Raw genomic sequence first — 54575 nt, 5'->3', positions numbered from 1 at the left:
CGAGGACACGACCCCGTCGATCACCCTTGAGCCGCCCTATGGGGCCGAGCCCCTGCCCGAAGCTGAACCGGTCGCCGCCCTGCCGGAAGCTGAAGCGGAACCCGAACCGGTGACCGAAGTCGAGGCGGAGCCCGTAGATCTCAGCGAGGCCGAGCCGTTGGCGGCCACGCCGGGCGCTGAAGACGAGGTGGAAGAAGAGAATGCGGGTACGCCGGCAGCCGATGACAGCGAATCGCTGATCGCCGGCGCCGCTGCGGCCACTCTGCGCGACAGCTTTGCCGCATTGCAGTCGGTTGCTTCCACGCCTGAGCCGAGCAAGCCCGCTGGAACCGCCAATCCGCTGGAGGACATGGTGCGCGAGATGATGCGTCCCATGCTCAAGCAATGGCTCGATGACAACATGCCCGGCATGGTCGAAAAGATCGTAGAGCGCGAGATTGCCCGAATCACCGGACGCCTCTGATCCCCACGGTGCAAATGCGGCGGGCGATCGGCCCGCGCCCGTGCGTCAGCCGATTTCGCTACCCGAAGCGCAAGCGGAACTCTCCGCTCTGGGCGGCGGCGATGCGTTCCGGCGCCATATCTTCCTTTGCGCCGACCAGACGAAGCCAAAGTGCTGTCCGCTTTCGACCGGGATCGAGAGCTGGGACTACCTGAAAAAGCGCCTTGCCGAACTGGGGCTGGACCGGGATGGCGGCATCATGCGGACCAAGGCGAACTGCCTGCGCGTCTGCGCGGCGGGGCCGCTGGCCGTCGTCTATCCCGAAGGGGTCTGGTACTGGGGCTGCCGCCCGCCGGTGCTGGAGCGCATTATCCAGGAACATCTGATCGGCGGCGTGCCTGTCGAGGAATATCGCCTCTATCCCGAGGCCTGACCGCGCGGCATCACCAGATATCCTTGGCCTCGTCGCCCATGCGGTCATCAATGGCCTCGTCATGGCCGGTTCCGTTCGACAGGAAAACCAGCCCCATCAGCGCCGCGGTCAGCATCATCATCACGCCGATGCCAAGGCCCCAGGCGATGAAGAAATGGATCGAGACGAAGCCGTTCTCGAAATAAAGCCAGCCAAGCACGGCGGTCACGGTCAGCGCGGTGACCAGCCCCATGCCCTTCATCAGCCGCTTGTAGCGGCCCCACGCGAATGCGGCATTTTGCGGATCATCAAGGGGGGAGCGGCCTGCCATGCCCCATAGATGGCGATTGCATGCGGCGCTGGCAAGCGGGCGCGAAGAGTGGCATGATGCCTTTGCCGGATCGCCCTGAGGAGAGGCGGGCCTTTGAATTCCGCTCCAAGAAGGCGCGATCCCCAAGAGGAGGGGAAGGATAGCCTATGAGCATTGCCGCCATCATCGAAACCCGTGACGAGGGTATCGTCACCTGCAGGCCGGACCATTCGGTGGCCGAGGCCATCACCCTGCTGACCGGAAGGCGCATCGGCGCCATGCCCGTCGTCGATGAAACCGGCGCAGTGGAGGGGGTGTTTTCCGAACGCGACGTGATCCGCTGCCTTCAGACGATGGGTGCAGACGCGCTGAACGCACCTGTCAGCGATGCGATGACCTCCCCCGCCGTAACCGTGGGGCCGGAGATGAGCGAGCTGGAAGCACTGGCGCTGATGACGCGGCGGCGCATCCGTCACCTGCCGGTGGTGGACAATGGGCGGCTCGTCGATTTCGTGTCCATCGGCGACCTCGTGAAGGCCCGGATCGACACGATCGAGGCCGAAGCGAACGCCATGCGGGCCTATATCCGCAGCGCCTGATTCATTCTGCGCGGTCTGATGGCTTGCTGCGGGCCGCGCAGGCTCCTATCTCGTCACTATGGAACAGCCCGAGATCCAGCTTTCCGACGCCGCTGCCAAGCGCGTCGGCACCATCGCCGCCAAGCAGGGCAAGCCTGCGATCCTGCGCCTTTCGGTCGAAGGGGGCGGCTGTTCGGGCTTTCAGTACAAGTTCGGCCTGGCCGAAGACATCGATGACGATGACACAAAGGCCGAGAATGACGGCGTGACCCTGGTCGTCGACGCCGTCAGCCTCGACCTCGTGCGGGGATGCGTGGTCGATTATGTCGAATCGCTGGGCGGCGCGGCGTTCCGCGTCGAAAACCCCAATGCAGCTGCCGGTTGCGGCTGCGGCTCCAGCTTCGCTGTCTGATCAACCGCACATGAAAATCGCCAGCTTCAACATCAACGGGGTGAAGGCGCGCCTTCCCCGTCTGCTCGAATGGCTGGAGGAGACCCAGCCCGATGTCGCCTGCCTGCAGGAGATCAAGTCGAGCGACGAGACCTTCCCGGCGCACGAATTCGAAAAGGTCGGCTACACTCCGATCTGGCACGGGCAGAAAGGGTTCAACGGCGTCGCCATCCTGTCAAAGGGTGATGAGCCCGCAACCGAAGTGCTGCGCGGCCTGCCCGGCGACGACGAGGATACGCATTCGCGCTATCTGGAGGCCGATTACAAGGGCGTGAGGGTCGTCTGCATCTACCTCCCCAACGGCAATCCGCTGCCGGGCCCCAAATTCGATTACAAGCTGAAGTGGATGGAGCGTCTGCGCATCCGCATGGCGCAGCTACGCGCCGAAGAAATTCCGACCGTCGTGATCGGCGATTACAATGTCATCCCCGAGGACAAGGACGTGTGGTCGGTCAAGGCGATGGCCAGCGACGCCCTCATGCAGCCCGAATCGCGCGATGCCTATTTCCGCCTCCTAGGCGATGGCTGGACCGACGCGCTGGACCTGCATCACCCACGCGGCGGGATCTGGACGTTCTGGGATTATCAGGCGGGCGCATGGCAGCGCGATCATGGATTTCGGATCGACCATGCCCTGCTCTCGCCCGAACTGGCCGACAGGCTGGTCGCATCGGGCGTCGACAAATTCGCGCGAGGCCGGGAAAAGGCCAGCGATCACGCGCCGATCTGGATCGAACTCACCGACTGACAGGCCGCGCAAGGCCTATGGAAAGCAAAAAAGGGCTGCCGGTGGGTGACCGGCAGCCCTATTCATATCCGCTGCTGAAACAGCGCTAGAGCCAGGGCTCAGCGATAGAAGATGTGATTATCGATCTGCGCGAGGCGGGTCATCTTCTTGCTCCAGCGCGGATTGACGTAATTCGCGTGGAAATAGAGCGCGCCCTCGGCTTCGCTCGACCATTCGTCCTTGTCGGCGATCATCGCCAGCTTCTTGGCGCGCTGCCAGGCGCGGCTCGCCTTGTTGATGCGGGGCATGGCGCCGCCGCGGACAAAGGAGAACTGGTGACGCTGATAGACCACGCCGCAATAGGACGACGGGAATTTCGGCGAAGCGGCACGCGCCACGACAACGCGGGCAACCGCCAGCTGGCCGTCGAGCGGCTCACCCTTGGATTCGTGATAGATCGCGCCTGCAAGGCAGGTCAGCTCTTTATCGAGCGAATCGGGAACCGGAAGGCCGGCCAGAAAGTCTTTGAGGTTGGAAGCGGCGATCATGTTCGCCTTCTTATCCTCGGTGGTCGGCGTTTCGGGAACGGCCTGCACCACGGGATTGGAAACGAAGCGCGGGCCCGTGGCCTGTGCATCTTCGCTGGACGCATCGGCGGCGTCCACGGCTTCCGTGACGGGCATTTCGCTGGCGACGATGGCGACTTCGCCCATCTCTGCCTTTGCGCGGGTGCCCTCGATCCCGAATAGGGTGATCCCCAGCATTGCGACCAGCGTAAGCGCGCTGGCGCCTCGTACCTTACGGCTCATGAACTGTTCGTACTATGCGGTGAACGCGCCTGTCGCACGATCGTCCGGATGAAAGCCCGTCCTTTGGGCCCCTTGAACTCATCCGGAAACAAGACCCGTGCCGGTCGTTCCCCGTCTGCGCGCTTGCCTCACGATGCCGATCTGCATCGCCGGGCTGCCTACGCCGTTTCAGCGCCGCCCATCTGGCTTTGTGGCGACAATGTGTCAACCCATGGGTGTTGGTTAACAGATGAAGCGTTCCGGCTGTGCGATTTCGATCTCTATTATCCAGCAATCGGGGTCTTGTTCGCCCCGTCTTGCGATATATTCCGAAAATTCGCGTTCTTTTTCAGGGGGTTCTTCGCGTGATTTGGTCCATACACGATTGCCGTCGAGATCGGGCATTCTTTCGTAGAGACATGATATTGCGTTAAGATCACGGGTTGCGATCAATATCGTGCCCGCATCGCGCTCTCCCCTTTGCAGAACGGTCGCGAAACCGCCTGCCAATTGCACGGCGCGCATGATGCCCGATGTTTCAAGATGGGCGGGCAGGCGCGAATCCATGCCTTATTCCTGTCTCGATTCGGGAATCGACCCCTCTGCGCTATAGCCCGGAAGCGACGAAAGTTTGATCTGCGAGCGCATGAAAGTGCCGGTTCCGCGGCCCACTTCCTCGCCCTCTTCATCGACGAGTCGCGATTCGGCGACCAGCACGCGGCGGCGGCCCGAGACCCATTTGCCCTCGGCCCGGATCCGGCCACCGCGGATCGGGCGCAGGAATTGGAGGTTGAAGGCGGTGGTCAGAAGGAAGCGATCGCTGACCAGCGTATTGGCCGCGTAAAAGGCCGCATCGTCGAGCATCTTGAAATAGACGGTGCCATGCGCGGCGCCGCCGGCGTGGAACACGCTTTCATCGATGTCGAATGCGATTTGCGCTTCGCCCTCTCCGGCAATGGAGAGGGATGAGCGAAATTTTAGGTTGATCGGTGCCGAGGCATAGAGCCGCTCCAGCGCGCGCCAGTGCAGCGCCGCGCCGGTTGGCCCGGACCCCGCCTCAGGCTGCGTCACGCTCCGACACGCCTGCCAGCAGGGCATAGACAGCCTCGTCGCCGGGGGCGTCGAGCAGACGGTCGCGCATGCGGTCGTCGCGCATGGTGCGGCTGATCGCGGCCAGCGCGTGCAGGTGCATCGCGCCCGACTTTTCAGGGGAGAGAAGGCCGAATACCAGCTCTACCGGCATGCCGTCGGCGCTTTCGAATTCCACCGCCTGCGAGAGGCGCAGGAAGACGCAAACCGGCTGTGCCAGCTGTTCGACGCGCGCATGCGGGATAGCGGTGCCCCGACCAAAACCGGTGCTGCCCAGCTTCTCGCGCTCTTCCAGTGCTTCCAGCACGGTGGCGCGGTCGAGGTCATAGACCTTCGCGAAGCGGTCGGCGAGTTCGGCAAGAACATCGTCCTTCGTCGTCGCGCTGCATGTACCCACGGCGGCGGGGTCGAGAATGAAAAGCGAAGTCATCGTAATTTTCTGTCTTTCCGGGTCCGTTTGATTCGGACTCTTCGCACTCCTTCGGCTCCCTGTTCCAGCAGGAACCGTACCGACGCACCATGCGACGGCTACGATGAAGCGCGGCAATCGCCTCCCCTTGCATCGCCATGTTACAATGCCTTGAATAAAGGCATCGACCGGCATCGCTCGCGTGAAGAAGCCGCACCCACTGGCGGCTCCTTCGCATGCAAGGGTTAGCAAATTGCCAAATACGCGCCTGCGAACGGCAGCAGTATCGCGTTTTACAACCTCAGATCATCGTGCGTAACGCCCGGCTCATCAATTGGTTGCAGACGGTTCGACCCAGCCGATCGTCCCGTCGTTGCGGCGATAAACCATATTATGTCGTCCGGTTCCAGCGTTTTTGAAGAACAAGGCCGGCGTGTCGCGCAGATCCAGCATCATCACCGCGTCCGAAACCGACGTTTCGGGGATCTGCGTGCGGGTTTCCGCGACGATCGGCGGAGCGTCGGAAAAATCCTCGACCTCGGCGTTTTCGTCGTCATTGTCGGGGGCGATGGAGAATACGGTATAGGCCGCATCCTCCAGCTCGACCGCGTGGTCGGCCTGCTCATGCCGGTCTTTCAGGCGGCGCTTGTAACGCCGCAGCTGCTTCTCGATCTTGGTCGCGGCCTGGTCCAGCGCCTGGTGCGCGTCCTGCGCTTCGCCGCGGGCCTTCAGGATCAGGCCCTGCATCACATGGGTGACGATGTCCGCGGTAAAGCTGTCATGCGGCCCCTTGCCCATGGTGACCTGCGAGGACAACGCTCGGTTGAAGTACTTGTCGACTATCCCCGTCAACCGCTCTGATGCATGTTCCTGCAAGGCGGCGCCCGTCTCGACCTGATGACCGGAAACGCGGATATCCATCGGCTACTCCTATCTTTTGTTTTCTCTCGCCCCTGTTGAGCGGGGGACGCTCCGCTTCGGGCTACTACGCCGCCGGATCTATCGCGATCGCAGCGATGCAGCGCCCAATTTCCAGATGGGGTCTGAAAGACCCGCGATAAAGGCCTTGTGCGCGGCGATTTCCTCTTCGCTGGCGGAATGCGGGCGCGGTTCGCGGAAAGGCCGGTCGATCTGCACCACATTTGCGGCGACCTGCCTGTCATCGCGCTGCGTGCCGGCACCTTCCAGCGCGGCCAGTTCCAGACCGATCTGCCGCCCGCCGGTCAGCTCGACATACAGCTGCGCCAAAAGCTCGGCGTCGAGCAGCGCGCCATGCAATGTGCGGTGCGAGCGGTCGATGCCATAGCGCGAACACAAGGCGTCCAGCGAAAGCTTTGCGCCGGGGTGTTTTTTGCGCGCCAGAGCGACGGTGTCGATCATCCGGCTGGTACACACCGGCTCGCGACCGCAGAATTCAAGCTCGGCATTGATGAAGCCGAAGTCGAAGCCCGCATTATGGGCGATCAATGGCGAATCGCCGATAAAGTCGAGGAAGTCCTGCGCGCGTTCGCGAAAGCGTTCCTTGTCGGAGAGAAAGGCTTCGGAAAGCCCATGCACGGCCTCCGCCTCGGCCGGCATGTTCCGGTCAGGATTGAAATAGACGTGGAACACGTTTCCCGTGGCCACGCGGTTCACCAATTCGATGCAACCGATCTCGACAAGGCGGTCGCCATTGCGGGGGTCGAGGCCGGTCGTCTCGGTATCGAAGACAATCTCGCGCATGGAGATTTTATGCGCCTCGCCGGCATGGCTGGCAAGCAAAAGCGGACGGCTGATCCCCTATGGGTCACCCCTTTCGGACAGGCGGTGAAAGACACGCGTCGGGCCGTATGGGGCGCGTCTGTGGATCGGCGCCATGGAAGGGTACAGTGGAACGAAGAGCGTGCATCCAGCATTGGCTCTATCAGGATGCCTCACTCTCTGAATTCGCCCCTCCTGCTCCAGAGCCGCGCATATGCGTGATTTCAGCTGGATTCGCGCCGAACCTCACGGGATTCACGTCACGCCCTGCAATGCCTGGGTCGATCCGGCGCGGCCTGTCGAAACCGCCCTTGTCACCCATGGCCACGCCGATCATGCGCGCGGCGGACACGGCAAGGTCTATGCGACAGCCGAAACGCTGGCGATCATGGGCCTGCGCTATGGGGTAGAGGCGGAAGGCATCCCCGTCCCATTGCGCGAATCGGTCGATCTGGGCGGCGGCGTCACCGCGACCTATTTCCCGGCGGGCCATGTCTTGGGAAGCGCGCAGATCCTGCTCGAACACGCCGGAGAGCGAGTCGTCATCACCGGCGATTACAAGCGCCGCCCCGATCCCACCTGCCCGCCCTTTGAAGTCGTCCCCTGCGACATCTTCATCACCGAGGCGACATTTGGCCTGCCCGTATTCCGCCACCCGCCCATTACCGAGGAGATCGCCAAGCTGCTGACCGCGCTGGAGCAGCGCCCCGAAGGCTGCGTTGCGGTCGGCGCCTATGCCTTGGGCAAGGCGCAGCGGGTGATCGCGGAACTGCGGGCGGCCGGGCATGACGCGCCGATCTATATCCATGGCGCGCTGGAAGGCATGTGCGCGCTTTACGAGGATCACGGCATCCCCCTTGGCGAGCTGCGCCCCGCGACCGGCGCCGACAAGGAGGAGATGAAAGGCCGCATCGTCGTCTGCCCGCCCAGCGCCCTGAATGACCGCTGGAGTCGCCGCCTGCCCGATCCCGTCACCGCCATGGCGTCGGGCTGGATGCGCATCCGCCAGCGCGCGCGGCAAAGGAATGTCGAACTCCCGCTCATCATCTCCGACCATGCCGACTGGGCGGAACTCACCGACACCATCTCCGAAGTGAACCCGCAGGAAAGCTGGATCACCCATGGGCGCGAGGAAGCCTTGCTGCGCTGGTGCCAATTGAACCAGCGCCGCGCCCGCGCGCTCGCCATGGTGGGATATGAGGACGAGGACGACTGATGCAGGCGTTCGCCCATCTCATCGACCGGCTGACCTATACCTCCTCGCGCAATGCGAAGCTGGCGCTGATCGCGGATTACTTGCGAACGACGCCCGATCCCGATCGCGGTTGGGCGATGGCGGCGCTGACCGGTGAACTGGATTTCCCGGCGGTAAAAGCCGCCACCGTGCGCCGCCTGATGATGGAGCGGGTCGATCCCACCCTCTATGCCCTTAGCCGCGATTACGTCGGCGATACGGCGGAGACCGTCAGCCTGCTCTGGCCCGATCCGCCTGTGGAACCCCCGCCCCCGCCCTCGCTTGACGAAGTCGTTGCGATCCTGTCGGCCATGACCCGCGCCAATGTCGCGGGCGAATTGCCAAAGCTGCTCGACCGGCTCGATGCCAATGCCCGCTATGCGCTGATCAAGCTCGCCACCGGAGCCATGCGCATCGGCGTGTCGGCGCGGCTCGCCAAAACCGCCTTTGCGCAGGCGTTCGACGTGCCCGTCGAGGAAGTGGAGGAATATTGGCACGGCATCACCGCGCCTTATCCCGATCTCTTCGCATGGGCCGCGAAGGGCGAGGCGCCGCCCGATCTCGACAGCGTGCCGCTGTTCCGCCCCTTCATGCTGGCCCATCCGCTGGAGGAGACCGAGCTCGATCTGACCGAATATGCGGCGGAATGGAAATGGGACGGGATTCGCGTGCAGCTCGTTCATGTCGCGGGTGAGACGCGGCTCTATTCGCGCTCGGGCGACGATATTTCGCACACATTTCCCGAAATGACTGACGCGCTGCCCTTCCCCGCTGTCTTGGATGGCGAATTGCTGGTCCGCGGCGCGCATCAGGGCGGTGAAGAGGGCGGCGCGGCCAGTTTCAACGCCTTGCAACAAAGGCTGGGCCGCAAGACGGTATCGAAGAAAATGCTGGCCGAGGCGCCTGCCTTCGTTCGGCTTTACGATGTGCTGCTGGCCGATGGCGAAGACTTGCGCGAACTGGGCTGGCAGCAGCGCCGCGCCGCTTTGGAAAGCTTGATGGACCGGCTCGACCCCGACCGGTTCGATATCTCCTCGCTGATCGAGGCTGAGGATTTCGCCGCCCTGTCCGCCATCCGCGAAAAGGCGCGCGACGACGCGATCGAGGGGGTGATGCTGAAACGCCGCGATTCCCCCTATGTCGCGGGGCGGCGCACCGGGCTGTGGTATAAATGGAAGCGTGATCCGCTGCTGATCGATTGCGTGCTGATGTATGCGCAGCGCGGGAGCGGCAAGCGCTCGAGCTTCTATTCCGACTTCACCTTCGGCTGCTGGAACGGCGATCCGGACAAGGGCGCAGAGCTGCTGCCCGTCGGCAAAGCCTATTTCGGCTTTACCGATGAGGAACTGAAATGGCTCGACCGTCATGTGCGCCAGAACACGGTCAACCGGTTCGGCCCGGTGCGCGAAACGGACAAGTCGCTGGTGCTGGAGATCGCATTCGATTCCGTCCACGCAAGCAAGCGGCATAAATCCGGCCTCGCAATGCGGTTTCCGCGCATTCACCGCATCCGCAAGGACAAGCCCGCGCATGAGGCAGACCGGATCGAGGCGCTGCAGGCGCTGGTACGCGACTAGAGGTCGCGGGCCAGCACCTCGACAATGCGCTGCCCGGCGCGGCCATCGCCGAAAACATCGCTTGGTGCGGGCAGCGGCCGGGCAAGTGCCGCCCTCGCCTCTGCCAGCATCAGGTCCGGGTCATGGCCGACAAGCACGGCCGTCCCCGCCGCTATCGCTTCGGGCCGTTCGGTCACGTCGCGCAGGACCAGCGTCGCCCGACCCAGCGCCGCCGCCTCCTCCTGCACCCCGCCCGAATCGGTCAGGATCAGGCGCGAAGCGCGCATCAGCTGCAGGAACGCGAAATATGCGAGAGGACCCGTCAAGGCGATCTGCGGATGTCCGGACAGCGCCTCGCTCAGAATTTCGCTTTCGGCGCGTGGGTGGAGCGGCATGGCGACATGGCAGCCCGTTTCCTCGGCCAGACGCCGGATGCCGCAGGCGATCCGGCCCAGCGCCTGCGCGTCAGCCTCGCGGCGGTGCACGGTCGCGAGCACCAGATTGCGCCCTTTCGCTCCCTCGATCAGCCGCGCGGCTTCCCCGCCCAGCGCCGGTTCGGCATCCAGCCGCGATACTGCCCAATGCAGCGTGTCGATAACGCTATTGCCCGTATGCGTGATCGCTTCTTGCGCCACGTTTTCCCGGCGCAGCGCTTCCGTGGCGGCGGGTGTCGGCGTGAAATGCCAGCGGGCGATGGCGCTGACCATGCGGCGATAGCCTTCCTCCGGCCATGGCGAGGCGAGATCGTGCGACCTGAGGCCCGCCTCCACATGGGCGATCGGTATCTGTCGGTGAAATGCGGCCAGCGCACCCGCCAGAGTGGTCGCCGTATCGCCCTGTACCACCACGGCGCGGGGCTTCATCCGGTTGATCACTTCGCCGATATTCGCCTGTAACCCCGCCAGCAGCGCAGCAGTATCGCGTGCCTGCGGACGTTCCAGCAGATGATCAGGCACCACCCCCGCCGCATTCAGAATCTCGCGCCCCAGATCGGCATGCTGTCCCGAATGGCAAAGTTCCACCGCCATATCGCCGCGCGCACGGGCCGTCTGCATCACGGGTAATAGCTTGATGATTTCCGGACGCGTTCCGGCGACGACCAGCACGGGCAAGGCTTGCGACCCCTTTTCCGAATGCGAAACGTTCTTGCCGCCTTGCGTACACCAATTGCCGCAGGCGGCAACAGATGCCAGCGGGCATTTTTGACACGTGTCAATGCCCCTCGCCCCTGTCCGGTCTAGCGGGAAGGCTGGGTTACCGGCAGGATGAAATGTCAGACACGGCCAAACAGACACCGCGCACGCCTTTTCATATCATGGGCGGAACAATGGCTTTCCAGGATATCGTCAGCCGGTTCTATGATCTGATGGACAGCGATCCCGCCTATGCCGAATTGCGCGCCATGCATGGTGCCGATCTGGCAGGCATGCGCGATGCGCTGACCGCTTTCCTATCCGGCTGGGCCGGTGGGCCAAGGGACTGGTTCGAGGCCAATCCCGGGCGCTGCATGTTCTCCGTCCATGGCAAGATGCCGATCGATAGCACCACGGCGGGGCAATGGGCCGACGCCATGGAACGCGCCATCGCCGCGGCCGATGTCGCCAATCGCGACATGGCGGACGAACTGGGTGCGCATCTGGGCAGGATGGCGCGATCCATGGCCGGGATTCCGGCGAACGCCGCCTAATCGGGGATCTGCAGCAGCTTTTCGCGCGACGTATCGCCGCGCAGCAAGGTGATGGTCGATGGCGCGACACCCAGTGCCTTGCCGACCAGCCTGATGACCGCCTTGTTCGCCTTGCCCCCTTCGGGCGCGACCGACACGCGGGCGCGCAGCCTGCCATCCTCTATCGCCAGCCCATCACGCGAAGCCCCCGGCGTGACGCGCAGCGCCAGCCGCCCTTCGCCATCGGCCAAAGCGCGAATATCGGCGGGTGCGGGAAAGTCAGCCTTCGGCCTGGCCATGCTCTTTCAGCGCGTCGGCGTGGTCCTTGCCGTTCTCGACATAATGGGTGACGCCCTCGGCCATGCCCTCCACCGCGGCATCGGCGAGTTCGCGCACCAGCTTCGCTGGTCGACCCACCCATAGTTCGCGCGGGCCGATCCGCTTGTTCTCGGTCACCATCGCGCCGGCGCCGACCATGCCGTTTTCACCGATCACGACGCCATTCATCACGATCGCGCCCAGCCCGACGAAGCCGCCCTTTTCGATCGTGCAGCCATGGACCATCGCCATGTGGCCGATCAGCACGTCCTCTCCGATCAGGGTGGGCCAGCCCTCTTCCTGTCCGGGCTTGGGACTGTCGCAATGGATGACTGAGCCATCCTGCACATTGGTGCGCGCGCCGATGCGGATGCGGTTCACGTCGGCGCGGATCACGCAATTGTACCAGATGCTCACATCCGGTCCGATCTCGACATCGCCGATGATCCGGCAACCGGGCGCGATGAAGGCGCTGTCGTGGATCTTCGGGGTCTTGCCGTGGATAGGCAGGATGGTGACGTCGGGACGGTCGATCATTGGTTGGCTTCCCATTGCTTGCGCGTGATCGCATAGAGGATGATCTTGTCGCCCGCAAAGCGCTTGCCCTCGGGCACGGTGAAATCCAGATCCTCGCGCCGCTGCATGCCAAGCCGTTCCATCAGCCCCCAGCTGGCGGTGTTTTCCATCACCGTCAGCGCGACGACGAAGGGTGCGGCAAAGCGGGTGAAGGCGGCATCCATGCATGCCTGTGCCGCTTCGCGGGCATAGCCCATGCCCCAGGCGTTTTCGCAAAGACGCCAGCCGATCTCCATGTCGCCGGAGTTGTCGGGGTCGAGATCCGTGCGCTTCAGCCCGCAAAAGCCGATGACTTCGCCGGACAGGTGTTCGCCGTCGTCCTTCCGCTCCATCGCCCAGAACGTATGGCCATGATCGCGCCGCACCTGTTCCAGCCGCGCGACGCTTCCGGCCAGCGATTCAGCGCTCTGGATACCGCCCAGCCAGCGCATCACCGGCTCGGTATTGGTCGCCATCAGCCAGTCGAGGCACTCGCCCTCCTCCCACTCGCGCAGAATCAGCCGGTCGGTCTCCAGCCGGAAAGATGCGGCGCTGGCCACGATCAGCCCAAGAGCTTGGCCGCCAGCGGAGCGTGATAGGTGAGCACGCCGCTGGTCCCCGCCCGCTTGAAGGAAGTGAGCGTCTCCAGCACCAGCGCCTCGCGCTCGCCTGCGCCGGCGGCCACGGCGGCCTCGATCATCGCGTATTCGCCGCTCACCTGATAGGCGAAGACGGGAACCTCGAAATTGTCGCGCACGCGGCGGATGATATCGAGATAGGGAAGCCCCGGCTTCACCATCACGCTGTCCGCGCCCTCGGCCAGGTCCAGTTCCACCTCGCGCAGCGCCTCGTCCGAATTGGCGGGGTCCATCTGGTAGGTTTTCTTGTCGCCCTTCAGCAGGCCGCGCGAGCCCACCGCATCGCGGAACGGGCCATAAAACGCGCTGGCGTATTTCGCGGCATAAGCCATCAGCTGGACATTGGCGTGGCCGGTTTCCTCCAGCGCCTCGCGGATAGCGGCGATACGGCCGTCCATCATGTCCGACGGGGCGACGATATCGGCACCGGCAGAGGCCTGATTGAGCGCCTGCCCGACCAGCGCATCGACCGTCGCGTCATTCTCGACATAGCCCGCCTCGTCCAGCAGGCCGTCCTGACCGTGGCTGGTATAGGGATCGAGCGCGACATCGGTCAGAAGGCCGATATCGTCGCCGCAGGCATCCTTGATCGCACGGATGGCGCGGCACATCAGATTATCGGGATTATGCGCCTCCGTCCCCGTGTCGTCGCGCAAATGGGCGGGCGTGTTGGGAAACAGGGCAAGGCATGGAATGCCAAGGCTCACCGCTTCCTTCGCCCTTTTCGCGATGACATCGACCGATCCGCGCGACACGCCGGGCAGCGAGGGGATGTCTTCGACATTGTCCTTCCCTTCGGTCACGAAGACTGGCCAGATCAGGTCGGCAGGGGTCAGGACGGTTTCGCGGTGGAGCGCGCGGCTCCAGGCGGTGGCGCGGGTGCGGCGCAGGCGCAGATGCGGATATTGACTCATGATGGGGTGCGATGTGCACCTTTCGCGGGCCGATGAAAAGTGGGCGCTTTTGTCCCACCCTTCGCAGCCGCCCCTTATTCCGGCGCGTTGGAAAGAAGATCGGCCTCGCGCACTTCCTTCACCGGCTGGTCCTTTTCCGCCGCCAGCGGCTCCAGCGCCGCGCCCGGCTTCACTTTCTTCAACTCGACCAGCTGCTGGCGGAACTGCCTGAGTTCGGCGGAGGACAATTGCTGGCGCACCACGAAGTTGACCGAATTGGGGTTCACCGCGCGGCCATTGCGATAAAGCTCGTAATGCAGATGCGCGCCGGTCGACAGGCCGGTCGAGCCGACATAGCCGATTACCTGCCCGCGCTTGACATGCTGGCCGCGGCGCACCGCGATCCTGCTCATATGCGCATAGCCGGTGCCAAGCCCGCCGCCATGGTTCAGTTTCACGTAATTGCCATAACCGCCATTGCGCCCGGCCATCGCGACAGTGCCATCGGTCACCGCATAGATCGGCAGGCCCGAACGCGCCCGGAAATCCAGCCCCTTGTGCATGCGGTTGATCTTCAAAATGGGGTGGCGGCGCATGCCATAGCCCGAACCGACCGGCGCGTTGACCGGCTTGATCAGCCCTTCGCGCAATTCGCCTTCGCCATCGGCGTCATAGAACCGCCCGTCCTTGCCCCAGCGCAGCAATTGCGCCCGCGCGCTGCCTTTGCGGCTAAGCCCTGCGTAAAGCACGTCGCCAACCTCGACCTCACCGGTCTCGGCCCGCTTGTAATCGATGATCATGTCGAAGGTGTCGCCCGCCCCGACCTGCCGGTTGAGATCGAGCTGCGCGCCGATCGCCTTCAGATATTGCTGCACCGATTTCGCCGGTGCGCCCGCTGCGCGCGCCGCGCGATAAAGGCTGGACCCCACCGTGCCGGTGATCCTCAGCGGCGTATCGTCGACGAGGATATTGCGGCGCTCCAGCGCCAGCGGTCCGCCTTCACGCGCCACGGTAAGTTCAAGGTCGAAGCGCGCCCGAAAGCTCAATTTTTCCAGGGGACGCGGCTGGCTGGGATTGGTGCGGCGGCCCAATGTGATGTCAAAGGCGGTGCCGTCCTTGATGTCGCCTGCGGGCAGCGCGCCGCCGATCAGCGCCTCGACCCGCTCGCTATCCATGCCGCTGACACCTGCGCGGCGCAAAAGGTCCGGCAGCGTGTCGTCCTTGCCGATGGTCGCGGTCAGTTCGACGACCGGGCGTTCGGGCGCATTGGCCAGCGGCACGACCAGCCGCGTCGGCGCCATGCGGCGTCCGCTGTCGGCCCCCAGCGCCAGCGGCGTGATCATCTGGCTCCTGTATTCGTCGCGCTCTTCATCCGACAGGCGGACAGGCGCGGCGGCATGCAGGGCAGAGAAATCGGGCCAGAAGGCAAAGGTCACCGCGACCAGTGCGACCAGCAGGCCAAGCGAGCGGAACCAGCGCGGGCTGCCGATATCGGCGCCAAGGTCACTGACCCAGCGCGCGGCCAGCGGCGTGTCGTCGCCGCTTGCGGCTGCCTTTGCCCTGATTTTTCGTGCGGTGCCCATTGGCCCCTTCGGGCCGGCCCCGCGCGCGTCCGTCGCGGTCATAACGCTTGTCGTTCCGTCCTTGCCCCCGTTGGGGAGAGGGGCGACCCTTGATGCGGATCCCTTGATGTCACAGCTGTGGCCGATGATTTTGCGCACCGGAAACTTAACCCACGGTCAAATTCGCCGTGTGATCGACGAAACGCCCCTTCTGTGCGGCAAACGGTTGAATTTGCGCATGTCGGGGATTGGCCCATCCCCATCGCTTGCGGGAGGCGGGTGCAACTGCCACATTCCCCGTCACGATGAGTGCGCCTGAAATCAAGGCCGTGCTGGGCCCCACCAACACCGGCAAGACCCATCTGGCCGTCGAACGGCTCTGCGCCCATTCGAGCGGCGCGATCGGCTTTCCGCTTCGGCTGCTGGCGCGTGAGGTCTATGACCGCGTCGTGGCGATCAAGGGGCCGGACCGGGTTGCCCTGATCACGGGCGAAGAGCGGATCGACCCGCCGAACGCGCGCTGGAAGCTCTGCACGGCAGAGGCGATGGACCGCGATGCCGACCTCGCCTTCGTCGCGATCGACGAGGCGCAGTTGGGCGCCGATCCCGAACGCGGCCATGTCTTTACCGACCGCCTGCTCAACGCGCGCGGCCGCGAAGAGACGATGATCCTCGGCTCCTCCTCGCTCACCCCCATGGTGCAGGCGCTGGTGCCCGAAGCCGAGATCATCTCGCGCCCACGCTTTTCCACGCTGACCCATGCAGGGCCGGTGAAACTTTCCCGCCTGCCGCCGCGCAGCGCCGTCGTCGCCTTTTCGGCAGAGCAGGTCTATGCCGTCGCTGAAATGCTGCGCCGGTTCCGCGGCGGTGCTGCCGTGGTGATGGGGGCGCTATCGCCCCAGACCCGTAACAAGCAGGTCGAGATGTTCCAGTCGGGCGAGGTCGATTACATCGTCGCCACCGATGCAATCGGCATGGGGCTCAATCTCGATGTCAATCATGTCGCCTTTGCTTCGCTGGCGAAATTCGACGGGCAGCGCCGCCGCCGCCTCACGATTGCCGAAATGGCGCAGATCGCAGGCCGCGCCGGGCGGCATCAGACCGACGGCACCTTTGGCGTGCTGGCAGGGGAAGACGGCGCGGAATTCCGCGATGACGAGATCTTCGCGATCGAAAATCACAGTTTCCCCCCGCTCCAGCGCCTTTATTGGCGCGATGCGCGGCCCCGCATGGATTCGCTGACGACGCTGATCGCCGATCTGGATGCCAGCCCCGACGATGAAGCATTGGCGGCAGCACCTGAAGCCATCGACCTTGCCGTGGCGCGCATTCTTTCCGCCGATGACCGCATTGCCCGTGGCGTACGCGGCAAAGCGATGGTCTCGCGGTTCTGGGAGGCATGTTCGCTTCCCGATTTCCGGCAGCTGGGTGCGGACAACCATGCCCGTTTCGTGGCGCGTCTGTGGCAGGAACTGTCCACCGGCCTTGGCCATATCGCGCATGATTACGCCGCCGCCCGCATTGCCGAGCTGGACCGAACCGGCGGCGATATCGGCACGCTGCAGGGCCGGATCGCCGCGATCCGCAGCTGGGCCTATATCGCGCAGCGCCCCGACTGGCTGCTCCAGCGCGAGGAAATGGCCGAGCGCGCGCATCTGGTCGAACGCAAATTGTCCGAGGCGCTGCACGACCGGCTGACCGAACGCTTCGTCAATCGCCGCACCGCCGTGCTGATGCGCAAGCTGGGCGCCGATGCGGGGCTGCTGCCGGTGACCCTGGGCGAAAATGACGCGGTGCTCGTCGATGGGGAAGAGATCGGCCATCTCGACGGTTTCGCGTTCCGCGTCGATCCGCAGGCCCGGCTGGAGATGCGGCGCCTGCTGCTGGCCGCCGCTGAAAAGCACCTGCCCCAATTGCTCGACAAGCGGGCAAAGCTGCTGCTGGATGATGCGGCACAGGGCGAAGGGCTGAGCTGGGAAGCCAGCCATATCCTGTGGCGCGGACATCGCGTCGCCCAGCTTGAGGCGGGGAAGAAGCTCATGGCTCCGGCACTTCGGCTGGAACCCGCGCTGGACCCGCTATCGCCGCAGCGCCGCGCGGAGGTCGAACGGGCGCTGGTCCAATGGCTCGATGGCGAACTCGCGGTGCTGAAGCCGCTGGCACGGATCGAGGCGGCAGCACAGGAACTCGATGCCGGTCCCGAATTGCGCGCCCTGCTGATCCGCCTGGCCGAAGGCGGCGGCATTGCCGAGCGGGACGAGGCCGGCGTGCGCGCGCTTTCGGGCGAACAGCGTCACCGGCTGCGCAGGCTGGGCGTGAAGATCGGGGCATTGGACGTATTCATGCCCGCGATGCTGAAGCCAAAGCCGCTGGCCGCTTTCGCTGCGCTCTCGGCGCTATCGGCAAACAGACCCCTCTTGGTCGAACCGAACCTGCCCGCCACGCTTGCCGATCGGCGCGGGGCCGTGCCCGCCGCCTATCGCCGCGCGGGCGACAGGCTGGTGCGCATCGACATGGCGGAACGCCTTTTGCACGAGGCGCACCAGCGCCGAACCCGCTGGAGCGATGGCAAGCCCGCTCGCAAAAGCCGCCGCCATTCAAAACCGGCTCGCTTCGCACTCGACCCGACCATGGCGCTGTCGATGGGGCTGACGACGAAGGCCTATGCGCATCTTTTGCGGCAAGCAGGCTTTACCGCCGAGAGCCCGCCTGCCCTGCCGGAAACGATGTTCGGCCCGCCCAGCCCGCCGCGTTTCCGCTGGCGCCCGCGCCGCGACGGCCCGCCCCCGCAGGCGCGCGGTGGTGCAAAGCGGCCCACGCGCCCTGCCCCTCGCCCCGCACCCGGCAACCCCTTTGCCGAATTGGCGGAGTTGATGCAGTGAGCGAATGCGGGGATCGGGGCGAAAGCCTGCGGATCGACCGCCTTTTATGGATGCTGCGCCTCGCGAAAAGCCGCTCTGCGGCGCAGGAGATCGTGGGATCGGGTCATATCCGCCGCAATGGGATCCGCGTCACCCGCATGTCGCAGCCCGTATGCGCCGGAGACGTGCTGACAGTCCCGCTGGGCCGCGCCATTCGCGTCATCGAACTGGCGTCTCTGCCCACTCGCCGCGGGCCCGCGTTAGAAGCGCAAAGTCATTATCGCGAGCTTGGTTCAGGCGGCCATATCGGCGAAACCGTAACACCGGCGCTTGACGATCCGGACATGCGGCCATAGCAGGCGGGTTAAGTAACGCCTTCCAAGGGACCAGTTCTCATGACCTATGTCGTCACCGATGCCTGCATCAAATGCAAATTCATGGATTGCGTCGAGGTCTGCCCCGTCGACTGCTTCTACGAAGGCGAAAACATGCTGGTGATCAATCCCAGCGAATGCATCGATTGCGGCGTGTGCGAACCCGAATGCCCCGCCGAGGCCATCCTTCCCGACACCGAAAACGGGCTGGAGCAGTGGCTGGAAGTCAATGCGCAATATTCCGCCGAATGGCCCAACATCACGATCAAGCGTGACCCGCCCGCCGATGCCGACGAGCACAAGGGCGAAGAGGGCAAGTTCGAGAAGTATTTCTCCGCCGAACCCGGCGAGGGCGATTGATCTTTCAGCGTTCGGGGATTCCCGACGTCCTGATTTACTGGGCCCGGACACCGCGCGAATCATGCGCGAATCGGGCATGATGTGACGCGTCATTAACCTTGCGCTGCGCGGGGTTAGGGCCGCTAACTTGCGCGAAACGCACAAGACTCGCCTTTCCTGTCATTTTATGGTAAAAACCTGCCCGGTCGGCGGAAATCGCTCCGCCAGGCTGCGTCAGGAAAGGCGAACTATCCCGCAGGCGTGACTTCATCGTGGGCCGATCCCCTCGGCACAGGAAGGAAGTCTTTGGCTCCCCCCGGGCGGCAATATGCCCCCTCAGCCACGCTTTCACCGGGCGGATTCGCCATAGAAAGGACATTGCATGACTGCCAAGGCTCTCGCCTTTGATGTCGGTGACTATGTAGTTTACCCCAAGCACGGTGTCGGCCGCGTGATCGAGCTGCAAAGCCAGGAGATCGCCGGGATGCAGCTCGAACTCTATGTGCTGCGCTTTGAAAAGGAACGCATGACCCTGCGCGTTCCCGTGAACAAGGTTGAATCCATCGGCATGCGCAAGCTGTCGTCGGACAAGACCCTGCGTGAGGCGATGGACGTTCTGAAGTCCAAGCCCAAGGTCAAGCGCACCATGTGGTCGCGCCGCGCCCAGGAATATGAAGCGAAGATCAATTCGGGCGACCTCGTGTCGATCGCCGAGGTGACCCGCGACCTGTTCCGCGCCGACGACCAGCCGGAGCAGAGCTATTCCGAACGCCAGATCTTCGAAGCTGCTTCCAGCCGCCTTGCGCGCGAACTGGCCGCGATGGAAAAGACCGACGAACCGGCCGCCCTCGCCAAGATCCTCGAGATCCTGAACGAGTATGCACCCAAGTACTATGAGCAGCAGACCGCCTGATCAGGCACTGCCGTTCAAAGCGAAAAGGGCCGCGGGTTTCACGACTCGCGGCCCTTTTCCGTTGGTTTCCGGGAGAATCGTCGTTCGTCGATCCACATCCGCACTTCACCGATGCCAAGGGCTGCGCCATTTGCCGCCCGCACCTACATGCTGTATTGTTACGCTAACACAGCTAGGGAGAACGGCACATGGCCGGCAAGCAGTTCGACAATCTGGGCGAGTTCATTTCCGCGATGGCGGGCATGGCGATGTCCAAGGCTTTCGAGAACCTCGAAGGCTTCGACAAGACGAAATTCCGCATGGACCAGCCCGACGGCAAAAAGCTCGAGGAGCTGGATTTGGAAGGGGTGCAGATCAGCTCCATCGCCCTGCTCGGCCCCGATACGGTCAAGGTGATCGCAGGCGACAAACTTGCCATAGAGGTCGTGGGCGAGCCGGAAGCCGATGACGGGCTGCGTTTTAAGCTGGAGGATGGCAAGCTTGCCATCATGCGCGCCGGCAAACGCTCCGGCCAGAGCGTGACCGTTACTGTCACCACGCCTTCGCTGCGCAAGATCTCGCTGATGGGATCGGGTTCAGTCCATTGCGCCACGCTCTCGGGCGATGATGCCAAGATCCAGATCGCCGGATCGGGCAGCGCCATCTGCGACAAGGTCGCGGTCGGCAAGCTGAAAGTCCGCGTGATGGGATCGGGCTCGCTGGTCGCATCGGGCAAGGCGGAGAAGCTCTCGCTCAAGATCGCGGGGTCGGGTTCGGCGAAGCTCGACGCGCTTGAGACCGGGGCAGCGAAGATCAACATCATGGGTTCGGGCGGCGGCAGCTTTGCCAGCGATGGCGAGGTTGAGGCGAATATGGCAGGCTCCGGCTCGGTCGTGGTCAAGGGCCGCGCGCGCTGCAAGGTGAAGGGCATGGGGTCGGGCAGCGTGGTCTGCGAACCGGCCTGAGCCTGCTGGCCCAGGCGTTAACCACGACAGTTCAGTCTAGGGCCATCCCCGGCAGGCATGATACTCTCCTGACCAGGGAGTTCGATCATGCCTGCCCGTTCTTCACGCCCGATGCTGGCGATCCTTGCCTGCGCCGCGACGCCGCTTTTGGGCGGATGCATCGCCAAGACCGCGCTGGATGTCGCCACCCTTCCGGTGCGCGCCGCTGGCAGTGCGGTCGACATGGCCACGACCAGCCAGTCGGAAGCCGACGAAAAGCGGGGCCGCGAATTGCGCAAGCGCGAGGAAAAGCTCGGCAAGCTTGAGCGCAAATATGAAAAGCAGCGTGAGGATTGCTTCGACGGCGATCAGGACGCCTGCGACAAGGCGCGCGCCACCTATGCTCAGATCGAGGCGCTTTGGCCGACCATACCTGCGCCGGTTGATTAGGCGCGATCAGGCCGCAGCACGTCGCAGGCGGTCATTGATGGCCGCACCAACTCCCGTTTCAGGCACGCTCGCCACCGCGACGCGCGGCCTGTCGCTCGCCGCAGCCATGTGCAGGCAGGCATAAAGCCGCGCCGCCGCTTCATACAGATCGCCCGTTTCGGACAGGTTCGTGTCACCGTCGATATCGCCAAAGCCGATGAGATATTCGTCGGGCTCGGCATCGCCCGCATGCAGGCGCACGGGCTTGCCCGGCGCGTAATGGCTGGCGAGCTGGCCGGGTGCCTCGATACCCTTGCCTGCTTCTTCGCTCATGGCTTCGCCAAGGCAGGCGCCGATGTCATCCGCTGTGATCGGGCCGGGTCGCAGCATGCGCCAGCCATCGGCATCGACTGCGACAATCGTGGATTCGATCCCGCCGGCTGTCGCCCCGCCGTCGACGACCAGATCGATCCTGCCCGCCAGCGAGTCCGCGACATGGGCTGCGGTCGTGGGGCTTACCGCACCGCTGCGATTGGCCGAGGGTGCTGCCAGCGGGAATGCGCAAAGCTGTAACAGCGCCCGCGCGGCAGGATGCGCGGGACAACGGATCGCCACCGTGGGAAGACCTGCGGTCGTGGCAGCCGCCAGCGCAGCCTCTTCCCGCCGGGGCAGGACCAGGGTCAACGGCCCCGGCCAGAACCGGTCCGCCAGTTTCGCCGCGCGGCTGTCGAACAGGGCCAGTCCCTCCGCCGCCACGCGGTCCGATACGTGCACGATCAACGGGTTGAAGCTCGGCCTTCCCTTCGCTTCGTAAATCGCGGCCACCGCCGCATCCCGGTCGGCGCGGGCGGCAAGGCCATAAACCGTCTCGGTCGGGATCGCGACCGGTTTGCCCGCCTCCAGCAGGCGATGGGCGCGCTTCAGCGCCTCCTCGCTCAGCGCAAGTATTTCGGGACAATCATTCCGGGCATTGGCAGCGCTCATGCGGCGTCGCTATAGGCTCGTCAGCCGCTCGACAATCCAAAAGCTGTAAAGGCGCACGCACAGATCATGGCTGAAACCGACATCGCTTCCCTGCTGGTCCGCATCGCCGACACATTGGACCGGATGGCGCCGCCCGCCGACGGCATGACCGATCCCGATGCATTTCCCGCCTATGGCTGGGACGGGAAGGCGCTGACCGGCCATGATGTCATCGCGGCGCCCCCGCTGTCGCTGCTGCGCGGGGTCGAGCGTCAGCGCGACATCGTGGCCGAAAACACCGCTCGCCTCGCGCGCGGGGCCGAGGCGCATGACATGCTGTTGTGGGGCGCGCGCGGCATGGGAAAATCGGCGCTGGTGCGCTCTTCCGTGGCAGCGGCCAGCGATCAGGGCGATATCGCGCTGGTACAGGCCGCCAGCGATGCGCTGCACACGCTTCCGACGCTGTTCGCGGTGCTGAAGGGCCGTGAAAGACACTTCCTCGTCTTTATCGACGACATCGGGTTCGAGCGCGAGGACGAGGCCCGTGCGCTGCGTTCCCTGCTCGAAGGTGGCGTAACCCCTCGCCCCGCCAATGTCCGCATTGCCGTGACCAGCAACCGCCGTACCATCGTTTCACGCACGCAGGAGCAGCAGGACGATCCGGTCAACGCGCGAGACGACATGGATGATGCGCTGGCGCTGGCGGATCGCTTCGGTCTCTCCGTCGGTTTCCACAAATGCGACCAGGACGATTACCTCGCCATCGTCGCAGGCTATGCGGATCATTACGGTCTGGAATGGGATCGCGGCGAGGCGCTGACATGGTCGCGCCAGCGGGGCGCCCGATCGGGCCGCGTGGCGCGCCATTACATCGCCGAGCTGGCAGGGCGCGCCGGTCGCTCTCTGGACTAGCGCGCCTGCTGGATCACTCCGCGGGGGTTTCGGCCTCCTCACCGGCCGAAGCGGCGGAACCGGCCCCTGTGACGCGCCAGATGATCCCTGCAGTGTCGTCACTGACAAGCAGGTCGTTCCTGTCCCAGGCCAGCCATGTCGGTCGGCCATGGGTCTCTTCCTTGTCTGCGGTCAGGAAGCCTGAAAGCACGGTCTTGGCGGGCGTATCCTCCAGCGGATTGCCGCGCTCGTCAAAAGGAACGAAGATCACGTCGTAACCGGCTGGCGGCACACGGTTCCACGAACCATGGCGGGCCACGAAGGCGCCGCTGGCATAATCAGGACCCAGCGCCCCATCATTGGCAAACACCAGCCCCAGCGGCGCGACATGCGCCCCCAGCGAATATTCCGGCCAGCGGGTATATTGCTGCAGATATTGCGGCATCGGCGCCTCCACCCGGTCATCGAAAGTGAAGCGCCAATAGATCCACGGCCAGCCGTAATTCGCGCCAATCGGGACATTGGTAAGATAATCGAGCGGGCCGTCGGGGCCGAGCATGTCGCGTTCGTTCACCGTGGTCCACAGTTCGCCGCTGTTCGGTTCAAAGGCGAGGCCCATCGGATTGCGCAGCCCCTCGGCATAGCGGCGTTCCTGCTGGGTGGTGAAATTATACTCGCGGATCTGGGCGCGGCCTTCCTCGGCATCCATGCCGTTTTCGCCGATATTGCTGGCCGAACCCACCGACACGAACAGTGAATTGCCATCGGGCGAAAGCGCGATGTTGCGCGCCCAATGGTTGCCGCCGCCCGACAATGCCATCAGCTGCCATTCCTCACCCTTGGGGATAGAGGTGTCGCCCGGGGTGAAGGGGAAGGAAAGCACCGCATCGGTATTGGCGACGATCAGCCGCCCGTCGCGCACGACCATGCCAAACGGCGAATTGAGGCCATCGAGCAGTACCGTCGCACTATCGGCCACGCCATCGCCATCGGTATCGCGGAGAAGCTTGATCCGATTCGCTGACGGGACCCCTGCCCCGGCCTTCGACATCAGCATGCCAGCGATACGGTCGGTGATGCCGCCCGCTTCGCGCGGCGGGCTGTTGGTCTCTGCCACCAGCACATCGCCGTTTTCCAGCACGAGGATCGAACGGGGGTGATCCAGCCCTTCGGCAAAGCGGGTGACGGTCAGCCCCTCCGCCGCGGTCGGTGTCTCGCCATCCTTCCAGCCAATGGGATCCTGAATGCCGATCGAGGGGAAGGTTTCGGGCCGCTTTTCGGCGATGACGGGGTCGGTCCCCATCAATTGCGCCTCATCATATTCCGATTTCTGCGGCTGCAGGATGAACCAGATGATGATGGCAAGGGCCACGATGATAATCGCGGCTATGATCAGGGCTTTGCGCAGGGTCGTGGACATGCGGTGTTAGATAGGCGGACGCGCGCGATGCCGCAATGGCGCTTGCTAGCAGGGTGCGCGCGGGCCTAAACGGCGCGCATGTACACATTTGCCCCGACAGAGCCCGACAATAAACCGCTGCGCTATGCAGAGCTGGCCGAGGCCGCCTCTGCCATCACCACTGATGAGCCGGATGCGACCGCCAACATGGCCAATGTCGCATCGCTGATCTGGCATTTCGTGCCGGGGCTGAACTGGGCCGGTTTCTATCGCAATGTCGATGGTGGACTGGTGCTGGGGCCGTTCATGGGCCTGCCCGCCTGCATCCGCATCCCATTCGGCAAGGGCGTGTGCGGCGCGGCTGCCGAAACGGGCGTAAGCCAGCTGGTGCCCGATGTGCATGCCTTCCCCGGCCATATCGCCTGCGACGCCAACAGCCGAAGCGAACTCGTGGTGCCGGTCCTGCGCGATGGAAAAGCCGTCGCGGTCATCGACCTCGACAGCCCTACCACCGATTTCTTCGACGAAGAGGACCGCGCCGGCCTCGAAAAGCTGGCCGCGATCCTGTCGACGCGTATCTAGATTTCGCCGCCGGTCAGGCGCTGGCAGACAAGGTCGAGCTGATCCAGCGTCTTGTAGCGGATCGTGACCGTGCCCGAAGCCGGATCGGCATCCGCCTGAATCTGCACCGGCAAACCCAGCGCCTCTTCCAGCTGCGTCTGCACGGCAAGGATGTCGGCATCCTCTCCGGGCCGAGGTTCGCGCGCCGTGCGGCGAGCGGGTGCCGGCGCATCGCCGGCATTCGCCTTGCGCACCATGCGTTCGACATCGCGGACAGAAAGCTTCTTCGCGATGGCCTGCTCGGCGATCACCTCGGCATCCTCGCAATTGATGAGCGCGCGGGCATGGCCCATCGACAACTCGCCCTTCTCCACGCGGGTCTGCACCCCTTCGGGCAGGCTGAGCAGGCGCATCAGGTTCGTCACATGGCTGCGCGACTTGTCGACCAGCTTGGCGATTTCGGCCTGCGCCATGCCATCGCGGTTGGACAGGCGATTATACGCCCTCGCCTCTTCCATCGGATTGAGATCTTCGCGCTGAATATTCTCGATCAGGGCAAGCGCGGTGACTTCCCGGTCATTGAGATCGCGAATAATTGCTGGAATTTCATGGAGTTGTGCCTTCTGAGCGGCCCTCCAGCGGCGCTCACCGGCGACCAGCTGATACCGGCCGCCCGCACCGGGGCGCACGATCACCGGCTGGATCACGCCGCGCGCACCGATCGAGGCGGCCAGCTCTTCCAGAGCGCCTTCCTCGAACTCCACACGCGGGTTTTCGGGGTGCGGTTCGATCGATGCGATGGGCAGCGAGGCAAGTCCGCTGCTGGGAGCCTCGATCACCGCAGCGGGCGCAGCGGCACTAGCTCCAGCTGCTGGCGCATCGGCAGAGGGTGCACGTGCAACCGGCTCCTCGCGCTGCGCATCGCCCAAGAGAGCGCCAAGACCCCGGCCCAGCGCGGCGCGGCGCTTGGCAGGTTTGGGATCGGGCTTCGTCGCGGGCTTGTTCATGCCGCTTTCCTCCGTTCGGGGAGCCGGTCGATCAATTCCCGCGCAAGATCCATATAGGCGCGCGAACCGGCACAATTGTGATCATAGACAAGCGCCGGAAGCCCATGGCTCGGCGCTTCGGACAGGCGGACATTGCGCGGCACCACGGTGTCGAACACCAGCTTGCCCAGCACTTCGCGCACATCATCGGAAACCTGGTCGGTCAACCGATTGCGACGGTCATACATGGTGAGCGTGATTCCCACGATGCCAAGATCGGCGTTGAAACGCTGCTGCACCTGTTCGACCGTCTGCAACAGCTGCGAGAGCCCTTCCAACGCAAAGAATTCGCACTGAAGCGGAACGAGCAGCTTATCCGCCGCGACAAGCCCGTTGAGCGTCAGCAGCCCTAGTGAAGGAGGACAATCGATGAAGGCAATGTCGTAATCGCCGCAACCCTCTAGCGCGTTGCGAAGCAGCTGCGTTCTGCCATCGACACCCACCAGCTCCACCTCGGCACCCGACAGGTCGACAGTGGCCGGAACAATGTCGAGAAGCGGGATCGAGGTTTCACGTGTGCAGTCGGCAAGCGCAGCTTCGTCCAGCAGCAGCTCATAGCTGGAATTCTCGCGATCGGCCGATCCAATCCCCAAGCCCGTAGAGGCATTGCCCTGAGGATCCAGATCAATCAGCAGGCTGCGCCAACCCGACGCTGCAAAGGCAGTGGCCAGATTGATCGCAGTCGTCGTCTTTCCCACACCACCCTTTTGGTTGGCGATCGCAATCACAATCATCCGCATACCCCACCGATTAAACTGGTCCCGCATCGCCCGAACCCATGCGTCAAGCCTGGCAAGCGCATCATGGCTGAAGCGATCCGACGATGATTCCCGATTCGCCGTCTGTCACTGAAGGTTCCACGTGGAACCTGCCTTGCCAACCCGGAATTGCCGACATTTCCTGTTTTGCCGACTTTCCCTTGGGTAAGATCCACAGGGTTTTCCCCGATGCAAACCGCTTTGCCATGGCAAATAGCTTTGGCATCGGCGCAAACGCACGTGCGGTGATGACATCGAAGCTCTGATCCGGCAATGCTGAAACCGGCGCGGAGACGACTTCGACATTCTTGATATCCAGCCGATCAACAGCTCTGTTGAGCCAATCGGTGCGAAGCGGCCGCCGTTCGACCAAAGTGAATCTATGGTGCGGAGCGATGATCGCATTAACGAGGCCGGGCAGCCCGGCCCCGGAGCCGAGATCGACCCATTGCAAAGCTGTTTCACGTGGAACATGCAAAAGCAATTGCGCACTATCGATCACGTGCCGGGTCCAGAAAACCGGCTTCGTCGCATCCGCGACGAGGTTTTGGCGCTCGGCCTCATCAAGCAAGAGGCCTACAAACTGATCAAGCTTGGCGATCACTGGATCGCTGCAACTAAGATTTTCGCGCAACCAGTGCTGAGCTTTCTCACGATCCAGACTGTCGATTTGCAGTCCCGTCATGCCTGGACCCGTGTTCCGAATTTTCGCAGTTGAACGACCAGAACCGCTAGCGCTGCAGGCGTGATTCCGGGAATTCGCGATGCATCCGCGACCGTGTCGGGCTTTGCGCTTTCCAGTCTTTCAATCATCTCATTGGAAAGTCCGGGTAGGGCGCCATAAGCAAACTCCGGCGGAATGGGTACAGCATCAGCCGCCTTTAGGTCGCGAAGCTCAGCATCCTGACGTTCGAGATAGGGCGCATAGAGCAGATCTTCGCGCACCTCCTCTGCCATGTCTGGATCAATGGCGATGCCGTCAAAAATGGCCAAGGCTTCCAGATCATCCCGTATATTCTCAAAACGGGACCACTCACGCATCGTCAACCGGCCCATGTCGGCCCGAGCCTGTGTTCCACGTGAAACAAGTTCGGAGGGGGCGATGGGTGTGTTCAGCCAATCATCGACGGTCTTTCGCGCCGCTTCCCGCTCTTCATACCACTGTCGACGATCTTCGCCGAGACATCCGACCTCACGAGCGACTGGTGTGAGACGGCTGACAGCATTATTCGCCCGCAGTCGAAGCCGGTATTCGGCGCGCGCTGTCAGCATGCGATAGGGTTCGGAAACGCCATGAAGCGTGAGGTCATCGACCATTACCGCCATGTAGCTGTTCGAGCGATCAATCGCCGGCCCAGCGCGGCCAAGCACGCTGGCCGCAGCGTTCAACCCTGCAAGCAGGCCTTGCGCAGCCGCCTCTTCATATCCTGTTGTGCCATTGATCTGACCAGCAAAATAGAGGCCTGGCAGGGCCCTCACCTGTAGGTCCTTTGACAGGGCACGTGGATGAATGTGATCGTACTCGACCGCATAACCCGGCTCCACGACCCGAACCCGTTCCAGCCCCTCGATCGCCTGTAACATGGCCAGCTGCACATCGACCGGCAGAGATGTGCTGATCCCGTTGGGATAGATCAGCGCACTATCAAGCCCCTCCGGCTCCAGAAAGATCTGGTGGCCGTCCTTATCGGGAAACCGATGGATCTTGTCCTCAATCGAAGGGCAATAGCGCGGTCCACGTGCGTCGATGGCACCCGAAAAAAGCGGTGAGCGATCCAGTCCGCTGCGAATATGGTCATGCGCCCGCTCATTGGTGCGGGTGATCGCACAGAAAACTTGCGGGTTGCTACGCCGCCGCGATAGCGGCGACATGAGCCACTGGTCAGCATCAGATTCCTGCCGTTCCAGTCGCGCCCAGTCAATCGTGCGACCATCAAGCCGGGGCGGAGTACCGGTCTTGAGGCGCGACATCGGAAGAGCCGCATCGCGAAGTTGGGCGGCAAGAAGCTGCGCCCCCGCTTCATGTATCCGGCCGCCCTCGAAAACATCTTCCCCGCGGAACAGACGGCCCCCCAGAAAGGTGCCGGTGCACAGGATGACGGCGCTGGCACGAAGTTCACTGCCGTCGGCCAAGACGACACCGCCGACCCGGTCTCCATCCAGGACCAGACCAGACACTTCGCCGGCGATTTCGGTGAGACCCTCTTGTCCGCGAACCATGGTCTGTATTGCTTCGCGGAACAGACGCCTGTCCGCCTGAATCCGCGGGCCCTGCACCGCACTGCCCTTTGAACGGTTGAGCATGCGATAGTGGATAGCAGCATGGTCGGCAGCGCGGGCGATCAATCCGTCGAAGGCGTCGACCTCCCTGACCAGATGGCCCTTACCCAATCCGCCGATAGCCGGATTGCACGACATTGCGCCCGTCTTTCCGGGATCGAAGGTAATCAGCGCAGTGCGCGCACCCATGCGGGCCCCAGCAGCTGCGGCCTCGCAACCGGCATGACCGGCGCCGACAACGATGACATCGAATTCATGCACGCCGCCCCTTTAATGCGGGCAAGCGGGTCGGTCAAAGCAAACGCGACGATGAGTGTTCCACGTGGAACATTTCACTTCCCGATGCAGAACCGTCCGAATAGCGCGTCGAGCATATCCTCAGTCCCGGTCTTACCCAACAGGCGGTCGAATGAGAGCCGCGCCTGCCGCAGAGCTTCGGCAAGAATGAGCGGGTCGCCTTCGATGGCAGCGCCGCGCAAGGCAGTGGCAGCATCGTCGAGAAGAGCAGCCTGACGCTGGCTAACCGCGACCTGCCCAGGCTTCGGCATTGCCGAACGCGCGCGCTCGATCAGGGCAGAGCGTAGTTCAGCCACACCCGCCCCCGTCGCGGAAGAAAGCCGGAAGCGGGGCGCAGACTTGGCAGGATAATCGGTGAGGTCGATCATCGTTTCGACCTCCCATGCCCCATCCGGACCTTCCCCTTCCCCTCCAAGCCAAAGCACGAGGTCCGCACGCGCGATTTCATGTGACGCGCGCTCTATGCCAATCGCCTCGATCTGGTCATCGGTTCGATCCCGCAAGCCTGCCGTATCGACAAAAACAAAGGGGATTCCGCCCAATCCCACGCTGCGCTGCAGCACGTCACGGGTCGTACCGGCGATCGGGGTCGCAATGGCGGCTTCTTCTTCGATCAGGGCATTGAAAAGGCTGCTCTTTCCGGCGTTCGGCGGGCCGCCAATCGCCACACGATAGCCTTCGCGCAGGATTTCGGCCCGCGGAGCATCCAGCCATTCCGAAATCTGCCTCGCCAAGATCCCGCATTGCGGCGCAAGATCCAGCTCGACGCCCTCGCCATCTTCCTCATCGGAAAAATCAAGCGCCGTTTCCACCTGCGCCGAGAGGCCAAGCACCGCTTCACGCCACTCGCCCACTGCAGAAGACAAGGCCCCGCCGGTCAACGCCTGCGCATTGCGCAATTGCAGTTCGGTTTCAGCGTTAAGCAGATCTCCCAGCCCCTCTGCCTCGGCCAAATCCATTCGCCCGTTCCGAAATGCACGCAGGGTAAACTCGCCCGGCTCTGCACGGCGCATGCTGGGCATATCGGCCAGCACCGCCTGTGCCCGCGCTACCAGCGCCCGGCCACCATGAAGATGCAATTCGGCGCAATCCTCGCCTGTCGCACTGTTCGGGCCGGGCATGAACAGAACAAGCGCATCGTCGAGCATCGAACCATCGGCAGGATCGCGCAGGCGCATCAGGCTCGCATAACGGGGACGGGGAATCCGGCCACCCAAAGCAAGCAATACATCGCCTGCGGCCGATCCGCTGATACGGATCACTGCAAGGCCCGCCGGTGGGCTACCGCTCGATAATGCAAAGATGGTGTCAGCCGCTGCCATTAGGCGGCTTTGCCCCCTCCCCCCGATCAGGGCAAGGGGGGCACAGACAAGATCAGTTGCTCTTCTTGCCGTTCTTGGGCGTTCCGCCAAAGGCCGCCATGGCGCCGCCTTCCATCAACTGCTGGAACATCTTCAACCCGAATTCGCCCATGGGGGAGAAGTTCTTGATGATCTCCTGCAACTGCTCGATGTTGCCGGTGCCCTTCATCGTGTTGACCAATGCGTCGATATACACCTCGTTCGCACGGCTCACGTCGGGCAGACCCAGGAAACGCCGCGCCTCTTCGGGCGAACAATCGAATTCGACATTGACCTTCATCGCGGCGGGTCCCCTCTTTCGGCTCAAAACACTGTACCAGCGGGCGCACGCTGTCACAGACGGGTGGCAATGTCCATCGGCGCTTCCTATTCATAGGAAGACGGGCAGAACGACAAAGAGGAACTCTCCATGGAATTCGACACCACCATCCAGACGCTCGAAGGCGATGCCAGCTTTGGTGCCTATGTCGCGAAACCTGCTGGAGAGCCCCGTGCCGCGATCATCGTGATTCAGGAAATCTTCGGCGTGAACGCCGGCATTCGCGACAAATGCGACCAGCTGGCAAAGGACGGCTATCTCGCCATCGCGCCCGATCTGTTTTTCCGTTTCGAACCGGGCATCGAACTAGACCCCGACGTCGAAGCACAGATGCAGCAAGCATTCGATTATTTCGGCAAGTTCGATTTCGACCAGGCGGTGAAGGATCTTGAAGCCACCGTACATTATGTGCGTCGCGAACTCGGCGTCGCGAAAGTCGGTTGCGTCGGCTACTGCGCGGGCGGACGGCTTGCCTATATGATGGCGGCACGGACCGACGTAAACGCTTCTGTCGGCTATTATGGCGTGATGATCGACCAGATGCTCAACGAAAAACACGCCATCGCCGAACCGCTGATGCTCCACATCCCGACCGCCGATGGCTTCGTCGGACCGGATGCACAAAAGGCGATGCACGAAGGACTGGACGATCACCCCAAGGTCACGTTGCATGACTACGAAGGGCTCGACCACGGCTTTGCCACCCAGTTCGGCAATCGCCGGGATGAAGCTGGCGCGCAGCTTGCCGACAAGCGCACGATGGAATTCTTCGCCGCCAATCTCGGTTGAGTCCGGATATGCGAAACCGCGCGCATTGGCGTAGCTCGGCAGACCTGACCACCCGCTTCGGCGCGGTCGCGGTTCTGCTAATCCTGTCGATCATCGCCATCGCGTGGCCGCCGGTCCGATGGCTGGCGATCGTCACGATACCGCTGCTGGCGCTGGCGCTGTGGGACTTCTTTCAGGATTCCCACACGCTTCGCCGTAATTACCCGCTGATTGCGCGCTTTCGCTGGCTGGGAGAGGATCTGCGGCCCTATATCCATTCCTACTTCGTCGAATCCGACCTTGATGGACGCCCGTTCAACCATGACCAGCGCGCCCTGATCTATGCCCGTGCCAAGGGCGAGCTCGATTCCCACCCCTTCGGCACCGAACTCGACGTTTATTCGGAAGAATATGAATGGCTGGGCCATTCAATCGCGCCCAATGCGAAAGCGCCCAAGGATTGGCGTTGCACTGTCGGTTCGGACCAATGCGCAAAGCCCTATGATGCGGCGCTGCTCAATATCTCGGCCATGAGTTTCGGGTCGCTTTCGGCGAATGCGATCATGGCCCTGAACGAGGGTGCAGCGAAGGGCGGATTTTATCACGACACGGGCGAAGGCGGCATCTCGCGCTATCACCGCGAAGGTGGCGGCGATCTCGTCTGGGAGCTGGGCAGCGGCTATTTCGGATGCCGCGAAAAGGACGGCAGTTTCAGTGCTGAACGCTTTGCCGACAACGCCGGGATCGATCAGGTAAAGATGATCGAGGTAAAGCTGAGCCAGGGCGCAAAGCCAGGCCACGGCGGCATGCTGCCCGGCACAAAGGTCACCCGCGAAATCGCAGCGGCCCGCGGGGTGGAGCGCGGCGAGGACTGCATTTCGCCACCTGCCCATTCGGCCTTTTCAACGCCGATCGAAATGGTCGAATGGTGCGCCCGGCTGCGCGATCTGTCTGGCGGCAAGCCGATCGGCATAAAGCTCTGCGTGGGGCAACCGCACGAGCTGATGGCGATTGCCAAGGCCATGCTGCAGACGGGCATCACATTGGATTTCATCACCGTCGACGGGGCCGAGGGCGGCACCGGCGCGGCGCCGGTCGAACTGTCCAACCGCGTCGGCATGCCGCTGCGCGAAGGCACGATCATGGTGCGCAACATGCTCGTGGGGGCTGGCCTCAAACCGCAGGTGAAGATCGCGGCGGCGGGCAAGGTTCATTCAGGCGCTGGCCTCGCCATGAACTTCGGGCTGGGCGCGGATTGGTGCAATGCCGCGCGTGCCTTCATGTTCGCGCTGGGCTGCGTGCAATCGATGAAGTGCCATACCGACGAATGCCCTACCGGCGTCGCCACGCAGGACATCACACGCCAGCGCGGACTGGTGGTCACCGACAAGGCGGAACGCGTCGCCCGCTTCCAGCGCCAGACACTGCACGGATTGCGGGAGATCGTGGTCGCCATGGGTCTTGAGAACCCGTGGGAGATCACGCCGCAACTGATCCGCGAAAGAGTGAACACGGTGCGATCGGATTCAATGGACCGGTTCTACACTTTCCTGCAGCCCGGCATCCTGCTGGAAGACCCCGACAGCACCACCTACGCCCGCCACTGGAATGCGGCGAGCGCTGAGACGTTTCGGATGGTCGGCTGACCTGTAAGGGCGCCCTAAAGCCCCTTACTGGTTCATCGTGGCGAAGAAGTCCTCGTTGGTCTTCGAATCCTTCATCTTGTCGAGAAGGAATTCCATCGAATCGATCGTGCCCATCTGCATGAGGATGCGGCGCAGCACCCACATCTTCGACAGCTGCTCCTTGCCGACCAGCAGCTCTTCCTTGCGCGTGCCGGACTTGCCGACATCCAGCGCCGGGAAGATGCGCTTGTCCGCGACCTTGCGGTCGAGCACGATTTCCGAGTTGCCGGTGCCCTTGAACTCTTCGAAGATCACCTCGTCCATGCGGCTGCCGGTATCGATCAGCGCGGTCGCGATGATGGAGAGCGAGCCGCCCTCCTCGATGTTGCGGGCCGCACCGAAGAAGCGCTTCGGGCGCTGCAGTGCATTCGCATCGACACCGCCGGTCAGCACCTTGCCCGATGACGGGACGACGGTGTTGTAGGCACGGCCAAGGCGCGTGATGGAATCGAGCAGGATGACAACATCCTTCTTGTGCTCGACAAGGCGCTTGGCCTTTTCGATCACCATCTCGGCCACCTGCACATGGCGCGATGCGGGTTCGTCGAAGGTCGAGGAGATAACCTCGCCCTTCACGCTGCGCTGCATGTCGGTGACTTCTTCCGGACGTTCGTCGACCAGCAGGACGAGCAGGAACACTTCGGGATGATTGTCGGTGATCGCCTTGGCGATGTTCTGGAGCAGCACGGTCTTACCCGTGCGCGGCGGCGCCACGATCAGCGCGCGCTGGCCCTTGCCCTGCGGCGAGATGATATCGATGACGCGGGCCGACTTGTCCTTAACCGTAGGGTCCACGGTGTCGAGCACCAGCTTCTCATCCGGATAGAGCGGGGTGAGATTGTCGAAATTGACGCGGTGACGCACGGCGTCGGGATCGTCGTAATTGACCTTCAGCAGCTTGGTCAGCGCGAAATAGCGTTCGCCATCGCGGGGAGCACGAATCTCGCCCTCGACCGTGTCGCCGGTGCGCAGCTGGAATTTACGGACCTGGTTGGGCGAAACATAAATATCGTCCGGTCCTGCCAGATAGTTCGCTTCGGGCGAACGGAGGAAGCCGAAGCCGTCGGGCAGCACCTCGATCGTGCCGATACCGAGGATTTCCTCGTCCTCGGCCACTTCCTTAAGGATCCCGAACATCAGGTCCTGGCGCCGCATCGTCGACGCGCCCTCGACGCCAAGCTCCTCGGCCATTTCGACCAGCTCGGCGGGGGTCTTTTGCTTGAGTTCTTTCAAGTGCATTTTCTTATGATTCCACTTGGGGGTTTCGTTGGTCCCTTGGGTTGAACCCCGTTGGGTGAAGAGAGGTCCGAATCTGCAAGCCCGGCCGAAGGAAACGCGCGCAGTGGCGGATTGGCAGGGCTTATTCGGTTGTATCTGGATGGTGGCGGAGCATCAGGCGAGAGGCCGATACCGCCGTAAAGACCAGCACAAGATAAGGTCCGCCCGGCACAAGGTCAATTGCTATCCGTGTATTCCGACTGTCATGAATGTCGCATGGGCGCATATCGCTGCATCATTGTGGCCCCGATGCGACACGCCGGGGCCGGCCGATCAGAAGGGTTTGACCACCACCAGAGCGACGATCAGCACCAGCAATATGCCCGGAACCTCGCCCCACATCCGCAATTGTTTTTCCGAAAGCGGGCGCTCTCCGCGCGCCATCTTTTTCGCATTGGCGGCAAGAAATCCGTGAAAGCCCGACAGGGCCACGACCAGCAGCAGCTTCGCATGCAGCCAGCCATCACCCCAAGCGTTCAGCGAAAAGGCAAGCGCGATACCCAGCACCCAGACCACGATCAGGCTGGGGCCAAGAATGATCTTGCCAAGCAACCGCGAACGCTTTGCCCACAGCGCCTCTTCATCGGAGCCGGGGGCCGCGGGGTGCATGTAGATCATCTGGCGCGGCAGCATGAACAGACCCGCCATCCAGAAAACGACGAACACGATATGGCCGGTCTTGAGCCAGAGATAGAGCACGTCGAGAACCTCTTGCATGGCTGACTAGATAACCCCCCTGCCCCCGCTTCGAAAGGGGGGAAGGCGGGTGAAGTGAAAAATGGCCGGGGCTATTCGGGTCGGCGCCAGCCGCGCACCACCTCCAGCAGCGCCTCGACATGGGCGATGGGGGTGTGCTGGCCAATGCCGTGCCCCAGGTTGAAGACATGCGGACGATGCGCGCAGGCGTCGAGAATGAACTTCGCACGGATTTTCAGCGCCTCTCCACCCGCGAGCAGCAGCAGGGGATCGAGATTTCCCTGAAGCGGCATGTTCTCAGGCAATTCACGCGCTGCCCACGCGATATCCACCGTTTCGTCCACACCCACGGCATCAACCCGCGTTTCACGGGCATAGGCCACCAGTTTCTCGCCAGCGCCTTTCGGGAAGCCGATAATCGGCGTCCCAGGACATTTCGCCCGCACAGCGGACACGATCTTTGCCGTTGGCGCAATCACCCAGCGTTCGAATTCATGCGGCGACAGGCTACCCGCCCAGCTGTCGAAGATCTGCACCGCTTCGGCGCCCGCCTCGATCTGGCCGATGAGATATTCGATCGTCACATCGCTGATTGCGTCGATGATCGCGCCAAAAGCCGCCGGATCGGAATAGGCCATCGCCCGTGTGTCATGCTGGTCGCGGCTGCCTTCGCCGTTCACCATGTACGTCGCCACCGTCCACGGCGCGCCCGCAAAGCCCAGCATGGTCTGCTCAGGGGCAAGCTGGGCCTTTACCAGCTCCACGGTACGGTAGATCGGCGAAAGACGCTCTGGCACCCCTTCCAGCGCCTTCAGCGCATGATCGGCGAGCCGAGGGGAAAGCTTGGGGCCTTCTCCGGCCAGGAATTCGAGGTCCTGGCCCATCGCATAGGGCACGATCAGAATGTCGGAAAACAGGATCGCGCCGTCGAAGCCGAAACGGCGCAGCGGCTGCATCGTGATCTCGGCCGCGGCCTCGCTGTCATAAACCAGCGCGAGGAAACCGCCCTTTTCGGCGCGCAGTTCCCGGTATTCGGGCAGGTAGCGTCCGGCCTGGCGCATCAGCCAGACAGGGCGTTCGGCAAGATTGGAACCTTTGAGCGTATCGAAAAGCGGGCCGGCCATGACTCTCCAAACCAAATAGTCTTTTAAAAGATTGTTGGACTCTGTTGGTCCTGTGGATTGTGGGGAAACGCGGCACTGCCCGAATTATCACCGCATGGCGAGGGAAAAACCGCCGATGCGAATCCCGATAGCTGCGTCGTCAATCGAAACTTGTGAGTCTTATGAACAGGCTGTGGGCATCACTGTTCCATGTTCACGAATCCACGGGACGAACCAGCACATAGCGGGGATGAATTCCGTCCCCGGTTCTGTCACCGGGTTCATCCCGGGGGTTATGCCGGTGCTTGTCCACATGGCGCGTGCAAGCCGGATCGACGCCGCAATGCAAAAGCCCGGCGGCGGTCTGTCGGCCACGCGATTCCGCCATTCGGGGCGACCCCAATCCGGGCGAACCGGGCTTGGCATCAGCCATAACGCATATCACAAATAAATCTTTTTGATTCATCTATTTGTATGAAATTTGATGCCCCTTGCTCCACGCGTTTCCGGCAGGCTTTCCGCGTGCTTATGCACAAGCCTACATGGCTTCCCCAAACTCTGCACCAATCCGTCGCCGCCCGGGATCGACGGGCACCTTCATGCCGGTGCCGCACTCAGCCATTGCAGTGTCCGGCCCCGCGCTGCATGACGGGCGACACAACATGATCCTTTCGATGCGAGACGATAACTACCTTCATGGCCCGGCTACATCTGCACCTGCTGTCCGATTCCACTGGCGAAACGCTGGAGATGATTGCCAAGGCCGCCCTCGCCCAGTTCGAAGGGGCGGAGATTGATCGCCATTTCTGGCCGATGGTGCGTTCGCAGCAGCATCTCGACCGCATCATGGGCGAGATCGTGCGCAATCCCGGCCTCGTCCTTTTCACCCTCGCCAATGCCGAGATCCGCGAAAGACTGGAAAACGCCTGTCACGAAGCGGGACTCGCCACCGTTTCCGCGCTCGATCAGGTGACGCGCTCGCTCTCCAGCCTGCTGGGGCAAGAGGCGCATGCCCGCCCCGGCCGCCAGCACAAGATGGACGAGGCCTATTTCGCCCGCGTGGAAGCGATCCAGTACACCATCGCGCATGACGACGGCCTGCTGTGGGAGGAATGGGAAGAGGCCGATATCGTCCTTGCCGGCGTGTCGCGCACATCGAAAACGCCGACCTCGATCTATCTGGCCAACAGGGGCTATCGCACTGCCAATATCCCCATCGTCGTCGAAAGCCCGCCGCCCCCTGCCCTCTTCGGCCTGCGCCGTCCGCTGGTCGTGGGGCTGACGACATCGGCGGACCGGCTGATCCAGGTGCGCCGCAATCGCCTGCTGTCTTTGAACCAGACCCCGGAAACCGACTATGTCGACCAAGAGCGGGTGAACAAGGAATTGAAATTCGCTCGCCGCATGTTCGCCGACAATGGCTGGCCGGTGATCGACGTGACCCGCCGCTCGATCGAGGAGACCGCGGCCGCCGTCATCAATCTGGTCAATGAAAGGCGCGGCGCCCTGTCGAAAGCCAATCCCGGTCCCAAGCCGGTCTAGGAAGAGTTACACGGCTGGCCGGGCCTGAACGAAACCGGTAAAGGGTTGCGCCATGATCATTCTCGCCTCCAAAAGCGGATCGCGCCAGCAGATGCTGCGTCAGGCCGGCGTCGCATTTGAAGCGGTGCCCGCAGACATTGACGAGCGCGCACTGGAAAACCGGCTTGACCACGGCGCGCCGGGGCCGACTGCGCAGGCGCTGGCCGATGCCAAGGCGCTGACCGTTTCCGACAATCATCCCGGCAGGCTCGTGCTGGGAAGCGATTCCCTCGTCACCGTGGGGCCGCGACGGTTCGACAAGCCGGTCAGCCGCGAAAACGCGGTCGAGCATCTGAAATATTTCTCTGGCCAAGTGATGGAACTGCACAGCGCCGCGACGCTTGCCCGCGATGGCAAGATCGAATGGCAGCACCGCGATGTCGCGCGGCTCTACTGGCGGGAATTGTCGGATGCCTTCATCGGCGAATATCTGGAGGCCGAATGGCCTGCGGTCGGCTATTGCGTCGGCGTGTTCCGGATCGAAGGTCCGGGCGTCCAATTGTTCGAGAAGGTGGAGGGCGATTTCTTCACCGTTCTCGGCATGCCGCTGCTTCCCGTTCTGGGTGCGCTGAGGGCGCAGCGCGAACTGGTGGAATGACAGGTCAGCAAAGATGAGCGTCCCTTATGCCGAGGTGATCGGCGATCCGATCATCCAGTCGAAATCGCCAGCACTGCACAATTTCTGGCTGAAGCGGCTGGGCCTGGCGGGCGAATATCGCCACGCCCATGTAAAGGCGGAAGGTCTGGCCGATTATGTGGCCAGCCGCCGGACCGATCCCGACTGGCGCGGGTGTAACGTGACCATGCCGCACAAGCAGGCGATCATGCCGCTGCTTGACCATATCGACCCGACTGCCGCCGCCATGGGTGCGGTCAACACCGTGGTCCGGGCCGAAGATGGCACGCTGAGCGGATATAACACCGATGCTCCCGGTTTCCTTGAGCCCCTGCGCGAGGCACTGGCGCAGCCGCACCTGTTTCGCATGGCGCGGATCATCGGCTATGGCGGTGCGGCCCGCGCGCTGGTCACGGCGCTGGCGGGGCACGGTTTCACCATGGTCGTCTTTGGCCGCGACCCGGCCAAGGGGCGAGCTTTGCTGGACGAACTGGACCCGGAAGGTGAGCATCACGTCGCTCCGGTCTCGATGCTGGCCGAACCGACCGATTTCGCGTTCGACGATCGGGAAGGCTGCTACGATCTCGTCATCAATGCCAGCCCATTGGGCATGACGGGCAATCCCGCGCTCGACATCGATTTCAGTCACGTGCCGCCGGGTTCGGTCTGCTACGACATCGTCACCAGCCCGCCCGACACCGAATTCCTGAAAGCCGCGCGCGAAGCGGGGTTTGAGACTGTTGACGGGCTTGCCATGCTAATCGGACAGGCCGCGCATGCTTTCGAGAAGTTTTTCGGCCATGAAGCCCCGCGCGATTGCGACGAGGAGTTGCGGGCGATCCTGACATCGTGAGCGTCAAGCGGCCTGTCATCCTTGGCCTGACCGGTTCGATCGGGATGGGCAAATCCACCGTGGCGAACATGCTGCGCGATCTGGGCGTGCCCGTGTTCGACGCCGATGCCGAGGTGCATAAGCTGCAAGGCCCCGGCGGCCTGCTGATCCCGGCTATCGAGGAAGCCTTCCCCGGCACCACCGGGCCGGAAGGCGTGAAGCGCGCCGAACTGGGCGCCATCGTATTCGGCGATGCAGAAGCGTTGAAGCGGCTGGAGGCCATCGTCCACCCGGCAGTGGCGGATGAACGCTTCGCCTTTATCGAAGAGAACCGCGATGCGCCGCTGATCGTGTTCGACATTCCGCTCTTGTTCGAAAAGACCGGAACGCGCGGGCTGGATGCGGTTGCGGTGGTATCCGCTCCAGCAGATGTGCAGCGCACCCGCGTGCTGGCCCGCCCCGGCATGACGGTAGCGAAACTCGAAGAGATTCTCGCCCTGCAAGTGCCGGATGCGGAAAAGCGTGAGCGGGCCGATCACGTGATCGAGAACGGCGGATCGCTCGAAGACACCCGCGCGCAGGTCGAAGCGTTGGTCGCCGCCCTCACCACATAGAAAAAGGGCGGCCCCGCAGAGCCGCCCTCTTCCGTTAACAATCCGAAGATCAGCCCTTTTCGGGGCCGGTGCCTCCGTCCGAGCCGTCGAGATCCGCCTCGGTCGAACCCTCGGCGCTCTTGCCGGTGGTCTTCTTGGGCGCAGGCTTCTTCTTGCGGCGCTTGACCAGTTTCGGCGGTGCCGGTGTCAGCTCGAAGCTCAGCTCCGGCTTGCCCAGTTCGCCTTCCTTGGTGGTGACATGCACCTCGCCGCCCTGCGCCAGCTTGCCGAAGAGCAGTTCCTCGGCCAGCGGCTGTTTCACCTTCTCCTGCATCACGCGGCCCATCGGGCGCGCGCCATAGAGGCGGTCATAGCCAAGATCGCCAAGCAGGGTGCGAGCATCGCCGTCGAACTGGATGTGGACGTTCTGGTCCGCCAGCTGAAGTTCGAGCTGAAGGATGAACTTGTCGACCACGCGCGACACGATTTCCTTGCCCAGATAGGCGAAGGGCACGATCGCATCGAGACGGTTGCGGAACTCGGGCGTGAACAGCTTTTTCACAGCTTCATCCCCAGCGTCCGCCTTGGACACGTCGCCGAAACCGATGCCGTTGCGCGCCATGTCGGCAGCGCCCGCATTGGTCGTCATGATCAGCACGACATTGCGGAAATCGACCGTCTTGCCGTGATGGTCGGTCAGGCGGCCATTATCCATGACCTGCAGCAGGATGTTGAACAGGTCGGGGTGCGCCTTCTCGATTTCGTCGAGCAGGAGAACGCAATGCGGCTGCTGGTCGATGGCATCGGTGAGCAGACCGCCCTGGTCGAAGCCGACATAGCCCGGAGGCGCACCGATCAGGCGCGAGACCGAGTGCCGTTCCATATATTCCGACATGTCGAAACGCTGCAGCGGGATGCCCATGATGGACGCCAGCTGGCGGGCCACCTCGGTCTTGCCGACGCCGGTCGGACCGCTGAACAGGAACGAGCCGATGGGCTTGTCCGCATCGCGCAGACCTGCGCGGCTCAGCTTCATCGCGGTCGAGAGCACCTCGATCGCGCGGTCCTGTCCGAACACCACCTGCTTGAGATCGCGCTGGAGATGTTCGAGCGCTTTCTTGTCGTCCTTTGACACCGACTTGGGCGGGATGCGCGCCATGGTCGCGATGACCTTCTCGATCTCACGCGCGCTGATAGTCTTCTTGCGGCGGCTGGGCGGAACCAGCATCTGCATCGCGCCCACTTCGTCGATCACGTCGATCGCCTTGTCGGGCAGCTTGCGGTCATTGATGTAGCGGGCCGACAGCTCGACCGCGGTCTTGATCGCGTCGGGCGTATACTTGACCTTGTGGTGCTCCTCGAACGCAGAACGCAGGCCCTTGAGGATCTTGATCGTATCCTCGACCGTGGGTTCGTTCACGTCGATCTTCTGGAACCGGCGGAGAAGCGCGCGGTCCTTTTCGAAGTGGTTGCGGAACTCCTTGTAGGTCGTCGAACCCACGCAGCGGATCGCGCCCGACGACAGCGCAGGCTTCAAAAGGTTCGAGGCATCCATCGCCCCGCCGCTGGTCGCGCCAGCGCCGATGACGGTATGGATCTCGTCGATGAAGAGGATCGCCTCGGGCATTTTCTCAAGCTCGGAAACGACCTGCTTCAGGCGTTCCTCGAAATCGCCGCGATAACGGGTGCCGGCCAGCAGCGCGCCCATGTCGAGCGAGTAGATCACCGCTTCCGAAAGCACCTCGGGCACGTCGCCTTCGACGATCTTGCGCGCAAGACCTTCGGCAATCGCGGTCTTACCCACGCCCGGATCGCCCACATAGAGCGGGTTGTTCTTTGACCGGCGGCACAGGATCTGGATCGTGCGGTCCACTTCTGGGCCGCGACCGATGAGCGGATCGACCTTACCGGCGAGCGCCTTCGAATTGAGGTTCACGGTGAACTGGTCGAGGGCCGAATCCTTCTTGCCCTTGCCGCTGGAAGCTTCGGCCTTGTCTTCGGACTTCGCTTCCTCTTCCGTACCCTTGGGCGCAGAGGTGGAACCGACCTGCTTGCCGGTCTTGCCGATGCCGTGGCTGATATAGCTGACAGCGTCCAGGCGGCTCATGTCCTGCTGCTGCAGGAAATAGACCGCATAGGAATCGCGTTCGGAGAACAGGGCGACCAGCACGTTCGCGCCGGTGACCGTATCCTTGCCCGAAGACTGGACGTGCAGGATGGCGCGCTGGATCACGCGCTGGAAACCGGCGGTCGGCGAAGGATCCGCCTTTTCGCTGGTCTTCAGCGACTGGTATTCCTGGTCCAGGTACTGCTTCACCACCCCGGTCAGTTCGGAAAGGTCCACGCCGCAGGCTTCCATGACCTGCGCCGCATCCGCATCCTCGATCAGGGCGAGAAGGAGATGTTCCAGCGTCGCATATTCGTGGGCACGCTCGGCCGCATTGGCGAGCGCGGTGTGAAGCGTCTTCTCGAGGCTCTGTGCGAAACTTGGCATATCAGCGATATTTCCTCAGCAGCGAAAAGGGGGGACTCGCGTTCATGGCATGGTGCGCCTGAACGTAAGGCGAAAGCGTTAACGGAAAGGTATTTTTTACCTTGTCCCTACGCCCGGAAAGTCCCGTTTTTTTCGCCGTTTCCGTCGGTTGCGTTAAGGTTCGAGGGTTTACGCGGCGCATCGATCCCATGCCGCGAAACGCGGCACAAGCGCCTTGCAAACCGTGTTGCAACGGGTGCGCCGCCAAGGACCGAAAAGAGGCGGCGCGGATGTTCATGCCGGGGGACTGCCTGTCCCGCCAGGTCCGGGGCCCGATCCGAACAGGGCCTCGGCAGCAAGCCGGTGGCTGGCTGCCTTTTCCATATGGGTTCGGGTCCGCTGGATTTCCAGTTCGAGGAGATGGATGCGCATCTTCAGCTCGTCCTGCGAAAGCGGGTCGAGACTTTCGCTCGCGAGCTGAGCCGCGAGTTCGCCGGGCTGGCCAGCGGGCCTGGGGCGATTGTCGTCATCCATTGCACTGCACAATCTTGGATGTTGTTGGCTTGCTGTCAACTCACCTTGCGGTTAACGGCGTTGCCGTTGAATGAAATCCACAGCCAAATGGTCCTTGCTGGGGGGCAAGGCCGACAGGCGACAGGCAGGATTCGGGGGCAAGATGAGCGAAACAGTATCCACGACGATTCCGGCGCGCATGACTGCGATCGCGATCATGCGCGCGGGCGGGCCCGAGGTGCTTGGCCCGGCCATGATCGAAACGCCGCGGCCCGCCACCGGCGAGGTGCTGATCAAGGTCGCCGCCGCGGGCGTGAACCGGCCCGACGTCATGCAGCGCCAAGGTTTGTATCCACCGCCGCCGGGCGCGCCATCCACGCCGGGGCTGGAGATTGCAGGGACCGTGGTGGCCGTTGGCGACGGGGTCGATCCGGCCATGCTGGGCACGCGGCAATGCGCGCTGGTTTCGGGCGGTGGCTATGCCGAATATTGCGTGGCGGTCGCGGGCCATTGCCTGCCCGTCCCCGATGGCGTCGCTTTGACAGAGGCTGCGGCCATACCAGAAACCCTGCTGACCGTGTGGAGCAATGTCTTCGAACGCGCGATGGCGGATGAGGGCGATTGGCTGCTGGTCCATGGCGGCACCAGCGGGATCGGCACCATGGCGATAAAGCTGGCCAATCTGTTCGGTCTGAAAATCATCGTCACCTGCGGGTCGGAAGAAAAGTGCGACGCCGCGCTGCGTATCGGTGCGACCCATGCGATCAATTACAAGACTGCCGATTTCGTCGAGGAGGTGAAGCGCCTGACCGGTGGGCGCGGGGTCGATGTCGTGCTCGACATGATTTCGGGCGATTACGTCGCGCGCAATATCGCCTGCATGGCAGAGGATGCGCGCCACGTGACCATCGCGGTGCAAGGCGGGGTCGAGGCGACGATCCCCATGCACAAGGTGCTGGTAAAGCGCCTCACGCTTTCGGGCTCGACGCTGCGGCCTCGCACCGATGCCTTCAAGACCGCGCTGGTCGAGGAAATCGCCCGCGAAGTGTGGCCCTTCGTCGCCAGCGGCCAGCTTAGGCCCGAGATCGATGCGACATTTCCGCTGGAAAAGATCGTAGATGCCCACAGGCGCATCGACGAAGGTGGCCATATCGGCAAGATCGTGCTGGAAGTATCGGCCTGAAGCGACACGGGGTCGCGCACCAGAGGGACGCAAATACTTTGAAAAATCTGCTGAGACGGGCCGCCAAGGCCGCCATCGGCAAGGCGCTGCCGGTACAGGTATACAGCCGCGCTGCCGGCCATTCGGCACTTCGCCACCAGTTTTCCGAAGTGTTCAGGGTCAAGCGCACCGAAAAGCGCGAGCAGGTGTGGGACTGGAAGATCGAAGAGATCGGCGCCGACACGCCCGTCCTCCTGATCGAATTCGGCGTGTGGCAGGGGTATTCCACCCGCTACTGGTCGGAAAAATTCACCCATCCCGACAGTGTATTCGTTGGCTGCGACAGCTTCATCGGCCTGCCCGAGGATTGGGGCGAGACCACGACCGAGCGGTTCAATGTCGGCGGCAATGTCCCGCAGATCGACGATCCGCGCGTTCGCTTCGTGAAAGGCTGGTTCCAGAATTCCTTTGCCGAGGTGGCGCAGATCATCGCCGAAAAGGCCGAGGGTCGCACCGTGCTCATCCATTATGACGCGGACATCTATTCCTCGACCTTGTTCCTGTTGTGCGAACTGCACCGCTATTTCGATGCCTATCATTTCGTATTCGACGAATTTACCGGCGACGAAGACCTCGCCTTGTGGAATCATATCCAGGCCTATGGCGCGAGCGCGAGTTTCTCGGGCGCGCGCTTCAAGCGTGGACTGCCGGTGCAGGTCGGCGGAATGCTGATCACCAATCGCGGAAAATACGAGGTGTCATGAATCCACTGCCTTCCGGCCTGAGCGGACCGCTGATTCTCCACGAGGATCCGGTCAGCGGCAATTGCTACAAGATCAGGCTGACCGCGGCGCTTCTGGGCCTGCCGCTGGAACGGCGGCAGTATGACATCACGCGGGGGGAGACGCGGACCCCGCAATTCCTCGCCGATGTGAATGCCAATGGCCGGATCCCGGTGCTGCAGGCGGGCGAGAAATTCCTGCCCGAGAGCAATGCCTCGTGCTTCTATCTCGCCGATGGCAGCGCACTGGTGCCGGCAGACCGTTTCGACCGGGCCGACATGCTGCGCTGGATGTTCTTCGAACAATATCAGCACGAACCCAATATCGCGACTTTGCGTTTCTGGCTGCTGGTGCTGGGTGAAGCGAATCTCGACGCCGATCGCCGCGCGATGCTTTCGGGAAAGCGCGCCGGCGGCGAGGCGGCGCTGGCGCTGATGGAAAAGCATCTGGAGAGCCGCGACTGGTTCGTCGGCAATGGCCCGACTCTCGCCGATATCTGCCTGTTCGCCTATACCCATGTCGCGCATGAAGGGGGCTTCGATCTCGCGCCCCTCTCCGCGATTACGGCATGGATCGGGCGGATGCGGGCCCTTCCCGGCTTTGCCGCCATGTAATCTCATGCGGCGCCCGGTGATCATCTGGCCCGGCAAATCAGCCTTGCGCCCGGTTTCTCTTGCCTGAAATGGCATCATCGCCTAGATAGCCCCGGCAAGCGGCCGCTCCGAAAGGGGCGGCCCTTATCGTTTTTTCGCCCCGCGCGTGGCGGCTCCTACCATATCAGACAGGGCCGCCTCATGACGAGTCGGGGCCCATGGGAAAGGTTCACTGACGTGAGCAAGAATCAGGCCACTCCGCTGATGCCGCATGCGACCGCCAGCTGGCTGGTCGACAATACCGGCCTCACCTTCGAACAGATTGCCGATTTCTGCGGCCTCCATATCCTGGAAGTGCAGGCGATGGCCGACGATCTGGCGGGCCAGAAATACACTGGCCGCGATCCGGTGCGTTCGGGCGAGCTGACCCATGAAGAGATCGAGAAGGGCCAGAACGATGCGTCCTACTCGCTCAAGATCCACAAGGTCCCGGTCCAGATCCAGCGCACCAAGGGGCCGCGCTACACCCCGGTGTCGAAGCGTCAGGACAAGCCCGACGGCATCGCCTGGATCTTGCGCAACCACCCCGAAATTTCGGACGCACAGATTTCGAAACTGATCGGCACGACCCGCAACACCATTGGCGCGATTCGCGAACGGTCGCACTGGAACATCGCGAACATCAACCCGAAGGACCCGGTGACGCTGGGCCTGTGCAGCCAGCGCGAGCTGGATACCGCAGTGGCGAAGGCGGCTAAGAACCTGCCCGAAGGCAGCGAGCCCAAGGTCGATACACGCCTGACCGACGATCGCCAGGCGCTGATCGACGAGCTGAAGAAGGAGCGCGAGGACGCTGCGCGCGCCGCCGTAGAGGCCGCGCAGGAAGCCGAAGCCGAGGCTTGGCTTGCAGCGCGACGCGCCGAGGGCATTCCCGAGGAATAAGCCCTCCCCCGCTTTTCGCAGCGGCATGGAACTCGAAGGGCCCGGTCTGCCATGGCGCAGGCCGGGCTTTTTTTGCCTGCCGCTTTCGCATTTGCGAACGCCATTGCTGCACCCGCTAGGCGGCTATCTTGCCGAAATCCGCGGTTTCCGGCACAATAACTGACATGGATGTAAATAAAATGCGGGAGAGTGAAATTCCGGCCCAGTGGCCGTTTGCCGGCGATGCCCGGCTGGATGGAGAGGGGCATTACAGCCACGCGATTCCCTGGGAGTCCGAGTTCGAGCCATTGTCCGTGCCCCAGCTTTACACCCGAGGCGCCGAGCTGGCCGGATCGAAAAATGTCGTCGATTTCCTCGGCAAACGCCTGAGCTATCCCGACGCCATGGGGGAGGCGCGGCAGATTGCCGCCGCTCTCCAGCGAGCCGGCGTCGGCAAGGGCGACCGGATCGGCCTCTTCCTGCCCAATGTCCCGCTTTACCTCACCGCCTATTACGGCATCATGATCGCGGGCGCGACGGCGGTGAACTTCTCACCGCTCTACACCGTCGACGAACTGGCCGCGCAGGTCGCAGATTCGGGCGTCGAGACGCTCTTCACGATCAATTCCTCGCTGCTGCTGCCCACTGCCTGCAAGGTGCTGGATTGTTCGGGGCTGGAGCGGCTGGTGGTGGGCGACCTCCCCTCCATGATGCCATGGTGGATGGGCGCGGCGATGAAGCTTTTTAAGCGGTCCGACCTTGCCCCCCTGCCCCGCGATCCGCGCATCGTCGCCTATGACCGCTTTGTGTCGGGTGCGGGAGAGCCGCAGCCGGTCGCCATCGACCCGCATCAGGATGTGGCGCTGCTGATCTATACCGGCGGCACCACCGGGCGGCCCAAGGGCGCGATGCTCACGCATCAGAATATCACCGCCAACGCGCGCCAGACCCTGTGCATCGACGCGCATCGGGGCGAACGCGACATCATGATCGGCGTGCTGCCTTTATTCCATGTCTTCGCCAATGTGGTGGTGCTGAACCGCACGGTGCTGGATGGCGGGACGATCGTGATGCTGCCGCGCTTCGACGCGAAACAATGCCTCAAGGCGCTGGGCCGCGTGCGCGCGACTTCCATGCCGGGCGTGCCGACCATGTATCAAGCGCTGCTCGACCACCCACAGGTCGAAAAGACCGATTTCACGTCGCTGAGGGTCTGCATCTCGGGCGGCGCCCCCCTGCCCCTGCCGCTGAAGCGCAAGTTCGAAGCGAAGACCGGTGCCCATGTCATCGAAGGCTATGGCCTGACCGAGGCCGGCATCGTCTCGACCAATCCCTTCGGCGATTTCGCGCTGGAGAAACCGGGCACTATCGGTCAGCCCCTTCCCGGCACGCAGGTGCGCCTGCTGAACAAGGAAGACCCCACCCGCCTTGCCGATCCGGGTACGCCCGGAGAGCTGGCGGTGAAGGGCCCGCAGGTCATGAAGGGATACTGGAACCGCCCCGAAGGCAATGCGATCTTTCAGGATGGCTGGCTTCGTACCGGCGATGTCGCCACTCTGGACGAGGACGGATTTCTGACCATCGTCGACCGCATAAAAGACATGATTTCGGTCGGCGGCTTCAAGGTTTTCCCGAGCCAGATCGAGGAGGTGCTGGTCGCCCGCCCCGGCATCCGCGAGGCTTTGGTGCTGGGCATACCCGACGATTACATGGGCGAGCGGCCCAAGGCATTCGTGACGCTGGAAGACGAATGCGACGACGGTGAGGATGCCCTGCTGCAGTGGATCAACGCGCGCGTCGGCAAGCATGAGCGGCTGGCCGCGCTGGAGATCCGCGAGGAACTTCCCAAGACCATGATCGGCAAGCCCGACCGCAAGGCATTGCGCGCCGAAATTGCGGAGGCATCAGATACGGCGAAAGCCCGGCAGGATGACCCGCCGGGCTCTCACGAAATAGCCGGTTGATCAGCGCGGGCTTACGCCCGTCCGCCGATCAGTTAGCAAGCGAAAGCTTGGGCTCGCCGTCGTCACTCGATTCAGCGTGCGCCGAGCCATGCGCGCGCTGGGCGAATTTTCCCTCGACCGTCGCTCCCTGCTCGATCGTCAGCGTGTCATAGAAGACATCGCCGGTGATCTTCGCGGTCTTGAGGATGACGAGCGTCTTGGCCGTGATCGAACCCTCGACCGTGCCGGCAAGCCGCGCGCTGTCGGCCTGGATCGCGCCGGTGATGGCGCTCGCTTCACCCTGCACGAGCGATGCGCAATTGATGTCGCCATCGACGCTACCGTCGATGTGCAGGTCCTCGCTTGCCGAGATATTGCCAGTGACCTTGAGATCGGGGCCGAGGACGGAGAAACTGTTTGATGCCATGATATTACTTGCCGGCCGCGGCGAGGCGGTCGTCTTTTCCTGTTTCGAGAACACGTCTTGCTCCAAGAATGCTGGCACCTTTCTCCAGCATGGTGCGCGGGTCGACCGCGCGATTGTTGATACGCACTTCGAAGTGGAGGTGCGGGCCGGTCGAACGGCCGGAGTTTCCGATCTTGCCGACGACCTCGCCTGCGGCAACTTTCTGGCCGCGCTTGGCAAGCGTCTTCGACATATGGGCATAGCGGGTCATCAGGCCATTGCCGTGACGGATCTCAACGACATTGCCATAGCCACCCCGGCGACCGACGAACGAGACGGTGCCGCGCGCCGCTGCATGGATCGGCGTGCCGATCGAACCCCGGAAATCCAGCCCGGCGTGCATCGCCCCGCGACCGTTGATCGGATCACGGCGATAGCCGAAGGGAGAGGAAATCATGTCGAAGCTTGCGGGCAGCGTGTTGGGGATGCCCTGCAGGCTGCTTTCCAGCGCGCTCATGCGCGACAATGACTGGGCAAGGCGTTCGAAACGCGGATCGATCCCCTCATCACCCGAGGTGAAGGGGATGAAGGGGCCGCCCATCGCGGTCTTGCCCTTTTCGGCGTTGCGCGCGACCTGCATCGGATCGAGCCCGATGCGGCGGATCGCCTTGGCGGCAGAATCGGCGCGGGCGTCGGCAAGGCGGGTCAGACCTTCGACGAAGGCAAGCTGACGCGCTTCAAGCTGGGCAAGGCCGGCAGCTTCGGGAAGCACGGCGCTGACCTTCTCGATCGTGGCGCCGGTGGCCTCGGTCGAATCCTGCACGCCCTTGACGCTGCCGACTTCGGGCAGCTCGCCAAGGTGGCTTTCGACCATGGTCTCGATGAATTCCTGGCGGCGCGACAGATCGGTCGTCACCTCACCCAGATTGTCGCGATAGGCATCGACCCGGCTTTCGGCGGTGGCGACCTTCGCCTCGCGGGCGTTCAGCGCTTCTGCGTTGCGGCGCGTGTTCCACTCGCTCACCAGAGCGACGCTGATAGTGATGGACCAGACCAGCGCGAACAGGGCGACAGCGCCCGCCGCCTTCATCTGCAGCGAGGAGGAGATCCGCACGAAACGAACCTGTCCCTGCGAGCGCATGATGAACTCGCGGTCCGGAAACCAGCCCTTGATCCGGGCGAAAAGCGTCGCGTCGGCAGCTTGCGCCAAGGTAAGACCCCGTATGTCCCAATGAGCCTCGAAGGGGTGCGAGGCTTTCCCGTCACCCTTTGGCTAGCAGGGCGATGGTTAAGGGGAAGTTGCCACTTTCGAGTTAGCGGTGAAGCGTTGGATCGATGGGGTGAATTGTGACAAATTGTGGCAAACATCGTTAAATCACGGGAACCATTGATGTTTGCAATGCGTTTACGCGCGTTTTTGTGGGGTATGCTGACATCTAGGTCAGCGGATTCGCGGGCCATGGTTTTTTTGGCGCGAACCCTCGCAAATCGGCCATTCGTTGTTAGGTTAGAGGTATGGATACAGTGATCGATAAGAAACCCGACGCCCCCCTTTCCGAGACCGACGCCGCGAATCTGATCGAGGAGCTGGCGACAAAGGCTCGCATCGCCCAGAAAAAGCTCGCCTCGATGAGCGATGCCGAAAAGGCCGACGCCCTGCGCGCCGCCGCCGCATCGCTGCGCGACCATGCGAGCGAGATCCTGGCCGCGAATGCCAAGGATATCGAAGCTGGTGAACAGCGCGGCCTTTCGGGCGCCATGCTCGACCGCCTGAAGCTGGACGAGGACCGCCTTGAAGGCATCGCAGCCGCGGTTGAAAACGTGGCCAGCCTGCCCGACCCCGTCGGCCAGCGCATGGACGAGATGGAGCGCCCCAACGGCCTGCACCTCTCTCGTGTGCGCGTGCCCGTGGGCGTGATCGGCATCATTTATGAAAGCCGCCCCAATGTGACCGCCGATGCCGCGACGCTTTGCGTGCGTTCCGGCAATGCCGCGATCCTGCGCGGCGGTTCGGAAGCGGTGCATTCCAATCGCGCCATCAACAAGGCGATTTCCGAAGGCCTCGCCAAAAAGGGCGTGCCCGAAGGCGCAGTCCAGCTGATCCCGACGCAGGATCGCGGCGCGGTGGGCGCGTTGCTGAAAGCGGCAGGCCAGATCGACATGATCGTCCCGCGCGGCGGCAAGTCGCTGGTCGCCCGCGTCCAGAACGAGGCACGCGTTCCCGTGCTCGCCCATCTCGATGGCATCAACCACACCTATGTTCACGCCAGCGCGGACAAGGACATGGCCGAGGCCATTGCCCTCAACGCCAAGCTGCGCCGTACCGGCGTTTGCGGCGCGATGGAGACGCTGCTGATCGACGCTGCCTATCCCGAACCGGCTTCGCTGGTGAAGACGCTGCTCGACGCAGATTGCGAAATTCGCGGCGACGCCAAGGTGCAGAAGCTCGACGACCGCGTCGTGCCTGCCACCGATGAGGACTGGGATACCGAATATCTCGATTCCATCGCCTCTGTCGCGATTGTCGACGATATCGACGCGGCGCTTGATCATGTCGCGGCGCATAGCTCGGGTCATACCGATGCCATCGTCGCCAGCGATCCCGCAGCGCTGGAGCGTTATCTCAACGAAGTCGACAGCGCCATCGTCATGGCCAATTCCTCCAGCCAGTTCGCCGATGGCGGCGAATTCGGTCTGGGCGCGGAAATCGGCATTGCCACCGGCAGGCTGCATGCGCGCGGTCCGGTCGCTCTGGAAGGGCTTACCACCTACAAGTGGCAGGTGCGCGGCAGCGGCCAGACGCGCCCGTAAGGCGGCCCGCCGAACCTGCCATTTCCATGCAATTGAAGACGGGGAGGGTGAGGGCCATCTGGCCTTCGCGACCTCCCCGTTCTCATTCTCCCCACGGAGCACTCTCCATGAAATATAATCGCCTCGGCCAGACCGGCCTTCTCGTCTCGGAACTTTGCCTTGGCACAATGACCTTTGGTGAGGGTGAGGGGATGTTTGCGCAGATGGGCGGGCTTGCGCAGGACGCGGTCAACACCATCACGAAGACCGCGCTGGATGCGGGCGTCAATTTCATCGACACCGCCAATGTCTATTCCGATGGCAAGTCGGAGGAGACGGTGGGGCAGGCGATGCGCGATCTGGGCATCAATCGCCATGATGTCGTGATCGCGACCAAGGCGCTGGGGCCGATGGGCGATGGCCCCAATGATCGCGGCGCATCGCGCTTTCACCTTTTGCACCAGATCGACGCCAGCCTGGAACGTCTCGGCATGGATCACGTCGATCTTTACCAGATCCATGGCTGGGACCCGCTGACCCCTCTGGACGAGCAACTGAAAGCGCTCGACACGATCGTGACCTCGGGCCGGGCACGCTATGTCGGCGTGTCGAACTGGGCTGCGTGGCAAATCGCCCGCGCCATCGGCAAGACCGAGCAGCACGGTCTCGCCCCGCTGGCTTCGCTTCAGGCTTATTACTCGCTGGCGGGCCGCGACCTTGAACATGATGTCGTCCCGATGCTGGAGGCCGAAGGGCTGGGCCTGATGGTCTGGTCGCCGCTGGCGGGCGGTTTCCTGTCGGGCAAATATCGCCGAGGACAGGAAAGCGAGGGCCGCCGCGCCAGTTTCGATTTCCCGCCGGTGGACAAGGAACAGGGATATGACGCGGTCGAAGTGATGAGCACCATCGCGCAGAAGCATGGCTGCTCCATCCCGCAGGTGGCGCTCGCGTGGCTGCTGGCCAAGCCGGTCGTGACCAGCGTGCTGATCGGCGCGCGCAAGATCGAGCAGCTTGAGGATAACCTCAAATCGGTCGATGTCGCGCTGGACGATGACGACATGGCAAAGCTGGACGGGGCCTGTGCGCCAAAGCCGCAATATCCGGGCTGGATGATTGCCCGTCAGGGCGGCTATCGCAGCGGCGGAAAGGCCGGCGAAGCGCCGACCAGCTGATCGAAGGACGAGGGGGCAGATGCGAACGGGATTACTGGGCGGCAGTTTCAATCCGGCCCATGGCGGCCACCGCCGAATCACCCTGTTCGCAATTCGCGCGCTGGGGCTTGAGGAAGCGTGGTGGATGGTCTCGCCCGGCAATCCGCTGAAACCGCGAAAGGGCATGGCCCCGCTTCCTGCGCGCATGGCCTCGGCCCGGAAAAAGGCCCGGCGCGCACCCATTCGCGTAACGGGGATAGAGGCGGAGCTAGGCACCAGATATACAGCGCAAACGCTCAGGAAGCTGAAACGCCGCTATCCGCGCCGCCAGTTCATCTGGTTGATGGGAAGCGATAATCTCGCCCAGTTTCACCTGTGGCGCGACTGGCGGAACATCGCCCGAATGATGCCGATTGCGGTAATCGCCCGACCGGGTTATGATGCGGACGCTATGGCGAGCCCCGCCATGGCCTGGCTACGGCGCTACCGTGTGCCGCCAGCCAGATTGCGAAGACGGGGAGAGTGGAGCGCACCGGCACTGGTGTTTTTACGCTTCGATCCTGATCCGCGCTCGGCTACGGCCCGGCGCCTGGCAAGGCCTGAATGGGCCGATGCATACGATGGTGTGATGCTGCGTGACGGCGTAACCCACCGGATCATCGAACCTGACGGCCCCAATGGGGCTGATGAAGGAATGAGGGCTTGAGGCCCGGTCTTCATCCCAACTGCCGCACATCGCCTGTACCTCTGCACGTCGTCCGCGCCTGGCGGACGGTTTGCACGTGCGGGCCGTTTTCGCATGTTCCATGGGCGTCATGTTCAGTGGGCATGCAGCCAAAGGAGTCTATGAAATACTCATGAATCAGGCGCAAACAGCAACGGAAAAGTCCGGCTTCGTACCGGCAGGTGATCTCGCTTCCTTTGATGCGGAGCCCGGCAGCCTGCACGAATTGGTTCTGAAATCGATCGACGATGACCAGGGCCAGGACATCGTATCGATCCCGCTTGCGGGCAAAAGCTCGATCGCGGATCACATGGTGATCGCATCGGGTCGTTCGTCGCGTCAGGTCGCCGCGATGGCGCAGAAACTGGGCGAGCGTGTGAAGGAAGCCGGTTTCGGACCTGCGCGGATCGAGGGTCTGCCTGCCGCAGACTGGGTGCTGATCGATGCGGGCGACGTCGTCGTCCATCTCTTCCGCCCGGAAGTGCGCAGCTTCTACAACCTCGAACGCATGTGGGGTTTCGGCGAAGGCGGTAACGCTTAAGCCTGAGGGCTTTTCCCGGCACGGGGCGGGACCTCTGGACCTGCCCCTGCAGGCACAATAGAAACGCGGGCCATGCGGTTACATGTCATCGCCCGCGGCAAGATCGGCCGTTCGCCCGAAGCGGAACTGGTGCAGCGCTATGAAAAGCGCATCCAGTGGCCGTTCAAGCTGACCGAACTGCCCGACACCGGCGGCAATGTCCCCGCGCCGCAGACCCCTGCGAAAGAGGTGCTGCTGGACGAACGAGGCAAGCTCATGTCTTCCGAGGATTTCGCCGCGCTGCTGGAACGCTGGCGCGATGATGGCGTGCGTGAGGCGCGTTTTCTGATCGGCGCGGCTGAC

General features: G+C 63.1%; 61 protein-coding genes (2 of these 61 cut by a window edge). 32 read left to right on the top strand and 29 right to left on the bottom strand.

What is annotated here, in order from left to right; all coding sequences use genetic code 11:
• On the top strand, nt 1-463 hold the end of the coding sequence (locus tag A9D13_RS20835) for a DUF2497 domain-containing protein (RefSeq protein ID WP_066773466.1). 530 nt of this gene lie to the left of the window's left edge; the window shows 463 of its 993 coding nt (coding positions 531-993); the start codon falls outside the window, past its left edge; it ends in the stop codon at nt 461-463.
• Nucleotides 464-515: 52 nt separating this feature from the next.
• Complete coding sequence (locus A9D13_RS11075; protein WP_066774046.1) at nt 516-875, top strand: (2Fe-2S) ferredoxin domain-containing protein; 360 nt, start codon at nt 516-518, stop codon at nt 873-875.
• 10 nt (nt 876-885) lie between these two features.
• Here the strand turns inward: A9D13_RS11075 and A9D13_RS11070 are convergent, their stop codons facing one another.
• Nucleotides 886-1185 (bottom strand): hypothetical protein, encoded by a 300-nt coding sequence (locus A9D13_RS11070; RefSeq protein WP_066773463.1) that lies wholly within the window; start codon nt 1183-1185, stop codon nt 886-888.
• A gap of 146 nt (nt 1186-1331) precedes the next feature.
• On the opposite strand from A9D13_RS11070, the gene A9D13_RS11065 reads away from it, so the two are divergent.
• The 3 genes from A9D13_RS11065 to xth are packed head-to-tail and all read left to right on the top strand — an operon-like array spanning nt 1332 to nt 2941.
• A complete protein-coding gene (locus A9D13_RS11065; protein ID WP_066773461.1) occupies nt 1332-1763 on the top strand; it encodes a CBS domain-containing protein in 432 nt (143 codons plus the stop codon).
• A 58-nt stretch (nt 1764-1821) separates the two neighbouring features.
• On the top strand, nt 1822-2154 hold the full coding sequence (gene erpA, locus A9D13_RS11060) for an iron-sulfur cluster insertion protein ErpA (protein WP_066773458.1): 333 nt from the start codon (nt 1822-1824) through the stop codon (nt 2152-2154).
• Nucleotides 2155-2164: 10 nt separating this feature from the next.
• Nucleotides 2165-2941, top strand: coding sequence for an exodeoxyribonuclease III (xth, locus tag A9D13_RS11055; protein WP_066773455.1), 777 nt, complete (start codon nt 2165-2167; stop codon nt 2939-2941).
• Nucleotides 2942-3039: 98 nt separating this feature from the next.
• Here xth and A9D13_RS11050 read toward each other — a convergent pair whose 3' ends face one another.
• From A9D13_RS11050 to dnaQ, 6 genes are all read right to left on the bottom strand, one after another.
• Nucleotides 3040-3729, bottom strand: coding sequence for a cell wall hydrolase (locus A9D13_RS11050; protein WP_066773452.1), 690 nt, complete (start codon nt 3727-3729; stop codon nt 3040-3042).
• A 222-nt stretch (nt 3730-3951) separates the two neighbouring features.
• Nucleotides 3952-4275 carry a DUF1491 family protein gene (locus tag A9D13_RS11045; protein ID WP_066773450.1) on the bottom strand — a complete coding sequence of 108 codons (324 nt, stop codon included), beginning with the start codon at nt 4273-4275 and terminating at the stop codon, nt 3952-3954.
• 3 nt (nt 4276-4278) lie between these two features.
• Complete coding sequence (locus A9D13_RS11040; RefSeq protein ID WP_082922288.1) at nt 4279-4806, bottom strand: PaaI family thioesterase; 528 nt, start codon at nt 4804-4806, stop codon at nt 4279-4281.
• Nucleotides 4766-5227, bottom strand: a complete 462-nt coding sequence (locus A9D13_RS11035; RefSeq protein ID WP_066773446.1) for a PTS sugar transporter subunit IIA — start codon at nt 5225-5227, stop codon at nt 4766-4768. Before A9D13_RS11035 ends, A9D13_RS11040 begins: the two co-directional genes overlap by 41 nt.
• A 309-nt stretch (nt 5228-5536) precedes the next feature.
• The gene (hpf, locus tag A9D13_RS11030; protein WP_066773443.1) at nt 5537-6127 is read right to left on the bottom strand and encodes a ribosome hibernation-promoting factor, HPF/YfiA family; all 591 of its coding nucleotides are present in this window, start codon (nt 6125-6127) and stop codon (nt 5537-5539) included.
• 78 nt (nt 6128-6205) lie between these two features.
• Nucleotides 6206-6928, bottom strand: coding sequence for a DNA polymerase III subunit epsilon (gene dnaQ, locus A9D13_RS11025; RefSeq protein WP_066774045.1), 723 nt, complete (start codon nt 6926-6928; stop codon nt 6206-6208).
• A 232-nt stretch (nt 6929-7160) separates the two neighbouring features.
• On the opposite strand from dnaQ, the gene A9D13_RS11020 reads away from it, so the two are divergent.
• A complete protein-coding gene (locus tag A9D13_RS11020; protein ID WP_066773440.1) occupies nt 7161-8162 on the top strand; it encodes a ligase-associated DNA damage response exonuclease in 1002 nt (333 codons plus the stop codon).
• Entirely contained in the window at nt 8162-9757 is a 1596-nt protein-coding gene (locus A9D13_RS11015) for a cisplatin damage response ATP-dependent DNA ligase (protein WP_066773437.1), read from the top strand. The genes A9D13_RS11020 and A9D13_RS11015 overlap by 1 nt, the downstream gene beginning before the upstream one ends.
• On the opposite strand, the gene wecB is transcribed toward A9D13_RS11015, so the two are convergent.
• On the bottom strand, nt 9754-10842 hold the full coding sequence (gene wecB / locus A9D13_RS11010) for a non-hydrolyzing UDP-N-acetylglucosamine 2-epimerase (protein WP_229665277.1): 1089 nt from the start codon (nt 10840-10842) through the stop codon (nt 9754-9756). The two genes, A9D13_RS11015 and wecB, sit on opposite strands and share 4 nt — an antisense overlap.
• Before the next feature lie 164 nt (nt 10843-11006).
• On the opposite strand from wecB, the gene A9D13_RS11005 reads away from it, so the two are divergent.
• Entirely contained in the window at nt 11007-11423 is a 417-nt protein-coding gene (locus tag A9D13_RS11005) for a globin domain-containing protein (RefSeq protein WP_066773430.1), read from the top strand.
• Here the strand turns inward: A9D13_RS11005 and A9D13_RS11000 are convergent.
• From A9D13_RS11000 to A9D13_RS10980, 5 genes are all read right to left on the bottom strand, one after another.
• A complete protein-coding gene (locus A9D13_RS11000; RefSeq protein WP_066773427.1) occupies nt 11420-11701 on the bottom strand; it encodes a DUF167 domain-containing protein in 282 nt (93 codons plus the stop codon). The genes A9D13_RS11005 and A9D13_RS11000 overlap by 4 nt on opposite strands.
• Entirely contained in the window at nt 11682-12257 is a 576-nt protein-coding gene (locus tag A9D13_RS10995) for a gamma carbonic anhydrase family protein (protein WP_066773419.1), read from the bottom strand. Before A9D13_RS10995 ends, A9D13_RS11000 begins: the two co-directional genes overlap by 20 nt.
• On the bottom strand, nt 12254-12835 hold the full coding sequence (locus A9D13_RS10990; protein WP_066773416.1) for a GNAT family N-acetyltransferase: 582 nt from the start codon (nt 12833-12835) through the stop codon (nt 12254-12256). The genes A9D13_RS10995 and A9D13_RS10990 overlap by 4 nt, the downstream gene beginning before the upstream one ends.
• A 2-nt stretch (nt 12836-12837) precedes the next feature.
• Entirely contained in the window at nt 12838-13827 is a 990-nt protein-coding gene (gene hemB / locus A9D13_RS10985; protein ID WP_066773413.1) for a porphobilinogen synthase, read from the bottom strand.
• Between the two features lie 74 nt (nt 13828-13901).
• On the bottom strand, nt 13902-15431 hold the full coding sequence (locus A9D13_RS10980) for a M23 family metallopeptidase (protein WP_066773406.1): 1530 nt from the start codon (nt 15429-15431) through the stop codon (nt 13902-13904).
• Nucleotides 15432-15673: 242 nt separating this feature from the next.
• On the opposite strand from A9D13_RS10980, the gene A9D13_RS10975 reads away from it, so the two are divergent.
• From A9D13_RS10975 to A9D13_RS10950, 6 genes are all read left to right on the top strand, one after another.
• Nucleotides 15674-18250, top strand: coding sequence for a helicase-related protein (locus A9D13_RS10975; protein ID WP_066773403.1), 2577 nt, complete (start codon nt 15674-15676; stop codon nt 18248-18250).
• Nucleotides 18247-18585: an RNA-binding S4 domain-containing protein gene (locus A9D13_RS20830; RefSeq protein WP_308420361.1), complete on the top strand. Its 339-nt coding sequence runs from the start codon at nt 18247-18249 to the stop codon at nt 18583-18585. Before A9D13_RS10975 ends, A9D13_RS20830 begins: the two co-directional genes overlap by 4 nt.
• A gap of 39 nt (nt 18586-18624) precedes the next feature.
• Nucleotides 18625-18963, top strand: coding sequence for a ferredoxin FdxA (fdxA, locus tag A9D13_RS10965; protein WP_066773400.1), 339 nt, complete (start codon nt 18625-18627; stop codon nt 18961-18963).
• Nucleotides 18964-19324: 361 nt separating this feature from the next.
• The gene (locus A9D13_RS10960; protein WP_066773380.1) at nt 19325-19855 is read left to right on the top strand and encodes a CarD family transcriptional regulator; all 531 of its coding nucleotides are present in this window, start codon (nt 19325-19327) and stop codon (nt 19853-19855) included.
• 188 nt (nt 19856-20043) lie between these two features.
• Entirely contained in the window at nt 20044-20799 is a 756-nt protein-coding gene (locus A9D13_RS10955; RefSeq protein WP_082922286.1) for a head GIN domain-containing protein, read from the top strand.
• Nucleotides 20800-20886: 87 nt separating this feature from the next.
• Nucleotides 20887-21228, top strand: coding sequence for a hypothetical protein (locus A9D13_RS10950; protein WP_066773376.1), 342 nt, complete (start codon nt 20887-20889; stop codon nt 21226-21228).
• A 6-nt stretch (nt 21229-21234) separates the two neighbouring features.
• Here the strand turns inward: A9D13_RS10950 and A9D13_RS10945 are convergent, their stop codons facing one another.
• Complete coding sequence (locus tag A9D13_RS10945; protein WP_066773374.1) at nt 21235-22191, bottom strand: L-threonylcarbamoyladenylate synthase; 957 nt, start codon at nt 22189-22191, stop codon at nt 21235-21237.
• 66 nt (nt 22192-22257) lie between these two features.
• Between A9D13_RS10945 and A9D13_RS10940 the strand changes: the two genes are divergently transcribed.
• Complete coding sequence (locus A9D13_RS10940; protein WP_066773371.1) at nt 22258-23082, top strand: ATP-binding protein; 825 nt, start codon at nt 22258-22260, stop codon at nt 23080-23082.
• Between the two features lie 13 nt (nt 23083-23095).
• Here A9D13_RS10940 and A9D13_RS10935 read toward each other — a convergent pair whose 3' ends face one another.
• Nucleotides 23096-24481, bottom strand: a complete 1386-nt coding sequence (locus A9D13_RS10935) for a PQQ-dependent sugar dehydrogenase (RefSeq protein ID WP_066773368.1) — start codon at nt 24479-24481, stop codon at nt 23096-23098.
• 78 nt (nt 24482-24559) lie between these two features.
• Between A9D13_RS10935 and A9D13_RS10930 the strand changes: the two genes are divergently transcribed.
• Nucleotides 24560-25042 carry a GAF domain-containing protein gene (locus A9D13_RS10930; RefSeq protein ID WP_066773365.1) on the top strand — a complete coding sequence of 161 codons (483 nt, stop codon included), beginning with the start codon at nt 24560-24562 and terminating at the stop codon, nt 25040-25042.
• Here A9D13_RS10930 and A9D13_RS10925 read toward each other — a convergent pair.
• The 6 genes from A9D13_RS10925 to A9D13_RS10900 form a co-directional block, all read right to left on the bottom strand.
• A complete protein-coding gene (locus A9D13_RS10925; RefSeq protein WP_066773362.1) occupies nt 25039-26028 on the bottom strand; it encodes a ParB/RepB/Spo0J family partition protein in 990 nt (329 codons plus the stop codon). The two genes, A9D13_RS10930 and A9D13_RS10925, sit on opposite strands and share 4 nt — an antisense overlap.
• Nucleotides 26025-26801, bottom strand: a complete 777-nt coding sequence (locus tag A9D13_RS10920) for a ParA family protein (RefSeq protein WP_066774039.1) — start codon at nt 26799-26801, stop codon at nt 26025-26027. Before A9D13_RS10920 ends, A9D13_RS10925 begins: the two co-directional genes overlap by 4 nt.
• Nucleotides 26802-26868: 67 nt before the next feature.
• Entirely contained in the window at nt 26869-27510 is a 642-nt protein-coding gene (gene rsmG, locus A9D13_RS10915) for a 16S rRNA (guanine(527)-N(7))-methyltransferase RsmG (protein WP_066773359.1), read from the bottom strand.
• Nucleotides 27507-29366 (bottom strand): tRNA uridine-5-carboxymethylaminomethyl(34) synthesis enzyme MnmG, encoded by a 1860-nt coding sequence (mnmG, locus tag A9D13_RS10910; RefSeq protein WP_066773356.1) that lies wholly within the window; start codon nt 29364-29366, stop codon nt 27507-27509. Before mnmG ends, rsmG begins: the two co-directional genes overlap by 4 nt.
• Before the next feature lie 71 nt (nt 29367-29437).
• The gene (mnmE, locus tag A9D13_RS10905) at nt 29438-30724 is read right to left on the bottom strand and encodes a tRNA uridine-5-carboxymethylaminomethyl(34) synthesis GTPase MnmE (protein WP_066773354.1); all 1287 of its coding nucleotides are present in this window, start codon (nt 30722-30724) and stop codon (nt 29438-29440) included.
• 52 nt (nt 30725-30776) lie between these two features.
• Nucleotides 30777-31043: a DUF6489 family protein gene (locus tag A9D13_RS10900; RefSeq protein ID WP_066773352.1), complete on the bottom strand. Its 267-nt coding sequence runs from the start codon at nt 31041-31043 to the stop codon at nt 30777-30779.
• A 129-nt stretch (nt 31044-31172) separates the two neighbouring features.
• On the opposite strand from A9D13_RS10900, the gene A9D13_RS10895 reads away from it, so the two are divergent.
• Together A9D13_RS10895 and A9D13_RS10890 are read left to right on the top strand one after the other, a co-directional pair.
• Nucleotides 31173-31871 (top strand): dienelactone hydrolase family protein, encoded by a 699-nt coding sequence (locus tag A9D13_RS10895; protein WP_066773350.1) that lies wholly within the window; start codon nt 31173-31175, stop codon nt 31869-31871.
• Between the two features lie 8 nt (nt 31872-31879).
• Nucleotides 31880-33496 (top strand): FMN-binding glutamate synthase family protein, encoded by a 1617-nt coding sequence (locus A9D13_RS10890; RefSeq protein WP_082922285.1) that lies wholly within the window; start codon nt 31880-31882, stop codon nt 33494-33496.
• 24 nt (nt 33497-33520) lie between these two features.
• Here the strand turns inward: A9D13_RS10890 and rho are convergent, their stop codons facing one another.
• From rho to hemE, 3 genes are all read right to left on the bottom strand, one after another.
• Entirely contained in the window at nt 33521-34774 is a 1254-nt protein-coding gene (gene rho, locus A9D13_RS10885) for a transcription termination factor Rho (RefSeq protein ID WP_066773348.1), read from the bottom strand.
• 312 nt (nt 34775-35086) lie between these two features.
• Nucleotides 35087-35530, bottom strand: a complete 444-nt coding sequence (locus A9D13_RS10880; RefSeq protein ID WP_066773345.1) for a CopD family protein — start codon at nt 35528-35530, stop codon at nt 35087-35089.
• Between the two features lie 71 nt (nt 35531-35601).
• The gene (gene hemE, locus A9D13_RS10875) at nt 35602-36633 is read right to left on the bottom strand and encodes a uroporphyrinogen decarboxylase (RefSeq protein ID WP_066773342.1); all 1032 of its coding nucleotides are present in this window, start codon (nt 36631-36633) and stop codon (nt 35602-35604) included.
• Nucleotides 36634-37308: 675 nt separating this feature from the next.
• Here hemE and A9D13_RS10870 point away from each other — a divergent pair.
• The 4 genes from A9D13_RS10870 to coaE are packed head-to-tail and all read left to right on the top strand — an operon-like array spanning nt 37309 to nt 40255.
• Nucleotides 37309-38154, top strand: a complete 846-nt coding sequence (locus A9D13_RS10870) for a pyruvate, water dikinase regulatory protein (protein WP_066773336.1) — start codon at nt 37309-37311, stop codon at nt 38152-38154.
• A gap of 52 nt (nt 38155-38206) precedes the next feature.
• A complete protein-coding gene (locus A9D13_RS10865) occupies nt 38207-38791 on the top strand; it encodes a Maf family protein (RefSeq protein ID WP_066773333.1) in 585 nt (194 codons plus the stop codon).
• Nucleotides 38792-38804: 13 nt separating this feature from the next.
• Nucleotides 38805-39662 (top strand): shikimate dehydrogenase, encoded by an 858-nt coding sequence (gene aroE, locus A9D13_RS10860; RefSeq protein WP_066773328.1) that lies wholly within the window; start codon nt 38805-38807, stop codon nt 39660-39662.
• Nucleotides 39659-40255 (top strand): dephospho-CoA kinase, encoded by a 597-nt coding sequence (coaE, locus tag A9D13_RS10855; protein WP_082922284.1) that lies wholly within the window; start codon nt 39659-39661, stop codon nt 40253-40255. Before aroE ends, coaE begins: the two co-directional genes overlap by 4 nt.
• A 49-nt stretch (nt 40256-40304) precedes the next feature.
• On the opposite strand, the gene clpA is transcribed toward coaE, so the two are convergent.
• Genes clpA through A9D13_RS10845 form a run of 3 tightly spaced genes read right to left on the bottom strand, consistent with a single transcriptional unit; the run spans nt 40305 to nt 43241 of the window.
• The gene (gene clpA / locus A9D13_RS10850) at nt 40305-42728 is read right to left on the bottom strand and encodes an ATP-dependent Clp protease ATP-binding subunit ClpA (RefSeq protein ID WP_066773325.1); all 2424 of its coding nucleotides are present in this window, start codon (nt 42726-42728) and stop codon (nt 40305-40307) included.
• A gap of 1 nt (nt 42729) precedes the next feature.
• Nucleotides 42730-43005, bottom strand: a complete 276-nt coding sequence (locus A9D13_RS20505) for a hypothetical protein (protein WP_156522010.1) — start codon at nt 43003-43005, stop codon at nt 42730-42732.
• Entirely contained in the window at nt 43002-43241 is a 240-nt protein-coding gene (locus A9D13_RS10845; RefSeq protein WP_066773321.1) for a DUF1192 domain-containing protein, read from the bottom strand. The genes A9D13_RS20505 and A9D13_RS10845 overlap by 4 nt, the downstream gene beginning before the upstream one ends.
• A gap of 142 nt (nt 43242-43383) precedes the next feature.
• On the opposite strand from A9D13_RS10845, the gene A9D13_RS10840 reads away from it, so the two are divergent.
• The 5 genes from A9D13_RS10840 (at nt 43384) to A9D13_RS10820 (ending at nt 48642) form a co-directional block, all read left to right on the top strand.
• Nucleotides 43384-44403 carry an NAD(P)H-quinone oxidoreductase gene (locus A9D13_RS10840; RefSeq protein ID WP_066774035.1) on the top strand — a complete coding sequence of 340 codons (1020 nt, stop codon included), beginning with the start codon at nt 43384-43386 and terminating at the stop codon, nt 44401-44403.
• A gap of 38 nt (nt 44404-44441) precedes the next feature.
• A complete protein-coding gene (locus tag A9D13_RS10835) occupies nt 44442-45146 on the top strand; it encodes a class I SAM-dependent methyltransferase (RefSeq protein ID WP_066773319.1) in 705 nt (234 codons plus the stop codon).
• Nucleotides 45143-45778 carry a glutathione S-transferase family protein gene (locus tag A9D13_RS10830; RefSeq protein WP_066773316.1) on the top strand — a complete coding sequence of 212 codons (636 nt, stop codon included), beginning with the start codon at nt 45143-45145 and terminating at the stop codon, nt 45776-45778. The genes A9D13_RS10835 and A9D13_RS10830 overlap by 4 nt, the downstream gene beginning before the upstream one ends.
• A gap of 243 nt (nt 45779-46021) precedes the next feature.
• Entirely contained in the window at nt 46022-46699 is a 678-nt protein-coding gene (locus A9D13_RS10825) for a DUF1013 domain-containing protein (RefSeq protein ID WP_229665273.1), read from the top strand.
• Nucleotides 46700-46878: 179 nt separating this feature from the next.
• On the top strand, nt 46879-48642 hold the full coding sequence (locus tag A9D13_RS10820; protein WP_082922350.1) for a long-chain-fatty-acid--CoA ligase: 1764 nt from the start codon (nt 46879-46881) through the stop codon (nt 48640-48642).
• A gap of 28 nt (nt 48643-48670) precedes the next feature.
• On the opposite strand, the gene A9D13_RS10815 is transcribed toward A9D13_RS10820, so the two are convergent.
• Together A9D13_RS10815 and A9D13_RS10810 are read right to left on the bottom strand one after the other, a co-directional pair.
• Entirely contained in the window at nt 48671-49048 is a 378-nt protein-coding gene (locus tag A9D13_RS10815; RefSeq protein ID WP_066773313.1) for a bactofilin family protein, read from the bottom strand.
• A 4-nt stretch (nt 49049-49052) separates the two neighbouring features.
• Entirely contained in the window at nt 49053-50237 is a 1185-nt protein-coding gene (locus A9D13_RS10810; RefSeq protein ID WP_066773311.1) for a M23 family metallopeptidase, read from the bottom strand.
• A 305-nt stretch (nt 50238-50542) separates the two neighbouring features.
• Between A9D13_RS10810 and A9D13_RS10805 the strand changes: the two genes are divergently transcribed.
• The 5 genes from A9D13_RS10805 to A9D13_RS10785 form a co-directional block, all read left to right on the top strand.
• A complete protein-coding gene (locus A9D13_RS10805; RefSeq protein ID WP_066773301.1) occupies nt 50543-51838 on the top strand; it encodes a glutamate-5-semialdehyde dehydrogenase in 1296 nt (431 codons plus the stop codon).
• A gap of 107 nt (nt 51839-51945) precedes the next feature.
• On the top strand, nt 51946-52989 hold the full coding sequence (locus A9D13_RS10800; protein WP_066773298.1) for an aldo/keto reductase: 1044 nt from the start codon (nt 51946-51948) through the stop codon (nt 52987-52989).
• A gap of 19 nt (nt 52990-53008) precedes the next feature.
• On the top strand, nt 53009-53674 hold the full coding sequence (locus A9D13_RS10795) for a nicotinate-nucleotide adenylyltransferase (RefSeq protein ID WP_066773290.1): 666 nt from the start codon (nt 53009-53011) through the stop codon (nt 53672-53674).
• A 151-nt stretch (nt 53675-53825) separates the two neighbouring features.
• Nucleotides 53826-54233: a ribosome silencing factor gene (rsfS, locus tag A9D13_RS10790; protein ID WP_066774031.1), complete on the top strand. Its 408-nt coding sequence runs from the start codon at nt 53826-53828 to the stop codon at nt 54231-54233.
• 72 nt (nt 54234-54305) lie between these two features.
• Nucleotides 54306-54575: the 5' portion of a 23S rRNA (pseudouridine(1915)-N(3))-methyltransferase RlmH gene (locus A9D13_RS10785; protein WP_066773287.1), read on the top strand. 153 nt of this gene lie beyond the right edge of the window; only the first 270 of its 423 coding nucleotides appear in the window; the start codon lies at nt 54306-54308; its stop codon lies beyond the right edge, outside the window.

The sequence above is a fragment of the Croceicoccus mobilis genome (assembly GCF_001661965.1).
GTDB classification, from domain to species: domain Bacteria; phylum Pseudomonadota; class Alphaproteobacteria; order Sphingomonadales; family Sphingomonadaceae; genus Croceicoccus; species Croceicoccus mobilis.
The sequence above is the reverse complement of the archived record's forward strand: the minus strand, read 5'-3'. Positions and strand labels throughout refer to the sequence as shown.

Bases quoted from the DNA above. Each gene is read 5' to 3' on its own strand.
- A9D13_RS10940 (WP_066773371.1), top strand. From the start codon at position 22,258: ATGGCTGAAACCGACATCGCTTCCCTGCTGGTCCGCATCGCCGACACA.
- A9D13_RS10870 (WP_066773336.1), top strand. From the start codon at position 37,309: ATGGCCCGGCTACATCTGCACCTGCTGTCCGATTCCACTGGCGAAACG.
- A9D13_RS11020 (WP_066773440.1), top strand. From the start codon at position 7,161: ATGCGTGATTTCAGCTGGATTCGCGCCGAACCTCACGGGATTCACGTC.
- rsfS (WP_066774031.1), top strand. From the start codon at position 53,826: ATGAATCAGGCGCAAACAGCAACGGAAAAGTCCGGCTTCGTACCGGCA.
- A9D13_RS10950 (WP_066773376.1), top strand. From the start codon at position 20,887: ATGCCTGCCCGTTCTTCACGCCCGATGCTGGCGATCCTTGCCTGCGCC.
- A9D13_RS10830 (WP_066773316.1), top strand. From the start codon at position 45,143: ATGAATCCACTGCCTTCCGGCCTGAGCGGACCGCTGATTCTCCACGAG.
- A9D13_RS20505 (WP_156522010.1), bottom strand. From the start codon at position 43,005: ATGAACATCCGCGCCGCCTCTTTTCGGTCCTTGGCGGCGCACCCGTTG.
- A9D13_RS10805 (WP_066773301.1), top strand. From the start codon at position 50,543: ATGGATACAGTGATCGATAAGAAACCCGACGCCCCCCTTTCCGAGACC.
- A9D13_RS10865 (WP_066773333.1), top strand. From the start codon at position 38,207: ATGATCATTCTCGCCTCCAAAAGCGGATCGCGCCAGCAGATGCTGCGT.
- aroE (WP_066773328.1), top strand. From the start codon at position 38,805: ATGAGCGTCCCTTATGCCGAGGTGATCGGCGATCCGATCATCCAGTCG.
- erpA (WP_066773458.1), top strand. From the start codon at position 1,822: ATGGAACAGCCCGAGATCCAGCTTTCCGACGCCGCTGCCAAGCGCGTC.
- A9D13_RS11070 (WP_066773463.1), bottom strand. From the start codon at position 1,185: ATGGCAGGCCGCTCCCCCCTTGATGATCCGCAAAATGCCGCATTCGCG.
- A9D13_RS10800 (WP_066773298.1), top strand. From the start codon at position 51,946: ATGAAATATAATCGCCTCGGCCAGACCGGCCTTCTCGTCTCGGAACTT.
- A9D13_RS10960 (WP_066773380.1), top strand. From the start codon at position 19,325: ATGACTGCCAAGGCTCTCGCCTTTGATGTCGGTGACTATGTAGTTTAC.
- A9D13_RS10945 (WP_066773374.1), bottom strand. From the start codon at position 22,191: ATGAGCGCTGCCAATGCCCGGAATGATTGTCCCGAAATACTTGCGCTG.
- fdxA (WP_066773400.1), top strand. From the start codon at position 18,625: ATGACCTATGTCGTCACCGATGCCTGCATCAAATGCAAATTCATGGAT.
- A9D13_RS10890 (WP_082922285.1), top strand. From the start codon at position 31,880: ATGCGAAACCGCGCGCATTGGCGTAGCTCGGCAGACCTGACCACCCGC.
- rho (WP_066773348.1), bottom strand. From the start codon at position 34,774: ATGCACTTGAAAGAACTCAAGCAAAAGACCCCCGCCGAGCTGGTCGAA.
- A9D13_RS10935 (WP_066773368.1), bottom strand. From the start codon at position 24,481: ATGTCCACGACCCTGCGCAAAGCCCTGATCATAGCCGCGATTATCATC.
- A9D13_RS11040 (WP_082922288.1), bottom strand. From the start codon at position 4,806: ATGCCCTGCTGGCAGGCGTGTCGGAGCGTGACGCAGCCTGAGGCGGGG.
- A9D13_RS10975 (WP_066773403.1), top strand. From the start codon at position 15,674: ATGAGTGCGCCTGAAATCAAGGCCGTGCTGGGCCCCACCAACACCGGC.
- hemE (WP_066773342.1), bottom strand. From the start codon at position 36,633: ATGGCCGGCCCGCTTTTCGATACGCTCAAAGGTTCCAATCTTGCCGAA.
- A9D13_RS11035 (WP_066773446.1), bottom strand. From the start codon at position 5,227: ATGACTTCGCTTTTCATTCTCGACCCCGCCGCCGTGGGTACATGCAGC.
- A9D13_RS11065 (WP_066773461.1), top strand. From the start codon at position 1,332: ATGAGCATTGCCGCCATCATCGAAACCCGTGACGAGGGTATCGTCACC.
- A9D13_RS10930 (WP_066773365.1), top strand. From the start codon at position 24,560: ATGTACACATTTGCCCCGACAGAGCCCGACAATAAACCGCTGCGCTAT.
- A9D13_RS10825 (WP_229665273.1), top strand. From the start codon at position 46,022: ATGCCGCATGCGACCGCCAGCTGGCTGGTCGACAATACCGGCCTCACC.
- A9D13_RS11000 (WP_066773427.1), bottom strand. From the start codon at position 11,701: ATGGCCAGGCCGAAGGCTGACTTTCCCGCACCCGCCGATATTCGCGCT.
- A9D13_RS10955 (WP_082922286.1), top strand. From the start codon at position 20,044: ATGGCCGGCAAGCAGTTCGACAATCTGGGCGAGTTCATTTCCGCGATG.
- rsmG (WP_066773359.1), bottom strand. From the start codon at position 27,510: ATGACGGGACTGCAAATCGACAGTCTGGATCGTGAGAAAGCTCAGCAC.
- A9D13_RS10895 (WP_066773350.1), top strand. From the start codon at position 31,173: ATGGAATTCGACACCACCATCCAGACGCTCGAAGGCGATGCCAGCTTT.
- hpf (WP_066773443.1), bottom strand. From the start codon at position 6,127: ATGGATATCCGCGTTTCCGGTCATCAGGTCGAGACGGGCGCCGCCTTG.
- mnmE (WP_066773354.1), bottom strand. From the start codon at position 30,724: ATGGCAGCGGCTGACACCATCTTTGCATTATCGAGCGGTAGCCCACCG.
- dnaQ (WP_066774045.1), bottom strand. From the start codon at position 6,928: ATGCGCGAGATTGTCTTCGATACCGAGACGACCGGCCTCGACCCCCGC.
- hemB (WP_066773413.1), bottom strand. From the start codon at position 13,827: ATGAGTCAATATCCGCATCTGCGCCTGCGCCGCACCCGCGCCACCGCC.
- A9D13_RS10845 (WP_066773321.1), bottom strand. From the start codon at position 43,241: ATGGATGACGACAATCGCCCCAGGCCCGCTGGCCAGCCCGGCGAACTC.
- A9D13_RS10920 (WP_066774039.1), bottom strand. From the start codon at position 26,801: ATGATTGTGATTGCGATCGCCAACCAAAAGGGTGGTGTGGGAAAGACG.
- A9D13_RS10840 (WP_066774035.1), top strand. From the start codon at position 43,384: ATGAGCGAAACAGTATCCACGACGATTCCGGCGCGCATGACTGCGATC.
- A9D13_RS11050 (WP_066773452.1), bottom strand. From the start codon at position 3,729: ATGAGCCGTAAGGTACGAGGCGCCAGCGCGCTTACGCTGGTCGCAATG.
- A9D13_RS10925 (WP_066773362.1), bottom strand. From the start codon at position 26,028: ATGAACAAGCCCGCGACGAAGCCCGATCCCAAACCTGCCAAGCGCCGC.
- A9D13_RS10820 (WP_082922350.1), top strand. From the start codon at position 46,879: ATGCGGGAGAGTGAAATTCCGGCCCAGTGGCCGTTTGCCGGCGATGCC.
- A9D13_RS11005 (WP_066773430.1), top strand. From the start codon at position 11,007: ATGTCAGACACGGCCAAACAGACACCGCGCACGCCTTTTCATATCATG.
- clpA (WP_066773325.1), bottom strand. From the start codon at position 42,728: ATGCCAAGTTTCGCACAGAGCCTCGAGAAGACGCTTCACACCGCGCTC.
- A9D13_RS10880 (WP_066773345.1), bottom strand. From the start codon at position 35,530: ATGCAAGAGGTTCTCGACGTGCTCTATCTCTGGCTCAAGACCGGCCAT.
- A9D13_RS11015 (WP_066773437.1), top strand. From the start codon at position 8,162: ATGCAGGCGTTCGCCCATCTCATCGACCGGCTGACCTATACCTCCTCG.
- A9D13_RS10815 (WP_066773313.1), bottom strand. From the start codon at position 49,048: ATGGCATCAAACAGTTTCTCCGTCCTCGGCCCCGATCTCAAGGTCACT.
- A9D13_RS10980 (WP_066773406.1), bottom strand. From the start codon at position 15,431: ATGACCGCGACGGACGCGCGCGGGGCCGGCCCGAAGGGGCCAATGGGC.
- A9D13_RS10900 (WP_066773352.1), bottom strand. From the start codon at position 31,043: ATGAAGGTCAATGTCGAATTCGATTGTTCGCCCGAAGAGGCGCGGCGT.
- A9D13_RS10995 (WP_066773419.1), bottom strand. From the start codon at position 12,257: ATGATCGACCGTCCCGACGTCACCATCCTGCCTATCCACGGCAAGACC.
- xth (WP_066773455.1), top strand. From the start codon at position 2,165: ATGAAAATCGCCAGCTTCAACATCAACGGGGTGAAGGCGCGCCTTCCC.
- A9D13_RS11045 (WP_066773450.1), bottom strand. From the start codon at position 4,275: ATGGATTCGCGCCTGCCCGCCCATCTTGAAACATCGGGCATCATGCGC.
- A9D13_RS10795 (WP_066773290.1), top strand. From the start codon at position 53,009: ATGCGAACGGGATTACTGGGCGGCAGTTTCAATCCGGCCCATGGCGGC.